This is a genomic window from Pseudomonas sp. NPDC090208 (assembly GCF_044746785.1).
Taxonomy (GTDB): domain Bacteria; phylum Pseudomonadota; class Gammaproteobacteria; order Pseudomonadales; family Pseudomonadaceae; genus Aquipseudomonas.
Genome location: NZ_JBIVCU010000005.1, coordinates 229,918 through 287,588, shown reverse-complemented (window position 1 = coordinate 287,588; position 57,671 = coordinate 229,918). Strand labels below are relative to the sequence as shown.

Genomic DNA, 57,671 nt, shown 5'->3' with positions numbered 1-57,671 from the left:
ACCACTGAGGGCACAGACAAACGCCGGCTGACCGATGCGCAGTGAACGTCCCGCGACGCTACCCTGCAAGCCCAACCCGGGTGTCGCCACCACGGCCTCGGCGGCCAGCGGCGTGTGGCCGAAGGCGCGGGCAATCGGGTGTTCGGACCGGCTTTCCAGCGCTGCCGCCAGCGACAGGCAATAGTCGCTGCTCAGCGTGCCGAGCGAGCGGATCGCGCGCAGGTGCAGGCGTCCTTCGGTGAGGGTGCCTGTCTTGTCGACGATCACCGTGTCGATCTGGTTCAAGCCTTCCAGCACATGGCCGCGGGTCAGCAGCAGGCCAAGACCGTGCAGGGTGCCGGTGGCGGTGGTCAGGGCGGTGGGGGTGGCCAGCGACAGTGCGCAAGGGCAGGTGGCGACCAGCATCGCCAGCACGATCCAGAACGCCCGGTCGGCATCCAGTTGCCACCAGACCAGACCGATGCTTACGGCCGCCAGCAGGGAAATCAGCAGGAACCATTGCGCGGCGCGGTCGGCCATTTGCGCCAGACGCGGCTTCTCCGATTGCGCGCGCTCCAGCAGGCGGACGATGGCCGACAGGCGTGTGTCATGGCCGAGGGCGAGCACTTGCACGGTCAGCGCGCTTTCCACGTTCAGGGTGCCGGCAGTCACGGCTTCGCCGGTGCTGCGTGGTTGCGGCAGGTATTCTCCGGTCAGCAACGATTCGTCGATGCTCGACTGCCCGGAGACGATGCGACCGTCTGCCGGAATCACCGCGCCGGGGTGCACCAGCACGCGGTCGTTCAGGCGCAGCTCGCTGAGCAGAATGCGCTCGCTTTGCCCATCGTCGCTCAGGCGCAGGCATGACGCCGGCAGCAGATTGACCAGTTGCGCCGTGGCGGCTGCCGTGCGCTCGCGGGCACGCCGTTCCAGATAGCGACCGGCCAGCAGAAACAGGGCGAACATGCCCACCGCATCGAAATACAACTCGCCGACGCCGGTGATGGCGGTCCAGATTCCGGCGACATAGGCCGCGCCGATCGCCAGCGACACGGACACGTCCATGGTCAGTTGGCGGGTGCGCAGGTCGCGCAGGGCGCCTTTGAAAAGCGGCGCGCAGCTGTAGAAGACGATGGGCGTGGTCAGAAACATCGCCACCCAGCGCAGGATGGTGTGCAACTCGGGGCTCAAGTCGATGCTGAATTCCGGCCAGGTCGCCATGGTCGCCATCATCGCCTGAAACCACAGCAACCCGGCGACGCCCAGTTGCCGCAGGCTGCGGCGGTTGTCCCGGGCCAGTTGTTCGCTGGCCTTGTCGGCATGCCACGGATGGGCGGCATAACCGATGCCGCGCAGCTCGTTCAGCACTTGGCTCAGTGGCAACTGGCGATCATCCCAGCGCAAGTGCAGGCGATGGTTGGACAGGTTCAGGCGGGCTTCGACGACAGCCGGCTGGGTGCGCAGATGGCGCTCGATCAGCCAGCCGCAGGCAGCGCAACTGATGCCTTCGATCAGCAGCGTGGTTTCGGCCTGTTGCTGATCGTGGCGGACAAAACCGGCCTGCACGTCCGGGCGGTCGTACAGGGCCTGCTCGTCGAGCAGCGCGGCAGGCAGGCTTTGCGGATTGGTCGAGGCTTCGCTGCGGTGCTGGTAGTAGCTCTGCAGGCCGCCTTCGACGATGGCCTGAGCCACGGCCTGGCAGCCGGGGCAGCAGAATTCGCGGGTCGCACCCAGCACGTCGGCGGTGAAACGGCTGCCCGTTGGCACGGGCAGGGCGCAGTGGTAGCAGGAAACGGGCGTGTTCACGGGGTCACTTCTTTTCCGCGCCCTGAATCGGCTCGTCGCCGAGCAGCAGGTCCTTGTCACGAGCGATGGTCTCTTCTTCGAACAGACGCCAGGTCTGGCCGTTCTCGACCCCCAGCAGTTCGACGAAACGCCGCCCCTCGACCTTGTCGTTCAACTGGCCGACATAGCGCCCGGCCTCGGACGGGCTGCGGGCCAGCACCACCTTGCGGTCTTTCTCCGGCTGGGTCGGCGAAATCAGGCTCAGCACCAGGGTTTCTGGCCGGCTGTCACCGCTCAGGCGCAGGTCGGCTTCGCCGGTGATGTCATCCAGATGCACGCTGGCGCGCAGTTTCAGGTTCTGTGCCAGCAGTTCACGGTCCAGCGAGCGGTTGATGCCCTTGCCGGCCTCGTAATAATTGTCGTTGACCAGGTTGTCCGGGTGACTCACGGCGATGGTCACCATCGACACGGTCAGGGCCACCGAGCAGCCCAGCATGCCGATGATGATCCACGGCCAACGGTGCTTGTACCAGGGGCTTTGGGCAGTGACTGCAATCATGTCGTACTTCTCTCAACGAACTTGTGGGCCGATGAATCGGCTCTTGGCTTGAACTTCGGTGCCGCTGTTTTCGATGTCCTTGAGGATGAATCTGACCTCGTTGGTGCTCGACGGCAACTGCTCGGGTGAAACGGACAGTTCTACCGGCATGGTGAAGATTTCCCCGGCGGCGACCTTGATCTCGCGCCGACCCTGCAGCTTCAGGTCCGGCAGGCCGGTGGCGTCGAGCACGTAGGTGTGGTCGACCTGATCCTTGTTCATGATCTTCAGGCTGTAGACGTTCTCGACGCGGCCTTCGGCGTTTTCGCGGTACAGCACACGGTCCTTGCTGACGTCGAAACCGACCAGCGAACGCATGAAGAACGCACCGGTGAGCACGCCGATCATCACCAGCAGCACCACGGCATAGCCGATCAGCCGCGGACGGAATTTGTGGGTGGTCTGCCCGGACAGGTTGTGTTCGGTGGTGTAGCTGATCAGCCCGCGCGGGTAGTTCATCTTGTCCATGATGGTGTCGCAGGCGTCGATGCAGGCCGCGCAGCCGATGCACTCGATCTGCAGGCCATCGCGGATGTCGATGCCGGTAGGGCAGACCTGGACGCACATGGTGCAGTCGATGCAGTCGCCCAGGCCCTGGGTCTTGTAGTCCAGCTCTTTCTTGCGCGGGCCGCGTTTTTCGCCACGGCGCGGGTCGTAGGAAACGATCAGGGTGTCCTTGTCGAACATCACGCTCTGGAAGCGCGCGTACGGGCACATGTAGATGCACACCTGCTCGCGCAGCCAGCCGGCGTTGCCGTAGGTGGCGAGGGTGAAGAAACCGACCCAGAAATACGACCAGCCGTCGGCTTGCCCTGTGAAGAAGTCCACGGCCAGTTCACGGATCGGCGAGAAGTAGCCGACGAAGGTCAGGCCGGTGACCAGCCCGATCAGCAGCCACAGCCCGTGCTTGGCGGACTTGCGGGCGAACTTGTTGGCACTCATCGGCGCCTTGTCCAGCTTCATGCGCTGGTTGCGGTCGCCTTCGGTGACTTTCTCGCACCACATGAAAATCCACGTCCACACGCTCTGCGGGCAGGTGTAACCGCACCACACGCGGCCGGCGAACACGGTAATGAAGAACAGGCCGAAGGCGGCGACGATCAGGATGCCGGAGAGCAGGATGAAATCCTGCGGCCAGAACGTCGCCCCGAAGATATAGAACTTGCGCTCCGGCAGGTTCCACCAGACCGCCTGATGGCCACCCCAGTCGAGCCAGACCGTGCCGAAGTAGAGGAGAAACAGCACGATGCCACCGCCGATCCGCAGGTTGCGAAACAGACCGGTGAAGGCACGGGTATAGATCTTTTCCCGCGAGGCATAGAGATCAATGGTGTCACCGTCCTTTTTCGGCGGTGGCGTGACATTGTGTACCGGAATCTGCTGGCTCATCATCGCGTCCCACGGCAGTGGAAAAATGCCTCGGTCAGTACGTGCCGACCGGGGTCATTGAGTTGTTGTCACGCCACACATGATACCCCTGAACTCTAGTCGATGGCCGTCACCTGCGGTCATCGGCGAGGCACGCGCAGTGCCCGCCGATTGATCTGGATCAGAGTCTGTCGGCCATGACGTGGTCACTGCCGCTTGGGCAGGGGGATCTCGGCAATCAATTCAGCGTTCTTCCAGTCATTGTTGCTGACTTTGTTCACTTTCAAATGTCCGGAATTACGATCCACATCCACGATCAGCCAACTGCGCTGCGAGGCTGAACCGCTGAGAAACACCGGCACGTCAGCAAACTGATCGGCAAAGTTGTAGCGCCCGGCCGACTTGTGCAGGTGTCCGGCAAACACCGCTGATACCTGGTACTTCTCCATCATGTTTCTGAACCGTTGCAGCTCTTCGCGGGTACCCATCCAGTCATCGGGTTTGTGCAGGTTGACGATGATGATCAGGTTCTTTTCACGAGCCTCTTTGAGGCGTGCATCGAGCCATTCAAGCGAGGGTGTGATGTTGAAGGTGTATCGATTGGACCAGAAACTGGTCTGGTACGTCGGTTCATTGTTTAACTGGACGAGCACTACATCTTCGATGCGTTTAGTGTATGAGAGGCTGCCTTTCCAGTGGAACTCGATCCCCTCGGTCTCGGTGCGCAGGTCCATGTTGTCCACGCGATCTTTCATCCGTTTTCTCAGATCGAATATGCTGTCACGTGCGCAGCCGTCACCGGCGCAATCGTTGACGTTGTTCTGGTAATCATGATTGCCCAGCCCGAAGTAATAATCACCGTTCAAATGTTGATCCAGAACGGAGTACAGATGATCGCGTTGCCAGCCGTGACCAAAGGCGGTCATATCACCATTTATCATTACGGGGATGTGATGAAAGGACCTGTGCTTGCGTATATCGGCAATGCTGCGGTACTGCTCATCGAGCAATTCGCGAGCGCGTTTCTGGTTGTCGCTATCTGAAACGGTGCGGTCATCGTCATTGAAGTCGGTCCACGGGTACTGGGGATCTGAGGCGAACACCAGCTGTGAGCGCTCGGCAGCGTCGATAAAGGGTACGTCCGTGGCATGCGTCGCGGCGCTCGCCAGAGACAGGCTCAGCGAGCCCAGTAATGACATCCATTTGTTCATGTTCCATTTTCCTGTTGAGGTGAGTGACACGTGCGCGGGTTGCGACGTGTACCAACAGGGGGTTAATCGTTAAAAAGCGGGGGAGGTGCGGTATCTGGATAGTGCACACAATTTCTTTTGTAGGAGTGAGCTTGGTCTGGGCCGCATCCGGACGATAGCGTCATGTCAGACGCCTCGATGGTGACTGACACGTTGTCATCGCGAGCAAGCTCACTCCTACACAGGGTTTCGGTCTATTCAGCCTCCGGCCCCTTGTTGCCATGGGACAGGCTGTACACATAAGCGGCCAGCAGGTGCACCTTGTCGTTGCCCTGCAGCAGTTCCTGTGCCGGCATCTGGCCCTGACGGCCATAGCGGATGGTCTGTTGCAGCTGCGCGAAGCTGGAGCCGTAGATGAACGCGTTCGGGTGGGTCAGGTTCGGCGCGCCCATGGCGGCGGTGCCTTTGCCTTCCGGACCGTGGCAGGCGACGCAGTTGGCAGCGAAGATCTTCTGCCCGGCCACCGGGTCGGCCTTGGCGTCTTCCGGCAGCTTGCGACCGTCCAGTTGGGTCAGCACGAACGCCGCGACATCGCGCACGCCCTGATCGCCGACCACTTCACCCCAGGCCGGCATCACCGCGTGGCGGCCGCCCATGATGGTGGTCTTGATGGTGTTCGGCTCGCCGCCCCAACGCCAGTCGTCGTCGGTCAGGTTGGGAAAGCCGTAGGCGCCCTTGGCGTCGGAACCGTGGCACACCGAACAGTTGGAGGCGAACAGCCGTCCACCCATTTTCAGGGCCTGCGGATCCTTGGCGACGTCTTCGATCGGCATGGCTGCGAATTTGGCGAAGATCGGCCCGAAACGCGCGTCCGAACGGGCCATTTCCTTCTCCCATTCGTGAACGCCGGTCCAGCCCGGCTGGCCGTTGGAGAAGGCGATCTTCTTGTCGTTGTCGACGTAGTCGTAACCCGGCAACAGGCCTTTCCAGTTACCCAGGCCCGGATACAGCGCCAGATAGCCCAGGGCAAAAATGATGGTGCCGACAAACAGCATGAACCACCACTTCGGCAGCGGGTTGTCGTACTCCTCGATGCCGTCGAACGAGTGACCGACGGTCTCTTCGGTGGTGTCGCTGCGCTGGCCCTTGCGGGTCGCCAGCAGCAGCCAGGTCAGGCAGAAGATCGTACCCAGCGAGAGTACGGTGACGTACAGACTCCAAAATGTAGTCATTCTTTGTTGCTCCCGGAAGCTTTCTCGAGGTGCTTGATGGCCTCGGGGTCGTCGGCAAAAGGCAGCATCGTCGCGTCGTCGAACTCAGCCTTGCGCCTGGGGCTGAACACCCACAGTGCCAGACCGATGAAGGCCACCATCACGACCACGGTACCCAGGCCTCGAATCATCCCGATATCCATGCTGATCACCGTTTGCTCTTGATGATGGTGCCCAGGCCTTGCAGGTAGGCCACCAGTGCGTCCATTTCGGTCTTGCCCTTGACGGCGGCGCCGGCCCCGGCGATGTCTTCGTCGGTGTAAGGCACGCCAAGGTTGCGCAGGACTTCCATCTTGCGCCCGGTGTTCTTGCCGTCGAGCTTGTTTTCGACCAGGAACGGGTAGGCCGGCATGATCGATTCCGGCACCACGTTGCGCGGGTTGTACAAATGCGCGCGGTGCCAGTCATCGGAGTAGCGCCCGCCGACTCGCGCCAGGTCCGGACCGGTGCGCTTGGAGCCCCACAGGAACGGGTGATCCCAGACGCTTTCGCCGGCCACCGAGTAATGGCCGTAGCGTTCGGTTTCGGCGCGGAACGGCCGGATCATCTGCGAGTGACAGCCGACACAGCCGTTGGCGATGAACACGTCGCGGCCTTCCAGCTCCAGCGCAGGGCGCGGTTTCATGCCTTCGACCGGCTTGTTGGTGACGTCCTGGAAGAACAGCGGGACGATCTGGGTCAGGCCACCGACCGCAACGGCGATGACCATGAAGATCGACAGCAGGCCGATGTTCTTTTCGAGTGATTCGTGCTTGATCATCAGTGGGCTCCCACGACAGCGATCTCGGCGGCGGCTTCGGCTTCTTCTGCGGTCGACGCACGCACGGTGCGCCAGACGTTATAGGCCATGAACAACATGCCGCTGGCGAAGAACGCACCGCCAAGGGCGCGCACGATGTAACCCGGATGGCTGGCCTGCAGCGCTTCGACGAACGAGTAGGTGAGGGTGCCGTCGTCGTTGATGGCGCGCCACATCAGGCCCTGGGTGATGCCGTTGACCCACATCGAGGCGATGTACAGCACGGTACCGATGGTCGCCAGCCAGAAGTGCGCGTTGATCAGGCCGATGCTGTGCATCTGCGGGCGGCCGAACAGGCGCGGGATCATGTGGTACACGGCGCCGATGGAAATCATCGCCACCCAGCCCAGCGCACCGGCGTGTACGTGGCCGATGGTCCAGTCGGTGTAGTGGGAGAGCGAGTTGACGGTCTTGATCGCCATCATCGGCCCTTCGAAGGTCGACATGCCGTAGAACGCCAGCGAGACCACGAGGAAGCGCAGGATCGGGTCGGTGCGCAACTTATGCCAGGCCCCGGAGAGGGTCATCATGCCGTTGATCATGCCGCCCCAGCTCGGTGCCAGCAGGATGATCGACATCACCATGCCCAGCGACTGCGCCCAGTCCGGCAGCGCGGTGTAGTGCAGGTGGTGAGGGCCGGCCCAGATGTACAGGGTGATCAGCGCCCAGAAGTGGACGATGGACAGGCGATAGGAATATATCGGCCGTTCGGCCTGCTTCGGCACGAAGTAATACATCATGCCGAGAAAGCCGGTGGTGAGGAAAAATCCTACGGCGTTGTGCCCATACCACCACTGGATCATTGCGTCCGTGGCGCCGGAGTAGGCCGAGTAGGACTTGAACCAGCTCACCGGCAGCGACATGTGGTTGACGATGTGCAGCATCGCCGTGACCACGATGAACGCGCCGTAGAACCAGTTGCCGACATAGATGTGCTTGGTCTTGCGCTTGACGATGGTGCCGAAGAACACCGCCGCGTAGGTGACCCAGACGACGGCCAGCAGGATCGCCAGCGGCCATTCCAGTTCGGCGTATTCCTTGGTGGTGGTGTAACCCAGCGGCAGGGTGATGATCGCGCCGATGATCACCGCCTGCCATCCCCAGAAGTGGAAGGCGGCCATGCTGTCGGAGATCAGCCGGGTCTGGCAGGTACGCTGCACCACATAGTAGGAGGTGGCCATCAGGGCGCACCCGCCAAAGGCGAAGATCACAAGGTTGGTGTGCAACGGGCGCAGGCGTCCGAACGTGGTCCACGGGAGACCGAAGTTCAGGTCGGGCCACACCAGTTGTGAGGCGATGAAGACACCGAGCCCCATGCCAACGATCCCCCAGACCACCGTCATGATGGCGAACTGGCGGACCACCTTATAGTTATAAGCAGTCGGACTGATTGCTGTGCTCATTCTAAGGTTCCACGGTTTGGGTATTTATTAGTGTGGTATAGGCCGCAACACCGGGTAAGCGTAGACCCTTTGCCACGCAATGGGCGCGTGACGCGGTGCACAGAAACGGTAGATGCGGAATTTGCGGCAGACCGGCGTGCGGCGGAGCACGTCGCAGGCTGGCCGAAGTGGGCCGGGGGACGGGGAAACAGGTCGAGTGGGGCGTGGGCTTGAATGATGGGAAAAATGTATACAACCCTGCGGGTGACGACGCTGTAGGTCGGTCTGCAAGAGGGTCGGAATGCCGTGCACAATCCTTTCACTTGGCCTGTGGCCAGCTCTCGCCGGACCACTGTGCGGGCAAGCTTAGACGTGATCGACGACGGATGGAAGAGGGCAGCGCAACTATCGTGACACTTTGTCGCGGCGCAGGGGAGAGCCGTCGCCGCTCTTTCAGGAGGGCGGCGACAGGCGTTTTTCCGTGTCTGCTGAACCGCTCCCGTAGCCGGTTTTACGACTTTGGGAGGTGGGACAGTAGTACGAAATGATGTATACAAAAGTCGTCGACAATTGCACTTTTTCACTGCCCAAATATTTGGCCCGAGCTGGCGAGTGAAGCCGGAGATCGTCGCGGTTGATCGACCGGCGCCGGAGGTAAACGTCTGTACCGTCGATGGATCCGCCCGGTTGTGTGCGGGTTGGGGCGCCCATGCCGTCGGTGTCTGTTTCCGATGTGCCTGGGCAGCGTAAAGGCGTGGAGCTGAACGGTGGCTGTCTTGTGAGGGCATCTTCATGGTGGGGCTTGTGGGAGGTGACACGCGAACCCTTGTAGGCGCTGGCTTGCCCTGCGAGCGGCGACGCAGTCGTCGTAAAACCTGCGCACTCGGTTTATCTGGCTGACCGCTGTGGCTGCTAACGCAGCCCTGTTTCGCCTCCGGTACGTTACGCGGACCTTGTAGGAGCTGGCTTGTCCTGCGAGCGGCGACGCAGTCGTCGTAAAACCTGTGCACTCGGTGTGTCTGGTCTGACGCTTTAGCTGCTAACGCAGCTTCGTTTCGCCTGACGGCGAGTTACTTGGAAAAGCCCCAAGTAACCAAGGGCTTCTCACCCCGCCATACGGCACCTCGCTAATGCTCGGTGTCCCCTCACTTCGGCAATGCTCCGTGGGCACGCCGCGAATGGGCCATCCATGGCCCACGCGGCTCTCGCGGCATCCATGCCGCTCAACCCACTCCACATCGCCTGCGTTCGGCCTTCTGGAACGGGGCCCCAACATCAAAAGCCAGATCAAAAGCCGGCGTAACACAAATTCCCTGTGGGAGCGGGCTCGCCCGCGAAGGTGTCCTCAAGATCGCCACCGCCGGCAAGCCGGACTGCTACGGGGGGGGGCGTGCTGAAACTCGCCAGACACCACAAAATCCCGTGGGAGGGATCGGACGTCAGGACGGTCGCGAAAGGTCTTCGTCTGACACACCGCTTTCGCGACCCTCGCAAACTCGGATCCCTCCCACGGCCTTCGGCCAAAATCAAAAGCGGACGGCATCCACCGACCCGTAGCAGTCCGGCTTGCCGGCGGTGGCGATCTCAGGGACGCCTTCGCGGGCGAGCCCGCTCCCACAGATATCCGTGGCCCGGAAGACAGCACGCGTTCATCCAGAGCCAGGTCGACCGGTCGGTCGCCTCGGCGAGATTTTGATCTTGGGGCCCCGTCCCAGAAGGCCGAACGCAGGCGATGCGCAGTGGCGCCGAGCGGCATGGATGCCGCGAGAGCCGCGTGGGCCATGGATGGCCCATTCGCGGCGTGCCCACGGAGCATTGCCGGAGTGCGGGTATGCCGAGCATTAGCGAGGCACCGTATGGCGGGGTAAAGAGCCCTTGGTTACTTGGGGCTTTTCCAAGTAACTCGCCGCCAGGCGAAACAAGGCTGCGTTAGCAGACCAGCAATACATCAGACAAACCGAGTGCACAGGTTTTGCGACGACTGCGTCGCCGATCGCAGGGCAAGCCAGCTCCTACATTTGACCGCGTAACTCGCCGTGAGGCGAAACAAGGCTGCGTTAGCAGACCAGCAATACATCAGACAAACCGAGTGCACAGGTTTTGCGACGACTGCGTCGCCGATCGCGGGCAAGCCACGCTCCTACAAGGGGCCGCGCAATGTGCCGGAGGCGAAACAAGGCTGCGTTAGCAGATCAGCAACACATCAGACACCACCGAGTGCGCGGGTTTTACAACGTCTATCGCTGGCATAATCCCCAACCTTTCCCGCACCGCATCGAGACAACGCCACCATGAACAGCAAAACCCCGGCACGTATTGACGCCGATCACTGTGCGCAGCTGGCGCAAGCCCGTGGCTGGCTGTGGAACGCACCAACACCGACACAACCCGCCTCAACGACCCTGCTGCTCGCCCACGGTGCAGGAGCACCCATGGACAGCGCGTTCATGAACGACATCGCCGAACGTCTGGCCGCGTTGGGCGTGGGGGTGCTGCGTTTTGAATTTCCCTACATGGCCCAGCGCCGCATCGACGGCGGCAAGCGTCCGCCCAACCCGCAGGCGAAATTGCTGGAGTGCTGGCATGAGGTGTACGCGAGCGTGCGATCGCAAGTGACGGGCGTTCTGGCCATCGGCGGCAAATCCATGGGGGGGCGCATGGCCAGCCTGATCGCCGATGACGTGCAGGTCGACGCGCTGATCTGCCTGGGCTATCCGTTCTACGCCACCGGCAAACCGGAAAAACCGCGGGTCGCGCACCTGGCCGAACTGCGCACGCCGACCCTGATCGTTCAGGGCGAGCGCGATGCCCTGGGCAACCGCGAAGCAGTGGAAGGCTATCGCCTGTCCGACCGCATCGAGGTGCACTGGATCCCCACCGCCAACCACGATCTCAAACCGTTGAAAGCGGCGGGTATCAGTGACTCGGCCTGCCTGCAGGATGCCGCGCAATGCGTGGCAAACCACCTGCTCGGCCGAGAAAGAAAAGCCTGAGCCCGATCAGCGAATACCCACGCCAGGGTAGCGGTCTTTCACGAAGACATTCGCCTCGGCGCCGTTGACCAGATTTTTCACCTGGCACTTGCGAAGATCGCCAGGGCCCGGAATGGGGCACCAACCGGTAAGCGGATTGCACAAGCCCAAAGATCGCCCGTCACGGGTGCCGATCTGCGACCACACGTAGTTGTTGTCCAGCGGCCAGCGGCCGGCATACATGGCGTGGATCTCCCGCAACTCGGCAAGCGTCGGCAGGCGCATGTTATTGCGGGCGGCGTCGGCGGCGACCTCGTCGTACTTGTTCGGCACCATCCGCTGACACTGGACCACGCCGCTGACCGTGACGCTGTAGGAGCGCGTCTGACCACCGGCGTCGCGCACGGTGATGGTCGCCGAGCCATTGCCGCGAGAGGTGACTTCGCCCCATTCATTGACGTGGGCCACACCCGGATTGCTGGAACTGTAGACGTAAGGCTTGGTGCCGCCGCTGGCTGGGCGCGTAAAAATCGTCCCGGCCGGGAAGTTGGGCAATGCGCTCGGGTTCGACGGCACCAGATAGACCTTTCCTGGCAAAAATGCAGGTGAGGTGGCGATTTCCAGATCCGTGGTGCTGCGGATTACGGTGACGAAGAGGGGGGCGGACCCTTGCATCTTGCCGGCACGCAGAACCTGATAAGTCAGAACGGCCTGACTGTCCAGGCTGGCGCGGATCACGTTTTCGTTCAGCGTGAAGGCCAGTGGGCGGATGGCGGTCACGGTCTGTTCGGGCGAAACGAACTGCGTCTTGCCTGTCCAGATGATTTTCACCACATCGCCAGCCTGCATGTCCGGGTAATTGACCTGAACGCCGATTTCTTTTCCGCCGGGCGGAACGTAGCCCCCCTCCAGGCTGGTCAGGTCAAACACGCCATCCGGCCCGACACCGTCCATGGTCGGAGCCGGCAGGTCCAGACGGCTGGTGCTGACTTCGACCGAGTAGGTTGCGGACGTCTGCACCTGTCCGTCCAGTCGGGTGGCACGATAAAACACCGAGACCCGCTCGCCGACGTTGACGTCCACCAGCGCGCTGGCAAATACCACCGTCAGCGCTTTGCCGGCCTCGCTGGCGGTGATGATCTTCTCCTTGCCATCGCTGCCGTTCGGGCCGTTCCAGAACACTTCAAGCCGCTCGTTCGCCTGCAACTCTGCACTGGCGCCGATCTGCACGGTAGCACCGTTGCGGGTGTTCTCCGGGTCGAGCACATCGTTCTGTGCTTCCACAATCAGCGGCAGCGGCAACGGTCCGTGCTGAGCGCCGCTGACCGGCAAGTTGAGCGACGGCGAGCGGAAGAACGCGCCGCCCTCGGTCACCACGGTGTAATACAGCTCGACCGAACCGCCGGCCAGCACCGAGACTTTGCCGTCCGGAATGACGAAGTCAACGTCACTGCCCACATCACCGCTGGCCAGCACCTTCGACTCTTCATGCATCACATTGGCACCGCTGGCGGTCTTGCCCAGCCACTGCAGCGTGACGGTGTTGCCCTGCGCCATGAAGTAGTACGGCGGCACCTTGGCGATCACATTGCGCGAGGCCGGGTCGAGGACGTTGCCGTTCTGCTCGGCGACCGGTACACGCGGCGGCAGCAGGCTCATCGTCTGGCCGACGATTTTCAGTTGCAGGCTGCGCGAGCGCAGGGTTTCCCCCGACGGCTTGACCACGCGATAACGCAGACGGGCACGGCCCTGGGCAAGCGGCTGGAACTGCGCATTCGGCACCTGAAATTCGGTAAAACTGACCTGTGCGTTGATCACGCTGCTGGCGGTGTAAGTCTCCAGCGCCAGACCCTCGGCAGTGGTGCGTTCGACCAGCAGCACCAGCTCGTCACCGCGCTGAATCTGCGGATGAGCGATCACCAGCACCTGCACATCGGCACCGGCCAGCGCATCCAGATCCAGCTCCATCGCCGGCGCCTGCGGCGTGATCGATGCAGGGAGTGCGGAACCTCCGGCCTCCACCTCGGTATACGCCGGCAGCGACCAGCGCGACCAATTGTTGACGATGTCGCGGATCTCGTAACGCACCTCCAGCTTGTTGGTGTCGCCGGCTTCCTCGACGATCTCACGCGGTACGGCAATCACCACCTTCTGCCCGACCTGGCTTTGCTCGGTGATGGTGGTGCGTACGAACAGGCCGTTCCACGACAGCGTGATCCGATCGCCGACGAACATGTTCAGGTACGGCTCGATCTCCACGCTGACGCCGTCTGGCGAGGTGATGATGCCCTCCGGAAAGATCTTCGGCAGGGCCAGACGCTCGTTCTCGTAAGGGGTGGCTGGGTTGGTGTCGACGCCGCCGGGGAGGGTGAGCTTGACCGGGACGGTGGTGGGGTGGGAGGGGGTGCTTTGTTCGCCCCTCGGATTGGTCACCACGTAATGAAGTTTGATGGCTGAAGGGCGAACAAACCGCTGATCAAGAGGCAGCACCACAAATGACGGGGTCTCTGGGGTGAGGTCTTCAGGGCGAACTGTGTACTGCAATGCTCGTTGATTGTCGCAGTACAGATCGATGATATCGCCAGCAGCGATGGTCACGTAGGGGCCGACGCGTACTTGCAGCGGCACTTGTGGGTCGACGGTATCCGCATAACCGACCCCACTGGGATCGTGCAGGTTTTGCATGATCGGAGGCGGCAGCAGGAATTCTTGTTTAATCGTCATGAGTTCAGGTCATCCATTATCTGAATATTGAGTAGGCGAGCCCTGGGGCTCGCCTTTTATGGGGTTAGCAGCCGGAGCCAGGTTTGATCATGTTGACAATGACATCTGTCGTGGTTGAGTTAACCGGGCCGTTAGGCCCTTCAACTCGGTAGTAGGCTTCCGCACGCCCTTCGCAAATCAGGCGTAGCTGCTGATTGGTAGCTCTGAAGTTGAAGCCCTCAGTGAGTTGGTCGCCTTCCAGCGTGTGGGTAATTTCAAAACCGGCTCCAGGCACTGGTGTACTGCCGTTTGCCCGGTTGTAGCCACGAAAGACCATGGTCACGCTTCGATACTTCTCGGCGTTTTCATAGGGCGCTACGAAGATTGGAGTTCCGTCTGGGCTGTTGGTAGCGTTGATCGTGTTGTAGATATTGGCCTGTGTGAACACAGGTTTTTGCAGGCCGTCAGCGCCACCCGGCAGATCACCCGTAGAGCGCACGATGACGTTCTGCTTCGCCGAGCGAGAGGTGTTCGGGTTGCCGGCGTGGGTCACGGTGTAATGCACCTTGATCATGTCGCCGGTACCTTCAGCGACCATCAACGCATTCGGAACGATCAGCAGCAGATCCTTGTTCAGGTCGGTCGAGCGAATGGTGTGAGTGACCGGTGTGGCTTGTGAACCCCAATACAGGCTGATCACGTCACTGATCACGAATGCGTCTTTCCAGCCAATGACCGCATTGGCTTCCAGCAGGAAGTCATCCTCGTCGATCACGTTATCCTGATTGTCGATATTGCCGCTGGTACCACGAATGATCGGCAATGCCAGCGCTTCGTTTTCAGGCGTTTCCGGATCCGGATCCTGCGGACCTGGCAGCTCCAGATTGACGTTGACATCCAGTTCCAGTGAGCGGCCCACCAGCACATTGTTGCGACGCACTTCATAGCGCAGTGCGACTTCACCGTCGCCAGCGCGCTTGATGGCCGGATAACGCACATTGAAGGTCAGCACCGGGTTGCCGGTTTCGTCACCGGCCTCCAGTGCGGCTTGCGGCAGTGCTTCGCTGCCCCAGTACAGAGTGATCGCGTCGCCAATCTGCGGGGTTGGATAGCGTGGAATATCCACCGCCACAGTGGCGCGGGCATCGGCATCGTCGATCAGGCCGTCGTCAGCCTGCTGGCATAGCGGTGCCGGGTAATCGGCCGGAACCTCCTTCAGAAACAGGCTGAAGGTGCGTGGTTGTGAGTCAATCGACTTGTTTCCGGCACGGTCGGTGACATTGAAATACACCGGTTGGGTGATGTCGCCCAGGCTTTCCAGGAATGCGCGGGTAAAACTGATCATCACCCGCTTGTTGGTGACCTCTTCCTCGGTCACGGTATGTGCCGGGCCGGTAGTGCCGCCCCAGAAGGTGCGGATATGGTCACCCCAGGCCATGCCGGTATAACCGGGCACTTCAGCGATCAGCACATCACCCAGCGAGGAGAGCTCGTCGGAGGTGAGGTTGCCGTCATTGACCTCGGACGGAAAAATCATGGCTGCGACCAGGCTGCCACCGGGTGCGGTTCGGTCGACGATGACGGGAACTTCCGGCGACGGGGTGGTTGGCCCCAACGGAATCCTGGCTTCGTAGCCAACGCGATTGATACCGTCGTTGATTAGCAGATCTGCCGGGATGGTAAGTGTCAGAGGATCTCCAGGCACTTCATCAACGATGGTCTTGGTAGCGCCAACAAGGTCGCCGTTCCAGAGTAATTGGTATTCGTTGCCGCGGACTGAATCACTCCAGGCGACAAAGCTGAGATCGATGGGTAATTGCAGATCTTCCAGTGTCAGCAAACCATCAATCGGGTCGGCCAGCGGCACCGTAGGTGCAATCAGATCCCGGTTGCGAATGCAGACGCGTCGAGTAACAAGAGAGCGTTTATGTGAGTTGCACATGATGTTATTTCCTTATGGGCAGGCAGCCGTATGCAAGTTCGATCGAACTGCCTGTAATGTTAAAGTTGTCCCGCGCTTTGATATCAGAGTGGGCGTGTTGCAGTAATAAAAAGCACGACGAGCATGTTTCTATTGATGTGTTTTAAACTGTTTGTGAGATATCGTGTGAAGCGAAAATCTCAGGCATCGGTCGTTTGGATTTTCAGTTTGGCGAAGTGCAGCAGTTGCTCTGACAAAGGCTGATGCACAACTTGATCGGAACGTGCACCGACTCTTGCTCTTTGCACGGCGGATAGCGCAGAACGACGGGCTGCGAAACCATAGACAAATTACCCGCCCTGTCTGTGATGGTGTAGGTTACAGAAGCTTCACCGTCTGCCAGTAGGTCAATGAATTGACTGCCGAAGGTAAATTCAATGTGATCACTGCCCGGATCTTCGGTGGTCAGGGTATATTCCGGTCCAGCCTGCTCACCCCAATAGGTGCGCACTACATCGCCCCATTTTGCGTCGAAGTAGCCGGGGAGCCTGGCAGTCAACGAATTACCATTTGCCTTCAGGGCATCAGATTTCAGCATTTGAAGGTCGTTATCGAAGATCAGAGGGGCTATCAGGCGTCCGCCAGGGGCACTTCGGTCGACGATCATGGGGATAGAAGGAGAGTCGGCAGATAGGCCGTCCAGAACCGAAGCCCTGTAGCCAATGGCGTATACACTGTCGCTCATGAGTAGCACTGGGGGGATTTCAAGAGAAACAATGTCTCCAGGTTGATCGTCGGCTACTTTTTTAATGTCTCCAGTGGGCAGCCCGTTTACAAGGAGTTGGTTGTAATCTGTCGGCATCGAATCGTCCCACAGGGGGAAGTTTAATGTGACCGGCAGTTGTAATGCTTCCAGCGTCAGCAGGCCGTCTGTTGCATCCGCTTGCGGAATGATAGGGGCAGCCAGGCCACGGGTGTTTTTTTCAGTAGTTGAATCAATCATCAGTTATTCCTTGTCGTAAAGATATGGGTTGTGCTAGGTGATGTAAGGCGGTTGAGCATTGGTCGAAAAATTTAGATTCGACCGATATCCTGACTTTCTTTGCGTAGGCCGCTACTTAGCTCTCGATCACAATTTCAACTAATAATAGTGTGGGGTGTCTGTCAATAGGTGGTCATAAATATTTTTTCTAATAAGGGGAGGGGTGTTTCTAACTTCGGAAGTTTCCTACCTGATTGCATCCGTTGTCTGTGGTGGAGAAGTTCGGACTGACTGCAAAAATAAAATTAACGTCTTCGGCTTTCATAAGTTCACTGTTACTAGTTTTGTCTGTTGTTGTTGGTGTTTTTCTGTAGGAAAAATACGACACTCATTTGAATGCTTGTGTCGTAGGTCCTGATCTCTTTGGATTGCGTGTTGACCCTGGCCAACACGCAATCTGCCCCCCGTCATTTGTCGGGGGTATTCATCGTGAGACGTAGTAAAAAGAAATCCGGAAATAACGTAGATGGTTGGTCGGTCGTCGGTGTGCTATGTGGCATGTCAGTCATGGCGCCGGCGCTGGCGGAAGGGATATTGGACTTACCGCCCGAAACGATTCGGGTATTGCCTGGACAGATCGTGGATGTCAACCAGCCAACAGCGGCAAACTATTACTTACTCGGGCAGGGCTCGACTCTGAATTTAAAATCAGGAGCGGTGGTTAACGACGTTTTTTCACAAAGCGGTTCAACATTGAATATCCGCGATGCTGTAGTCAGCCATGCCGTTGACAGGCAGGGAGAGCAGCAAGCTGCTGTGAGTTTGGGGGGCAGCGTGCTGAACGCTGAGCGCGCTACCATTCTGGGAGGGAGTAAGGCTGGGCTAAGCCTTGTCAGATCTGGCGATACTGCTTCTAAGGCCAGTATTCGCGATAGCCGAATTGAAGGTACGGGGACTGGTTTGGCCGTTGGCGGTAGTGAGGCCACTCTTTCGAATACTCGTGTGAAATCTGTTGGAGAGATCAATGGTGTGGGGAGGGGAATCAGTGTTCTTTCCTCCAAAGTGATAGTGAGTGATGGCAGCGTTATTGAGGGAGAAGGTCTCGGGATGCATGTCTGGACGGAGCTTACGCCAGGAGGTCGCGACCTTGGCCCCAGTTCCGTTCTTATCGACAACTCCTCCGTGCAAGGATATTCCGGTCCAGCTATTAAACTTGACAGTGTCAGCGGTAAAACTCCCGCCAAAGCCACCATCACCCTGCAAAACAACGCCCAGCTCCTCGCCGGCAACGGCAACCTTATCGAGGTCCATGACAAGGGCGAGCTTGACCTGATCGTCGACGACAGTCGTCTCACCGGCAATCTGTTTGCCGAGGACGGTAGCCGTATGACGGTCACGTTGCAGAACCGTGCAGCGCTGACGGGGAACGTGATCAACGGCGACAGCCTGACGCTCAATTCCGGGTCGCGCTGGACGTTGGCGGGGGATAACGATCTGCGCAAGCTGGAGCTGGGGGACGGCCGCGTCAGTTTTGCCGGGGCAGGGAGCAACACCCTGACCGTTGGCGAGCTGGGCGGACGTGGCACCTTCGATATGCGCATCAACCTGGATAACGCCAGCAGCGACTTGCTCAACGTCACCGGCGAGGCCAATGGCATCCATCTGCTCAACGTGCAGAACACCGGGACCGAGGCGGTGCCGCAGTCGTTCGATGCGTTGCAGGTGGTGCACACCGGGGGAGGCGATGCGCAGTTCGGGCTGGTGGGTGGCCGTGCCGATCTCGGGGCGTATTCCTACATGCTGGAGCAGCAGGGCAACGACTGGTTCATCGTCGGTTCCGGCAGGACCATCAGCCCGTCGGCAGGCAGTGTGCTGGCGCTGTTCAACGCCGGGCCGACGTTGTGGAACAGCGAACTGTCGACCTTGCGCAGCCGCATGGGCGAAGTCCGTGGGCGGGAAGAGGGCGGTGGCTGGATTCGCAGCTACGGCAACCGCTTCAACACGTCGTTGGCGTCCGGTGTCGATTACAAGCAGAAGCAGCAGGGCTTGTCGTTCGGTGCTGATGGGCCGGTGGCTGTCAGTGAAGGTCATCTGTTGCTGGGTCTGATGGGCGGTTACAGCCAGTCTGATCTGGACTTGAGTCGCGGCACATCGGGCAAGGTCGACAGTTACTACATCGGCGCTTATGGCACCTGGCTGGCGGACGATGGCTACTACCTGGACGGTGTGGTGAAGGTCAACAAGCTGCACAACGAGTCGAAAGTGGCGATGAGCGATGGCAGCAAATCCAAGGGCAATTACGACACCATGGCGCTCGGTGGTTCGGTGGAGTTCGGCAAGCACATCAAGCTGACCGACGACTACTTCGTTGAACCGTACGCGCAGCTGTCGGCGGTGTGGCTCGATGGCGACAGCTACACGCTGGACAACGGCCTGCGGGCGAAGAACGACCAGACCCAGTCGGTGCTGGGCAAGGTCGGCACCACGTTGGGCCGCAGTTTCGCGCTCAAGGATGGTGGTGTGGTGCAGCCTTATGTGCGTGCGGCCGTGGCCCATGAGTTTTCCCGCAGCAATGACGTGAAGATCAACGGTCAGCGTTTCGACAACGACCTGTTCGGCTCGCGGGCCGAGCTGGGTGCGGGCTTGTCGGTGTCGTTGTCCGAGCGGGTGCAGGTGCATGCTGATTTCGACTACATGAAAGGCAAGCATGTCGAGCAACCCTGGGGGGCGAATGTCGGTCTGCGCGTGGCGTTCTGACCATGACGTGAGTTGATGTCGCTGCAACCGGCCCCGGTTACCGCAAGGTAGCCGGGGCTTTTTCATGGGTTACAGGCGGGGTTTGCGTCGGCGCATGGCGCGGGTACGGCTGGAGGAGCGGTAGCGCCCTTTACTCTGGCCGAGCAGGGTGACGAGCAATGTGTGCGAAATGCCGACCAGCCTGGAGCGGCGCACGACTTCGTAACGCACTTCGACCACACCGTTCTCGTAGTCGGCAAGCCGTTCGCTGTTCAAATACTGGGTCAGCCGTGGGCCGCCACGCCCCTTGGCTTCACCCACGGTGGTGTAGAACGTGTTGTAACCCCAGCGCAGCTTCAGCTGATCGCCGACCCACAGCCGGTGCGAGCGTGGGATGTTGACGAAGATGCCGGCAATCAGTTGCGCATCGCTCAGGGCGTCGGCGTTGCCTGCGGTGATGTAGGGGGCGTCGAAACAGACCTGAGCATCCTTGCCGTCGCTGACCGGCTGCCAGGGAAAACCGGGGGCGTTCTGCAACAGGTTGGCGTAGACGGCGACACCTTCTTCGGCCGACGGGCTCGTCGGGAGATCGGGCGGGGTAGGTTGAGCGCAAGGCAAAGGATTGTGTTCGCCATCGCTGTCTGGGGTTGGGTCCGGATCGTTCGGCTTGATATCCATTTCGTCTGCCATGAAAACTCCTTGACTGGATCGGTTAGGCGAATGTTCAGACGCTCAGACGTGTACAGCTGAAATGCAGGGTCGGGCGCAGGAGATTGGTATGTTCGATTCGAACAAAAGAGCTGTCAATTACGCCACCGCTACATGACTTGGCGTGGCTTGTTACAGGGTGTTGTAACGCTTGAAACGTTATCGCTTTTATGAATGTCATGGTTTTTTACTGCCTTCTCTGAAAAGCCTATAGATATGTATGTTGAGTGCGTTTGCAGCGTGTGCTTGTAAATGAAAAATATCCGTTGTTGCCGTAGGCTATTGGCTTCTTGTTTTTTTCAGGTCAGCCGAAAGGGCCGCGCGCTTGGCGGTTTTTCCCAGCAAATGCGGGGTGTGGCTGCCCGTCTTGGTGCGATTGGATGGTGAAAATGTTTGGTTACAGTTGTAACTAAATCGGTTTTCGGCAAGCGTCAGGTGTTCCTGTTCAATGAGGCAAGCAAATGCGAGTTGAGTGATCACATTAAATCTTGTTCGGGGTGTTATTTATTTCTATGCAACTGATGTGGAACTAATAGTGTTGTGGCGAAGCTGTCAAGCCTGCTGTTGTGAGAAAAAGCTGTTTGCGGGGTTGAATGCATGTCTGGCGTAAAAAATCAGAAACTTCCTACTTTTCTCAGGTAACAGGAGGGCGCATAAAAAAGCCCCGGTGACAGGGTCACCGGGGCTTCTTTGAACAGGGCGGGGTTCAGCGGTTGAAGCGCTCCACCAGCGAGTACTGGCTGTGTGCCGTGTGGGTCAGTTCGGCACTCAGGGTTGCCGAGCGCCGGGCCTCGTCGGAGGTCTGGTCGGCCAGTTGGGCGATGGTGGTGATGTTGCGGCTGACTTCCTCGGCCACCGAGCTTTGTTCTTCGGTCGCGGCGGCGATCTGCGTGGTCATGTCGGTGATGTGGGCCACGGCATCGCTGATGCCGACCAGGGCCTTGTCCGCTTCCATGACCTGCTCGACCCCGGCCTCGGCCTGACGGCGGCCGGTTTCCATGGTCTGCACGGCATCGTTGGCGGTCTGCTGCAGCTTGGCGATCAGCGCGTGAATCTGCCCGGTGGACTCGCTGGTGCGCTGGGCCAGTTGGCGCACTTCGTCGGCGACCACGGCGAAGCCACGGCCCATTTCACCGGCGCGGGCGGCTTCGATGGCGGCGTTGAGGGCCAGCAGGTTGGTCTGGTCGGCGATGCCTTTGATCACATCGACCACGCCGCCGATTTCGTCGCTGTCCTTGGCCAACTGAGTGACGGTCAGGCCGGTTTCACCGACCGAGGCCGACAGACGCTGGATGGCTTCGCGGGTGTCGTTGGCGATGTCGCGACCGCGACGGGTCAGCTCATTGGCCTGTTGGGTGGCATCGGCGGTGCGCTGCACATGGCTGGCGACTTCCTGAGTGGTCGCGGCCATCTCGTTGACGGCGGTGGCGACCTGTTCGGTCTCCACGCGCTGGCGTTCCAGACCGTCGGAACTGGCCTGGGCCAGGCTGTCGGACTGCTGCGCCTGAGCATTGAGGTGCTCGGCGGTGTCCTGCAGACGGGTCAGGCAGGTTTTCAGGCGCGCTTCCTGGCTGAGGATGGACATTTCCAGACGGGCCTGGGCGCCACGGCTATCGGTGTACATCTGCGCGATCAGCGGGTCGGAGGTGGTCTGTTCGGCCAGGCGCAGCAGGCGCTTGATGCCGCGCTGCTGCCAGCTCAGGCCGAGCAGGCCCAGCGGTACCGACAGCGCAGCGGCAAGGGCGAAGCCCCAGTAGGAGTTGAGCCAGACACCGATCAGGAAGCTCAACTGGCTGACCATGATGAACGGCAACCAGTCCTGCAGCACCGGCAGCCACTTGTCGCGGTTCGGCACGGCGGACTTGCCACTGTTCAGGCGCAGGTACAGCGCTTCGGCGCGGCGGATCTGCTCAGGCGTGGGCTTGACCCGCACCGACTCGTAGCCGATCACTTGCTGCTTGTCGAAGACCGGAGTGACGTAGGCGTTGACCCAGTAATGATCGCCGTTCTTGCAACGGTTCTTGACGATGCCCATCCACGGCAGGCCCTGCTTGAGGGTGCTCCACATGTGCTCGAACACGGCGGACGGCACGTCGGGATGGCGCACGGTGTTGTGCGGGGACTTGATCAGCTCGTCGCGGGAAAAGCCGCTGATTTCAACGAACGCGTCGTTGCAATAGGTGATGACCCCACGTGTGTCGGTGGTCGAAATCAACCGTTGCTGGGCAGGAAAGGTCCGTTCGCGTTGGGTGACGGGCTGGTTATTGCGCATGAGCTATTCAATCCGGAAAGGCTTTCAGAGGTTATCGGCGCGTTGACCGCTAAGTTAAGCGCGATGTGGGCCGAGAGATGAGTCGGGTTGTCGCAGGTCAATACTCAGCGATAGAACATCGGGTAGGTGAACAGGGCGAAGTGGGTCAGGTTCAGGCCGAAATGGGTGACAACCGCCGCTGGCAGGCCACCGAAGCGGTAGGCGATCCCGTAGCCGACCCCGGCAATACCGGCCAGCAACGCCCATTGCCAGCCGGCGCCCAGATGGGTCAGGCCGAATACCGTCGACGCCAGCAGAATCGCCAGCGGCTGATGCCAGGGCAGGCGGTGGAGCAGCCGCGCCAGCCCGCCCTGAATGTAGCCACGGAACAGCAGCTCTTCGGTCAGGCACACCAGCAGCAGGTTGTTGACGGCCCAGATGCCAGCCTGCTCCGGCCATTTCGGCGCCCAGCCGGTGAGGCCCAGTGCTTGCGCGCCCATCAGGCACAGGGTGGTGGTGAAGATCAGGGCCAGAGCGGTCGTGGCCAGTGAGCGGCGCCACGTGATCGCGGCAAACACCCACGGGCAGGCGACGGCGATCCACAGGCCGATCAGCGGTTTGTCGAGGTTCAGGTACATCGAGAACGGCGCGGCTTCCGGGCTGAAGCGCACGGCGGCGATGACCCGCGCGCTATAGAAGCCGGGCAACCAGTGGCTGGCAAGCCCCGCGGCCAGCGCGAGAAACAGCACATGACCGAAGCCGCGTACCGCCCAGTGAGGGAATTGGCTGACACAGACACCGGCCATGATCAACAGACCGAAGGTGACCGCCACCGGAAGGCTCAATTGCCCGTAGGTCAACGCCAGGCAATAGCCCAGCGCCAGCAGAATCAGGGTGGTCCAGCGTTGCACCGACATGGTGTCGTCCTTGAGTGTCGGATCAGGCTGGCGATTCTAGCGTTGATTAAACGCTGGCGCATGTGGGAAACGGCTGAAGGTGTCAGAAGATGCTGTCAGGGGTTTCCGAGTGTGGCGAAAAAAACTGAGTACACCACAAGTCCCTGTGGGAGCGGGCTTGCCCGCGAAGTTGGCAAGCCAGTCGACGTCGCGTTGTCTGACCTGACGCCTTCGCGGGCAAGCCACGCCCCCACGGCCTTCGGCCCGAGGCAGAAGCGATGGTGATCTCAAGGGCGTCGCCGTCGGCAAGCCGGACTGCTACGGGGATTTGTGGGTATGTGAAATGTCTGGAGCCACCGCAAATCTCAGTGGGAGGGAGCTCTGCTCGCGATGGCGGTGGGGCAGGCGATACCGCATTGTCTGGGTCGACGCTATCGCGAGCAGAGCTCACTCCTACAGGATTTGTGGTTTCCGCATCTCTATCGCATGTCCCCAGAACCTGTGGGAGCGGGCTTGCCCGCGAAGCTGGCAGGGCAGTCGACATCGCGTTGTCTGGCCTGACACCTTCGCGGGCAAGCCGCGCTCCCACACTCTGTAACTCGGTAGCTGTCACAGATCCTCAACCGCCTTACGCGGTAATCAACTGCCGCAGCACGTAGTGCAGGATGCCACCCGCCTTGAAGTATTCCACTTCGTTCAAGGTGTCGATCCGGCACAGCACTTCGACGTCCTCCTGCTGGCCGTTTTCCCGGGTGATGTGCAGTGTCAGGTCCATGCGCGGTTGCAGGGTGGCGCCGGTCAGGCCGCTGATGTCGACGGTTTCCTTGCCGGTCAACGCCAGCGTCTTGCGGCTCTGGCCGTTCTTGAACTGCAACGGCAACACGCCCATGCCTACCAGGTTGGAACGGTGGATGCGCTCGAAGCTTTCCGCAATCACCGCCTTCACCCCCAGCAGATTGGTGCCCTTGGCCGCCCAGTCGCGGCTGGAGCCGGTGCCGTATTCCTGGCCAGCAACGATCACCAGCGGTGTGCCTTCCTGCTGATAGCGCATGGCTGCGTCGTAGATCGGCAATTTTTCATCGGTCGGCACATGCAGGGTGTAGCCGCCTTCCTCGTTGCCGAGCATTTCGTTGCGGATGCGGATATTGGCGAAGGTGCCGCGCATCATCACTTCGTGGTTGCCGCGCCGTGAACCATAAGAGTTGAAGTCTTTAGGTTCCACGCCCTTGCTGCGCAGGTAACGACCCGCCGGGCTGTCGGCCTTGATGTTGCCGGCAGGGGAGATGTGGTCGGTGGTCACCGAGTCGCCGAGTATCGCCAGTACGCGGGCCTTGCTCACGTCAGCAATCACCGGCAGCGGCCCGGCCACGTCGTCGAAGAACGGCGGGTGCTGGATGTAGGTGGAATCGTCCTGCCACACATAAGTCGCCGCTTGTGGCACCTCGATGGCTTGCCATTGTTCGTCGCCGGCGAACACTTCGGCGTATTCCTTGTGGAACATGCCGGTGTCGACCTTCATCACCGCTTCGGCGATCTCCTTCTGGGTCGGCCAGATATCGCGCAGGTACACCGGCTGACCGTCGCTGCCTTCGCCCAGCGGCTCGCTGCTCAGGTCGACGCGCACGCTGCCGGCCAGGGCGTAAGCCACTACCAGCGGCGGAGACGCCAGCCAGTTGGTTTTCACCAGTGGATGCACGCGACCTTCAAAGTTGCGGTTGCCGGACAGCACCGAGGCGACGGTCAGATCCGATTGTTGAATGGCTTTTTCGATGGGGTCGCGCAACGGTCCGGAGTTGCCGATGCAGGTGGTGCAACCGTAACCGACCAGATCGAAACCCAGCTTGTCGAGGTACTCGGTCAGGCCCGCTGCCTTGTAGTAGTCGGTGACCACTTTCGAGCCCGGCGCCAGCGAGCTTTTCACCCACGGCTTGCGCTGCAGGCCTTTCTCCACTGCCTTCTTCGCCAACAGGCCAGCGGCCATCATCACGCTGGGGTTGGAGGTGTTGGTGCAGGAGGTGATGGCGGCGATCACCACCGCGCCGTTTTTCAGGCGATAGCGATTGCCTTCGTATTCATACTCGGCTTCGCCGACTTGCTCGGCATTGCCCACGGCGACGCCACCGCCGCCTTCGCTTTCCAGGCGGCTTTCGTCATGTTTGCTGGGTTTCAGCGCCAGGCCGAGGAAATCGCTGAACGCCTGGGCGACGTCCGGCAGTGGCACGCGGTCCTGTGGCCGTTTCGGACCGGCGAGGCTGGCGACGACCGAACCCATGTCCAGCTCCAGCGCATCGGTGAACACCGGTGCCTGACCGGGCAGGCGCCACAGGCCCTGAGCCTTGCAGTAGGCCTCCACCAGCTTGACCGTGTCATCGGGCCGGCCGGACAGGCGCAGGTATTCCAGGGTCACCTCATCGACCGGGAAGAAACCGCAGGTGGCGCCGTATTCCGGGGCCATGTTGGCGATGGTCGCGCGGTCGGCCAGCGGCAGGTCGGCCAGGCCATCGCCGTAGAATTCGACGAATTTGCCGACCACGCCTTTCTTGCGCAGCATCTGCGTCACGGTCAGCACCAGGTCGGTGGCAGTGATGCCTTCCTTGAGCTTGCCGGTCAGCTTGAAGCCGACCACTTCCGGAATCAGCATCGACACCGGCTGGCCGAGCATGGCCGCTTCTGCTTCGATGCCGCCGACGCCCCAGCCGAGCACGCCGAGGCCATTGATCATGGTGGTGTGGGAGTCGGTGCCAACCAGGGTGTCGGGGAAGGCGTAGGTGCGACCGTCTTCTTCTTTGGTCCACACCGTGCGGCCGAGGTATTCGAGGTTGACCTGGTGGCAGATACCGGTGCCCGGCGGCACCACGCTGAAGTTGTCGAAAGCGCTCTGACCCCAGCGCAGAAAGGCGTAACGCTCGCCGTTGCGCTGCATCTCGATGTCGACGTTGTCGCCGAACGCCTGTTGGTCGCCGAACTTGTCGACCATCACCGAGTGGTCGATCACCAGATCCACCGGTGACAGCGGGTTGATCCGCTGCGGGTCGCCGCCGGCCTTGGCCACCGCCGCGCGCATGGCGGCGAGGTCGACCACGGCGGGCACGCCGGTGAAGTCCTGCATCAATACGCGCGCCGGGCGGTACTGGATTTCGCGGTCGGATTTGCGCTCCTGTAGCCACGCGGCGAGGGCTTTGAGGTCGTCACCGGTGACGGTCTGGTTGTCTTCCCAGCGCAGCAGGTTTTCCAGCAGCACCTTGAGCGACATCGGCAGCGTGTCCAGATCGCCCAGCGACCTGGCCGCTTCCGGCAGACTGAAGTAGTGATAGGTTTTTCCGTTGACGTCCAGCGTTTTGAGACTGTTCAGGCTATCGAGCGAGGGCATGAAATAACTCCTTGATCTGTCCGCACGGCACGGACCGGTGAATCAATCGGTTTTCTGGCAAGACATTTTCTGCAGCGCTCTGGTCGGCGTCTTTCAAGGTCATTGAACTGTACTGGACCCCGTTGCCGAGTCAGTGGTTCCTGATTCGGCTATCATGCGCCGCTTTCGAGTCCCTGAAATCAGTCCTCAAGTATAAGGTGCGCCCGCCAGTCGGCCGGTGCGCCGTGGAGAAGTGCCGGTGAACACCCTTTTCATGCATTGCCGCCCCGGTTTCGAAGGCGAAGTCTGCTCGGAGATCAGCGAGCACGCCGCGCGTCTGTCGGTCGCCGGTTATGCCAAGGCCCGGCCCGACAGCGCCTGCGCCGAGTTCGTCTGCACCGAGGCGGACGGTGCCGAACGGCTGATGAACGGCATGCGTTTCGTCGACCTGATCTTCCCCCGGCAGTGGGCGCGCGGGGTGTTTGTCGCCTTGCCGGAAACCGACCGCATCAGCGTCATTCTTGAACAGATGGCCGATTTTCCGGTCTGCGGCAGCGTGTGGCTGGAAGTGGTCGATACCAATGATGGCAAGGAGCTGTCGACCTTCTGTCGCAAGTTCGAGGCGCCGCTGCGCAAGGCGTTGGAGAAGGCCGGCAAGCTGGTCGACAACGCGAAACTGCCGCGTCTGTTGCTGACTTTCAAAAGCGGCCGCGAGGTGTTTCTGGGGTTGGCCGACGCCGGTAATTCGGCGATGTGGCCCATGGGCATTCCGCGCCTGAAATTCCCCCGTGAAGCGCCGAGCCGTTCGACCCTGAAACTGGAAGAGGCCTGGCATCACTTCATTCCCCGTGATCAGTGGGACGAGCGTCTGTCCGGCGACATGACCGGTGTTGACCTCGGCGCCGCGCCGGGCGGCTGGACCTATCAACTGGTCCGGCGCGGCATGCTGGTGACCGCCATCGACAACGGGCCGATGGCTGAAAGCCTGATGGACACCGGGCTGGTGCAGCATCTGATGGCCGACGGTTTCACCTACAAGCCACGGCAGACGGTGGACTGGATGGTCTGCGACATCGTCGAGAAACCCGCCCGCAGCGCGGCGTTGCTGGAAACCTGGCTGGGTGAGGGGTTATGTCGGGAAGCAGTGGTCAACCTCAAGCTGCCGATGAAGCAGCGTTACGCGGAAGTGCGCCGCCTGCTTGATCGCATCGAGGAGGGCTTCAAGGCTCGTGGCGTGAAAGTGTCGATCGGCTGCAAACAGCTGTACCACGACCGCGAAGAAGTGACCTGCCATTTGCGCCGGCTGGATATCAAGCGCTGATCCGGTTCGCGCGCTCCTACGGGCGGTTGCGTTTTCTGTAGGAGCTGGCTTGTCCTGCGAGCGGCGACGGAGTCGTCGTAAAACCGGTAAACGCAGTGTGTCAGGACTGCATAGTCGTCAGGTTTTACGACTGCTGCGCAGCCGCTCGCAGGACAAGCCAGCTCCTACAACGGTCGCCAGCAAGCCAGTGCTCATGACCTTTGGTCAGCGGCGCAACCGGAGGGCAAAAATGGTCACGCCCCGCAGGGCGTGTCAGAGGACATCCCCACCCTCCAGCACATACCCCACCGGCATTTCGCTGGCGTATTCGCCGACCACCTCGCGGGTCAGGCCGACGATGTCTTCCACCAGTTCCATGCCCGCGCCGGTGCGCCAGCTGGCGACGATGTCCATCACCGGCGGGAGCGGCACATTTTCGATCAGGGTCAGCGCGCCCTGGGCCAGTTCGCCGCGCACCAGCGGCACGGGCAGGGCGCCGATGCCGAAGCCGTCGCGCACCAGTCTGGTGATCGCTGAGGCCGAGTTCACACAATTGATGCGCGGGGTGATGATGTTGGCCGTGTGCAGCATGTTGAGAATGTCCTGGTGCGGCCGTGAATTGCGCGAAAAGGTCACGATGCGTTCCTGCGCGATGTCCTCCAGCGTCACCCCGGTACGGTCCAGCGCCGAGCCGGCCGGCACCACCCAGTGCAGTGGATAGCGCGCCAGAATGGCATTGCGCACGCTGTCCAGACGCAGCACGTCGGTCTGGAAAATGATGTCCTGATAACCTTTTTCCAACTGCGAACAGAGGTTGCTCGCGGTTTCGGCGGTCAATTCGATCTCCAGATTCGGGTAACACTTCATCAGCCGTGTTACCAACGGGCTGAGCCAGGTGTGTATCACCGTATCCATGGCGCCGATGCGAATCCGCCCGCGCACCTGGCTCGGGTCCTTGATCGCAGCCTTCATGCTCTGCACGGTGTCCATGATGTGCTCGGCGTATTCCAGCACTCGCACGCCTTCGGTAGTCAGCGACACGCCCTTGGAATCCCGCACGAACAGCCGCACGCCCATTTCATCCTCCAGCGCGGCGATGCGGCTGGAGATAGAGGCCTGCGTGCTGAACAGTTTTTCCGCCGTGAGCCGGAAGCTTTTCAGCCGCGCGACCCAGACGAAGGTTTCCAGAAACTTGAGATTCACCGAGCGATTTCCTTGAGCGATTGAGCGGTGCCACGCGCTGCACGTTGGACCCGTGCAGGCGATGGTCGTCATACAGACTCCGGAAAAAGCAGGTTACATGCCAGTGCCCGAACGGAAATTCTGATCGGGCTGCGGCAGATTTACTTGTTGGACAGCGGCGTGACCTTCGTGAGAACGGCACGCGGCACGGGACTGAAAGACCTAATCCACCAGATACAGGTGCGGTCGCTGGCGCTGCACTTCGGCCTGTTGCCTGGTCAGCGTCTGAACCTGCGCATTGAGCGTTTCGGTGGCCTTGAGCAGCTTGCGCAGTGCGTCGAGCAGAGACTTGCGACCCTGAGGGTCCAGCCCGGATTTGTGCTCGGCGATGCTTTCAAGCAGGCTCGTCAGGCTATGGGTCAACTCGTCGATCGGTTCCATCTTCATGCAGGTCCACCGTATAGGCGCAGGCGTCGCCGGCGCTCAGTCAAAGCTGAAACCGTCCAGGCGCTGCTTCAGCGCAACGGCAATCTGCGCCAGCTCTTCACTGGCTGCCCGGGTCTGGTCGGAGCGCACCGAGGACTGCATCGAAAGGTCCCTGATCCGCAGGATGCTGCGGTCGATGTCTCTGGCCACCAGCGCCTGTTGTTCACACGCGGTGGCGATCAGCGTGTTGCGTTCGTCGATGCGGTTGACCGTGCGGGTGATGCCGTCCAGCGCCGTGTTGGCCGAAGCGGCCTGGCTGCGGGTCTGTGTCGCCTGTTCTGCGCTGTCGGTCAGCGCCGTCACGGTTTCTCGGGTGCCGGTCTGGATGTGTCCGATCATGCGCTCGATGTCCATCGTCGAGGTGCTGGTGCGATGCGCCAGCGAACGCACTTCGTCGGCGACCACGGCAAACCCGCGCCCGGCTTCACCGGCCCGTGCCGCTTCGATGGCGGCGTTGAGTGCCAGCAGATTGGTCTGATCGGCCACCGAACGAATCACCTCCAGCACCTTGCTGATTTCCTGGGTGTTGGAGGCCAGTTCACCGGCACGCTCGGATGCACCGCTGACGCTGCTGTCGAGACGGGTGATGGCGCCGAGGGTGGCGGTGAGTTCCTGTTGCCCGTTCTGCGCAAGTTGCAGCGAAGCCCGTGATTCATCGGAGGTGTTCAGCGCATTGCGCGCCACCTCGTCCACGGCCTGGCTCATTTCGGTCACGGCAGTGGCGGTTTGCTCGATTTCGCTGTTCTGTGCCTGCAGGTCGCTGTTGCTGCTGTTGACCAGCGCGCTCAGCTCTTCGGCAGCCGCCGAGAGCTGGCCGGCGGCGTGATAGACCCCGGACAGCGTGTTGCTGAGGTTGTCGCGCATGATGATCACGGCGCGCAGCAGTTGCGCCGCCTCATCCTCGCCGTGGCTGTCCAGCGAGGTGTTGCGCAGGTCGCCGTGCGCGATCCGTTCGGCAGAGCCCAGCGCCAGCGCGACGGGCCGGGCAATACTGGTCGTCAGGTTGTGGGCGATGACGGCGGCACCCAGGGTTGCCAGCACGATCACTGCCAGCGTGACTTGCAGCGACATTCGGTAAGCCGTCTGCCCGGATGCACTGGCCGCCTGTTGTGAGGCGTCGTTGACCCGTTCCAGTTCTGCCAGCGCGGCGTTCATCTGCTGCGCCAGTGCCGTCATTTCACCGTCCACCAGCGCGTAGGCCTCTGCCGAGCGCGCCTGCTGGAGGAATTGATGAACCTGGGTCGCATCGGCTCGGTAGCGGTCGAACAGCGTGCCGATACGGGTGTAGACGTCTTTTTCATGAGCGTCACTGATCAGCGGCCGATAGGCTTCCTGCGCTGCCGCGAAATCATTGATGTCGGCAAGGAGGGCCGCGTAATTGGCGGCCAGCGACGTTTCGTTGGCAGAGGTCAGCAAACGAAAGGCGCCCAGGCGGGTCTTGGCGACGGCCAGCGTGATGTCATCACCCAGGGCAATGCCGGGCAGCGCATCTTGTTCAATGACCAGGCTCGCCTGACGAATAACCTTGGCCTGAAACATCGCAAAGGCACCGACACCGATCAATGCAAGGATGACCACGGCGAAACACAATCGAATACGGGCAGCGAATTTAAAGCGTCTTAGCAACATCGGTTATTCCATCCACGGGCGTGACAAGTCCTGAGTTTAATTTTCACCTCGTTATATGGATGCTTTAACGGCGTGTCGGGCCGGGGATAAAAGAAAGTGCTCTGCGGATAACAATAAAATCAATATGGCCCGGGCGGGCTTCGAAACTATGGTCTAGTGCGGGCTTAGTCTTCGTCGTTTCATGCGGTGGAAGAGGGATTACTTCGATAACGACCGGGTGACATCGCAAACCATCGCTCACAGGCTTTGTTGAATGCGCTCTGGTTCTTGAACCCCATGCGATAGGCAATCTGTTTCAGGCTCAGCGTGGTATTGAGCAGCAGGTGTCGACTCTGTTGTTGACGGACGAGGTCGAGCAGCGACTGAAAGCGCTGGCCTTCCTTGTCCAGTGCGCGGGTCAACTGGTGTGCGCTGCTGTCCAGCGTCCGGGCGATGTCGCCCAGGGTCAGCGGCCGGCCCTGACTCAGGTGCTGCACGATGATGCGTTTGACCCGTGCCGTGGTCGTTGCCGAGTGCAGTTCGCTCTGGCGCCGCTTCAGGTATTCGTCGTGAATCTGCTGCAGCAACGGGTCGGATGTGGCGACCGGCAGGTCGCCGTCGCTGCGCCTGAACGTCAGCGTGTTGACGGTCGCCGAAAATCTCAGGTTGCTGCCGAACAACTGCTCCAGCTGGCGGGTGTCAGCCGGTTGGCGATAGGTGAATTCGGCCTGGACCGGCTGGATTCGCGCGGAGGGTGCAAGCCAGTGGAGCAGGCCCAGGGTGATGGCCGCCACCGCATCGATGAACGCACGGGGCAGCGACGGGCTCTGCGAGGCGGTCGACAGCCCGGAGATCTTCAATGTCGTCGGGTGGACATCAAGAAACATGCTGAAGCCGGTGCCGATCATGGCGTGGTGTTCGGCAATGCGTGCCAGTGCGTCATGCAGCGTCGGGCAGGACATGACGGCATAGCCCAGCGCACCGAGATGGCCGGGATGGGCGCTCTGATAGGCCAACAGGCCGATATCTTCGTTACCCGTGTGGTGTTGCGCCTGCGCAAAGAACTGTGTGAGTTCATGCATCGGAACAGCGTGTACGCCTGAAAAGCCGTCGCTGCTTTCCGGTGCGCTTATAACCCGATGTGGAACTTTTGTTTCGGCAAAACATATGGCGTCGATAAACGCTTGCGCGAAGGCCGCGGAGAGAGTTTGCATGTTAATTCCACAGGGTGATTCAACGGCCTGCTGTTGTTTTAGTGTGGGGCCTTGTTTGTTGACTGAATGCTCAGGTTTTAATTATGAAAGGTCTGCCCTGAACGGGAGCGATGACGCATGTCCTTAACTAGGTAAACGATTGGCCGAAAGGGCAAAACAAGAGAGAACTTGATGCCGAAGTGCAAGTGTAAGGGCAGGACGGATACAGAGTCACTCATTGCGTTGATATCGAGTGGCAATGAGTACGGGAGTACCTGAACAGAAAATCTTATCGGGCATAGCGGTTTTTTCCCGTTGGACGCGGCGCGCAGCCTGCCGAAAGATGGCCGCCGACACGAGAAAGGTACGACGCCGGCCGGTTTGCACGCCAGGCCGAGCCACGCGTCCAGCCTTCAGGGTCGCAGCGTTTTCGGACGCCCGACCCCATTCATCAGCTGCGCTCTGCCAGCAGCCGGCCATGCCGCTGCGCGCTCATGGGAAGAGGCTTCAATGACCTATAACAATCAAAAATATGTCTGCGCGCTGCTGGTTGGCGGCGCCACTCTGACTTACGGCATCACCGCTCAGGCGGACTTCTTCGCGGACAGCAAAGGGGAACTGGAAGCCCGCAATTTCTACTTCAATCGCGATTTCCGCCAGGACGGCGCCCGTGACAAGGCCGAAGAGTGGGCACAGGGTTTCCTGTTGCGCCTGCAATCGGGCTACACCGCCGGCACCGTCGGTTTCGGGTTGGACGCGCTGGGCATGCTCGGGCTGAAACTGGATTCCGGCGACGGCACTGCCGGTACCGGACTGCTGCCAGCGGATCGTTCTTCCGGTGGTTCTCAAGACGACTACGCCAAGCTCGGCCTGACCGCCAAGATGAAGGTGTCGAAGACCGAGCTGAAAGTCGGCTCGCTGTTCTTCAAGGACCCGGTGATCAATTCCAATGACACCCGGCTGTTGCCGCAGACCTTTCGCGGCGGCCTGCTGACCTCTCAAGAACTGGACAACTTCAAGTTCACCGGCGGCCATATCGACCGGATCAAGGCCAACAGCTCGTCGGACTTCACCGAGATGAGCGGCAACCGCATCGGCGGCACCAGCAACAGCTTCAACTTCGGCGGCGGCGATTATCAGCTCACCCCGCAGCTGGCGTTGAGCGCTCATTATGGTCAGCTGGAAAACGTCTATCAGCAGTACTACGGCGGACTGGTGCATGTGTTGCCGTTGGGCGCGGGGCAGAGCCTGAAGTCCGATCTGCGTTACGCCAGCAGTCGCGAGGACGGTAACTTTCGCGATCTGGACAACAAGGCGTTCGGTTCGATGTTCACCTACAAGGTGGCGGCCCATGCGTTCGGTGTCGGCTATCAACGCATGAGCGGCGACGATCCGTTTCCGTACATCGCCGGCAGCGACCCGTATCTGGTCAACTTCATCCAGATCGGCGATTTCGCCAATGCCCGTGAGCGCTCCTGGCAACTGCGCTACGACTACGATTTTGCGGCGCTGGGTGTGCCGGGGTTGACCTTCATGAGCCGTTACGTGTCCGGCGACAACGTCGAGCGCGCGGCGGGCGGCGAGGGCAAGGAATGGGAGCGCAACACCGATATCGGTTATGTGATCCAGAGTGGCCCGTTGAAGAATCTGGGCATGAAATGGCGCAACGCGACCGTGCGCTCCAACTTCGGCAATGACCTGGACGAGAACCGGCTGATCGTCAGTTACACCGTGCCGTTGTGGTAGGACGACGCGGCATCTCTTGTGGGAGGGAGCCCTGCTCGCGAATGCGGTCAATCATTCACAACATGAGTGTCTGACCTGACGCCTTCGCGAGCAGGGCTCCCTCCCACAGGGTTCCGTGTAGTGGCCGAACATTCTGTCTTTTTTCAGAAGCGAGATTCCCATCATGCAAACCGCTATCAACCTCTGGCCGCTGCTCGGCGTGCTGGTGATCGTTCTGGGCTTCGTTCTGCGTTTCAATCCGATGCTGGTGGTAGCACTGGCAGCGCTCGCCACCGGGCTGGCGGCCAGCATGCCGCTGGAAACGCTGCTGGCGACCATCGGCAGCGGTTTCATCAAGACCCGCACCTTGCCGCTGATCATCCTGTTGCCGCTGGCGGTGATCGGCCTGCTGGAACGCCACGGCCTGCGCCTGCATGCGCAGAACTGGATCGCTCGGTTTACCGGCGCCACCGCCGGACGCCTGCTGATCGCCTACCTGTTCGTCCGTGAAAGCACCGCTGCGCTGGGCCTGACCAGCCTCGGCGGGCATCCGCAGATGGTCCGGCCGCTGCTGGCGCCGATGGCCGAAGGTGCCGCCGAATCGCGTTTCGGCAAGCTGCCGGAAAAGCTGCGCATCAAGCTGCTGTCGCTGTGTGCGGCGACCGATAACGTCGGGTTGTTTTTCGGCGAGGACATCTTTGTCGCCTTCGGTGCGATCGCCCTGATGCACACCTTCCTGCTCGGCTCCGGCATCGATGTCGAACCGATGCACATCGCCTTGTGGGGCATCCCGACAGCGATCTGCGCCTTTGTCATTCACGCGGTGCGCCTGCACCGTTTCGACCGCCAGATGAGCCGTGAATTGCAAGGCGCCACGCCGACCTCGACTGCCGCCAAGGAGGTCACGCCATGATCATCTCCATTCAATACCTGTACTGGCTGGCCGGGGTGATTCTGGCGATCACCGCGTTCATGAGCGTGACCGACCGCAGCAATCCGAAACGCTGGACCACCGGGCTGTTCTGGGCGCTGTTTGCCATCGCTTTTCTGGTCGGTGATCGACTGCCGCCGGTTTGGGTGGGCGTTGGCGTGATCGTCATGGCGTTGATTGCAGGTTTTGGCGGCGTCGGTTTCGGCAAGGTCGACAACCTGCCGGAAAAGGCTCGTCGCGAGAGTGCAGGGCGCCTGAAGAACAAGCTGTTCATTCCGGCGCTGGCGATCCCGCTGGTGACGGTGATCGGCGCGATGCTGCTGAAGAACATCAAGTTCGGTGACGTGTTTCTGCTTGATCCGGCCAACAGCACTTTCGTCTCGCTGGGCATCGGCAGCCTGATCGCTCTGGCGCTGGCCTGCTGGCTGACCCGCGACACGCCGGTGCAGGCCATGCGCGAATCGCGGCGCCTGACCGAAGCACTGGGCTGGGCGCTGGTGTTGCCGCAGATGCTGGCGATGCTCGGGCTGGTGTTCAACGACGCCGGGGTCGGCAAGGCGGTGGCGCATCTGGCGACGGCCTACATCAACCTGGATTTCCGTCTGGTGGCGGTGATGGTCTACGTGCTGGGCATGGCGCTGTTCACCATCGTCATGGGCAACGGTTTTGCCGCGTTTCCGGTGATGACCGGCGGTATCGGCGTGCCGGTGCTGGTCGGCATGTACGGCGCCAACCCGGCGGTGATGGCGGCCATCGGCATGTTTTCCGGCTACTGCGGCACGCTGATGACGCCGATGGCGGCCAACTACAACATCGTCCCGGCGGCGCTGCTGGAGTTGCCGGACAAATACGCGGTGATCAAGGCGCAGGTACCGACGGCGCTGGGGATGCTGGTGGCCAATATCGTGTTGTTGTATTGCCTGATGTAGCGAATTTTGCGCGACCCTTGTAGGAGCTGGCTTGTCCTGCGACCGGCGACGAAGTCGTCGTAAAACCGGTATACGCGGTGTGTCAGGAAAGCATAGTTGCTTGATTTTACGGCCTTCGGCCGGTCGCAGGACAAGCCAGCTCCTACAGGAATCGGGGATATTCGCAAACGATTGCGATCCACTGGATGAATGGCCAAAAACGCTCTAAAACAGGGCTTTCAACGGGTCAGACAGCGATGTCTGGCCCGTTTTCGTTCATGCGCCGCTATCCCCCTACAAAAAAGAGGTTGAATAGTCACAACAATTGTTATTTAAATAACAAAAATAATAACGCCCGTGGTGCCTGCCATGGACGTGAACAAGGTAACGACACATGAACAAGATCGCGGTCATCGGCAGCAACATGGTGGATCTGATCACCTACATCGACCGGATGCCGGCCCAGGGGGAAACCCTTGAAGCGCCGAATTTCGCCATGGGTTGCGGCGGCAAGGGGGCCAATCAGGCCGTGGCGGCCGCCAAGCTGGGCGCCGAGGTGCTGATGCTGAGCAAGGTCGGCGACGACATGTTCGCCGACAACACCCTGGCCAACTTCCAGCGCTTCGGCATCGACACGCAATTCGTCCAGCGCGTGCCGGGCGTCTCCAGTGGTGTGGCGCCGATCTTCGTGCAGAGCGATTCGCACAACAGCATCCTCATCGTCAAAGGCGCCAACGCGCACCTCAAGCCAGCTGATATCGACGCGGCCAGTGCGGCGCTGCGCGACTGCAAGCTGATCGTGCTGCAGCTGGAGATCGATCTGGAAACGGTCTACTACGCCATCGACTTCGCCAAGGCCAACGGCATTCCGGTGCTGCTCAACCCGGCCCCGGCGGTCAAGGGCCTGAGCCGATCGCACCTGGCGCAACTGGATTTCTTCATCCCCAACGAAACCGAACTGGCGCTGGTCACGGGCCAGGTCGTCGATTCGCTGGAGTCGGCCCGCGCGGCCGCGCTGCAATTGGTGCAGGACGGCATCCGCCACGTCATCGTCACTCTCGGCGAGAAGGGCGCGCTGTACGTCGGCGAACAGGGCGAATTCCGCGTCGAGGGCATCAAAGTCGACGCCCGCGACACGACCGGCGCCGGTGATGCCTTCATCGGTTGCTTCGCCCGTCACTGGAGCGAGGACGGTGACATGCGCCGCGCCATGACCCAGGCCGTTGCCTACTCCGCCTGCTCGGTCACGGGCCTGGGCACCCAGAGTTCCTACCCGGACGCTGCCACGTTCGGTCGCTTCCTCGACACGCTGTAAGGCATTCATGAGCCGCTGCGCCCCGACCGGTCGATTCGACCGGCAGGGCGGGGTATTTCCTGCACTTCACGGAGAACAACAATGACAAAACCCGCGCTCCAACACTCCCCGGACGGGTTCTACCTGAACCGCACGCCGTGGTTCGCCTTTCTGCTGTTGTGCTGCTGCTTCGCGTTGTGGGCGGCGGCCGCGAGCATGAACGACGTGCTCATCGCGCACTTCAAGAAGGCCTTCCTGCTCAGCGATTTCCAGACCGCGTTCGTGCAGTCGGCGTTCTATCTGGGCTACTTCTTCGTGGCGATCCCGGCTGCGCTGGTGGTCCGCCGTTTCAGCTACAAGACCACCATCCTCATCGGCCTGTTGCTGTACATGGTCGGCTGCTCGCTGTTCTTCCCGGCTGCATCGATGGCCAAGTACGGCATGTTCCTGATGGCGCTGTTCGTCATCGCCGCCGGCCTGTCGTTCCTGGAAACTGCCTGCAACACCTACTCGACGCTGATGGGCCCGCGTGAAACCGGCACCCGTCGCCTGAACATCTCGCAGACCTTCCACCCGTTCGGCGCCATGGCCGGCGTGTACGTCGGCAGCTTCGTGATGTTCAAGGACACCGACGCCACCCGCGAACAACTGACCCAGATGAGCGCATCCGAAGCGGCGATCCAGCAACTGGAAATGATCCAGTCGACCCTGCTGCCGTACAAATGGATGATCGCCGTACTGATCCTGATGTTCGTGCTGATCGCCTTCACCAAGTTTCCGGCGTGCAAGGGCAACCTCAAGGCCGCGGCGAAAACCAGCAGCCTCGGGCAGAGCCTGGGGCGTCTGTGGCGCAACCCGCGTTTCACCTTCGGTGTGCTGGCGCAGTTCCTGTATGTTGGCGCGCAGGTCGGCGTGTGGAGCTTCACCATTCGCCTGGCGATGCAGATGGGCGGCATGAACGAGCGCAGCGCGTCGTGGTTCCTGTTGACCACGTTCGCCGCCTACTTCGTCGGCAAGATGATCGCCAACCTGTTGATGCGCAAAATGCACCCGGCCAAGGTCCTGGCCATCTACGGCGTGCTGACCATCGCACTGCTGGCCTACACCATCCTGGTGCCGAACATCAGCGCTGTGTACGCCGCCGTGGGCGTGAGCATTTTCCTCGGCCCGTGCTGGCCGACCATTTACGGCCTGACCATCGACGGTCTGGGCGAAGACACCGGTGTCGGCGGTTCGCTGCTGGTCATGAGCATCGTCGGTGGCGGCGTCATGCCGATCTTCCAGGGCCTGTTGTCCGATGCCACCAACGGCAATATGCAGATCGCTTACAGCGTGCCACTGCTGTGCTTCGTGGTGATCGTCGCCTATGCGATCAAGTGCATGCGTAACCCGGCCAGCGAAACAGCACCGGTCGGTGCGGTGACCGCCTCATGAACACCGTGAACATTGCGCTGTACCCCGAGCAGTTCGCCGGGCCGGAGAAAACCCTGCTGGAGTCTGCCGACTTTCGCGTGCTGGCCTGGACCTATCCCAGCGGCGTGAAAGCGCTGGCGCTGGAGAACAACCGTGGCCGTGTCGTCGTGTTGCCGTACCAGGGCCAGATGATCTGGTCGGCGGTGTTCGACGGCTGCGACCTGACCATGCGCAACATGTTCCGCCAGCCATACCCGAGCCCGACGGTGATCGGCACTTACGGCTGCTTCATGTTCCACAGCGGCATCCTGCGCAACGGTTGCCCGACGCCGCAAGACGACCATCCGCTGCACGGCGAAATGCCGTGCGCGCCGATGGACAGTGCCTGGCTGGAAGTCGGCGAAGACGCCGCAGGCGCGTTTCTGCGCCTGGGTGGCGAGTACGAATACGTGATGGGTTTCGGTGATCATTACCGTGCCCGTCCCAGCGTGACCCTGCGTCCCGGCTCGGGCCTGTTCGACATCGGCATGGACGTGCAGAACCTGGCCGGCAAGGCGATGGACCTGATGTACATGGCGCACATGAACTACGCCTATGTTGCCGATGGGCAGTTCGTCGAGCCGTTGGGCATCGAAGTGACGCGGGTGCGCAGCAGCGTGCCGGCCCACGTCAAGCCGACGCCGGCCTGGTCGGCGTACATGGCCGAGCTGACCGAAGATCCTTTGAAATTGCAGACCCTGAACACGCCTGAGCTGTACGACCCGGAGATCGTCTGTTTCTTCGACGGCGTGCGGACCGACAGCCGGGGTGACGCGCATTTCCTCCTGCAACACCCGCAGGGCTCGGCGTTCTACACCCGCTACAAACCCGAGCAGTTCAGCCACGCCGCGCGCTGGGTGCTGCACAACGCTGATCAGCAGGTGGCCGCCTTCGTGCTGCCGGCGACCTGTGAGCCGGAGGGGTTCCTGGCGGAAAAGGCCAAGGGCAATGTGCGTTCGCTGGCGGCGGGGGAGGGGGCTGCGTTCAGTGTGACGACGGGGTATCTGTCTGCTGAGGAAGTGTGGCAGGTGGGGACTGATCTGAAACGTTGATGGCCTCTTCGCGAATGAATTCGCTCCCACAGGGACACAATCATCTGTAGGAGCGCGCTTGCCCGCGATGCGAACTGCCTGCGGCAAATCTGTAACTGGCACACCGCCATCGCGAGCAAGCTCACTCCTACAAACACGCGATCATCTGTAGGAGTGAGCTTGCTCGCGATAGCGATCGCCTCTTCGCGGGCAAGCCCGCTCCCACAGGGTAATGCGGTGACTGTAGACGTGCGCTGGAGCGCCGCCGATCAGAACTGTGGGAGCGGGCTTGCCCGCGAAGACGGAATATCAGGCGCTGCGGGTGTTGGAGTCGGTCACATCACCAACCGCGCCCCATACCCCTGAATCAGGTCGCGGTACGGCTTGGGCAGTTTCTTGTCGGTGACCACCACGTGAAATTCCTCCAGGGTCGCGAAGTGCGCGGTGCGTACGGCGTCGAACTTGGAATGATCGGCCAGCAGCATGCTGTGTTGCGCCTGACGCAGGACCTTCTGCTTGACCTCGACCTCGTTGAAGTTGAAGCAGGTCACGCCGAATTGATCGCTGACCCCGGCGGCCGAAACGAATGCCCAGGTCAGGCGGATGCCATCAAGGATGGTGGCTTCGCTGTGGTGCTCGAACACCTGATTCTTGCGGTGAAAGGTGCCGCCGCAGAGGACGATGTTGCAGTTGGCTTTTTGTTGCAGCTTGAGCAGTACGTTGAGCGAGTTGCACACGGCGGTGAACTCCAGCTCGTCGGGGATGAAGTCGATGACGAAAGGAATCGTCGTGCCGCAATCGAAAAACACCGTATCGCCGGGCTTGATGAAGGCCGCTGCGAGTTTGCCGATACGGCGCTTTTCTTCGACGTGGCGGGTGCCCTGTTCGCTGACCTTGTAGTCGCTGGCCTCGGACGGGTCGAAGGCCAGGGTGATGTGGCCGCCCAACAGGTGAAATTTTTCCGGATGACGGCCCAGGTCGCGGCGCAGGGTCATCTCCGAAACGTCCAGCAGCGCCGCCATTTCACGCAGGTGAATGGCCTTCTGGTCCTGCAGGGCTTGCTGAATCAGTTTGATGCGGTCGGATTTCTTGTTGTCCACGGGCATTCCGGCTGTCGTTTGAGTGTGGTGTAAAAATAACATTTTCTGTTATATTTGAAACATCTGGATTGTACACAGGCTGCACTTTCTCTTGCAGCTTAAAGCTTGCCGCTTGCAACTGCTTTCAACTTGCAACTGCTTTCAAAAGGAAACGAAGCGTGATGAAGATCGAACCCGCAGCACTCGCGCAGTATATCGACCACACCCTGCTGGCTGCCGATGCCAGCCGCGAACAGATCGCGACCCTGTGCCGCGAAGCGCAGGCACATGGATTCTATTCGGTGTGCGTAAATTCTGGCCAGGTGCCCTATGCGGCCTCGCTGCTGGCCGGTCAGGCGGTCAAGGTCTGTGCGGTGGTGGGCTTTCCGCTGGGCGCCGGCCTTTCCGACACCAAGGCCTTTGAAGCGCAGCGGGCAATCGCTGCCGGCGCCGGTGAAATCGACATGGTGCTCAATATCGGCGCGCTCAAGGACGGCCTGTTCGACCTGGTCCGCGACGACATCGCGGCGGTGAAACAGGCGTGTGGCGCGGTACCGCTGAAAGTGATCCTGGAAACCTGCCTGCTCGATGACGCGCAGAAAACCCGCGCCTGCGAAATCTGCCGCGAGCTGAACGTCGCTTTCGTCAAGACTTCCACCGGTTTCAGCCGCAGCGGCGCGACCCTGGAAGACGTCACCCTGATGCGCCAGGTGGTCGGCGCCGGCGTTGGCGTCAAAGCTTCCGGCGGCGTGCGTGACTACGCCACCGCGGTGGCCATGATCGAAGCTGGCGCCACACGTCTGGGCACCAGCTCCGGCATCGCCATCATCAGCGGCGCCACCGCGTCGGGCTCGGGCTACTGAGTCTTTTTCTCCGCGCAACAATGGGTTGAGCCTGCCGTATCATATTGATCGTGCAGGCGCACCCATTCCATGATTTCCTCCTCGTTGCGGCCCTTGGGCGTCAGGTCGAGGTAGTTGTAAGCCCCCACCAGAATGTCCAGACCGCGGGCGTAGGCCGAGTAGGTGTGGAAAATCTCGCCGGCAGCATTCTTGTAGAAGATGCTCACGCCGGGCATTTCCTCCTCGGCGTAATCGGTGATCTCGTAGTTGTAATGCATCTTGCCGGCGGCTTTTTCGGCGTCGGTGGCCGAGACGTGAAAGTCCTCGTTGAACGTGCTGCCGGCCGACGACACCCATTTGAATTGCCAGCCCATGCGCTGCTTGAACGCCTGGAACTCCTGCCATGGCGCGTGGGACACCGCGACCAGCGAAATATCGTGGTGGGCCAGATGCAGGTTAGGGCCGTCCAGATGATCAGACAGGAACGAGCAGCCCTTGCAGCCGGCTTCCCAGTCCTTGGCGAACATGAAGTGGTAGACGATCAGCTGGCTGTTCTTGCCGAACAGCTCGGCCAGGCTCTGTTTGCCATCCGGGCCTTCGAACAGGTACGGCGTGTTGACCTTGACCCAGGGCAGGGCACGGCGTTCGGCGCTGAGCTGGTCGCGCTGGCGGGTGAGGGCCTTTTCCCGCGTCAGATGTTCACGGCGGGCGGCCAGCCATTCGGCGCGAGATACCACGGGGTGGTTGTCGAGTGTGGTCATGATTGTTCTCCTTCGACGGGTTCACAAAGGGGTTTGACAGTGGGTAGTCGAATGGCGGTGGCGGGAATCGACAGGAGGTATGGAAATTGTCGTCTGACGTTGAAATGCTTCTGCCGAAGGCGTGGGAGCCGGCTTGCTGGCGAATGCGTCAGGTCAGTTGCATTGATGTTGCCTGAGTGAGCGCGTTCGCCAGCAAGCCGGCTCCTACAGAGGGCGTGTTCAGCCAGTGGCATCTGCCGCCTTTCAGCAGACGAAAATGGCCGCTACCGCCATTGAATGGCACACTGCGCCCGTTCGTGTCTTTCCCGGAATCCATCGCTCATGCCGCAACTCTCCCTGGCGTCGCTCAAGACCCGCTGGTTTTTCTGGCTGTGCCTGCTGTTGATCGTGGTCGGTCTGCCGGTCGGCTGCGCGGCGTTGCAGCACAAGGAGCGCGAGCTGGTGTTCATGATCGAGCCGGGCACCGCCAGCTGGTACCACGGCATTCCGCCGGATGTGCAGGAGCTGGACCTCAGCGCGCCGTCGTTCGGCCTCAAGCAGAACATCCACGGCTGGTGGTGGCCGGCCGAGCGCAAGGACGCCCCGGCGTTGCTCTATCTGCACGGTTCGCGCTGGAACCTCACCGGGCAGTTTTTCCGCATCGAGCAGTTGCATGCGCTGGGCTTTTCCGTGCTCGCCATCGACTACCGCGGCTTCGGCCAGAGCAAGGGCCAGTTGCCGTCGGAGGCTTCGGTGTACGAAGACGCACGCATCGCCTGGGCGCGTCTGAAACAACTGCAGCCGGACCCGCGCAAGCGCCTGATCTATGGCCATTCACTGGGCGGCGCGGTGGCGGTGGACCTGGCCGCCGAGCTGGGCCGGGATGCGCAGAAGGGCGACGAGCCGATCCAGGCGCGGGGCTTGATCGTCGAATCGACCTTCACCAATCTGGCCGACGTCGCGTCATCGGTGGCCAGCACCCGCACCTCGCTGCCGGTGCGCTGGCTGGTGTCGCAGAAATTCGATTCCATCGACAAGATCGCCGACATTCACATGCCGGTGCTGATCGTCCACGGCATGGCCGACCAGTTCGTCGCCCCGCGTTTCAGCCAGGAACTGTTCGACGCGGCGCAGGAACCGAAAAACCTGCTGATGGTGCCCGGCGGCAACCACAACAACAGTATGAACCTCGGCAAGCAGGCCTATGCCCAAGCGATCAGGGCGCTGCTGGATGCCACGCCGCCGCCCGTTCATGCACTCAATGGCCCGGTGAGTACGGGCAAGCAGTCGGGCTGACGCGAAATGCAAATCCCGTGGAAAGGAGCCCTGCTCGCGAAGGCGTTTTGTCAGTCAACATCGCAGCGTCTGACCCACCGCTTTCGCGAGCAGAGCTCCCTCCCACGGGATTGTGGTGTTGGCGGGATGGATTTCAGCCGACCCAATCGCCAGGGCACCACAAAACCCTGTGGGAGGGATCCGAGGTAACGAGGGTCGCGAAGGCGTCCGGTCAGACACTGCAGGGTTGACTGATCCAGCGCCTTCGCGAGCAGGGCTCCCTCCCACGGGATTGTGGTGGTGGCGGGATGGATTTCAGCCGACCCAATCGCCAGGGCACCACAAAACCCTGTGGGAGGGATCCGAGGTAACGAGGGTCGCGAAAGCGTCCGGTCAGACACTGCAGGATTGACTGACCCAGCGCTTTCGCGAGCAGAGCTCCCTCCCACAGGTATCTCTGTACGACGTCACAACGACGGTGTCAGCTTCCCCGCTGATGCTCCACCGCAAACGGCTTGTTGCGCACCACCACTTTGCCCGGATGGCTGTCCGGCACCGGCACGCCTTTGAGCGCTTCCAGCAGTTGTGCGGGATTTTCCAGCGGCAGTTCTGCCAGTTGTTGCGGGCTGAGATTCCACCACTGGCTGGCCAGCAGACCGTCGATAACCGGTTGTTCGAAGCGATATCGCAGCACCTTGGCCGGTGAGCCGGCAACGATGGCATAGGGCGGCACGTCCTTGGTGATCAGCGATTGCGCACCGATCACCGCGCCGGTGCCGATGGTCACGCCTTCCAGAATCAACACATCCATGCCGATCCACACATCGTGGCCGATCACCGTCTGCGGCACTTCGTCGTGGTGACCATGGCTGACACCGCCGACGCGCTGGCGCAGGCCGACCAGGCCGTGGTGGGAGCTGAGCCACTCCAGCGGATGCGACTTGCGGTTCTGGCCGATGGTGACGTTGCGTGCGATGGAGCAGTAACGGCCGATGCTCGCGACATTCTGCAGCTCGCTGCCGCTGACGATGTCGGTGTAGGCGCCGATGCTCAGTTGCCGCGCGTTGATCTTGATCTGGTGCAGTTTGACGCCGTGTTCGAGGGTCAGCTCCATGTCCCGGCGCAGGCCGCGAATACCGCTGTCCAGGCGGCATTTATTGCGGGCCAGTTCGCGCTTGAGCTGGCGGTCGAGCAGGACGCGGCGAAGGAAATTCATGCTGTGGCAATCCGTCAAGATGGCAGTGAGCGCGCTGCCACGAAGGCCTGCCTTGAAGGGCGGTCCGCTGCGCGCGCTCTATTGTTGGAAAAGTCGCCGATAGTGGCACATCCCGAGCACTGAGCGATAACCGAAACTGGCCGGTCACGCTCCGCCTCGAACCGATGGGCGACCGCGACAGGCATTCACAACGGCGGCGGCAGATGGTATCTGTGTCCTTCTGCCATCTTCAGCATCACGAGCCTGCGTCATGGACAAGTACTCAAACGGCGAAGCCCACCTGACCCACTGCGAACGGGACTGGGTGGTGCGCGCCAAACCGTTGCCGCAAATGGAGCGGATCGAAGCGTACTTCCAGGGCCACGGTTTCGAGATGCACCGCCACGACACCTACGCCATCGGCCACACACTGTCCGGGGTGCAGAGCTTTCAGTACGGCAAGCAGATGGTCAACAACCTGCCGGGACAAACGATGGTCTTGCACCCGGATGAGCCCCACGACGGCCATGCTGGCACCGAGGACGGCTTTCGCTATCGGATGTTCTACCTGGAACCGGCGATGATCCAGCAGGTGCTCGGCGGCAAGCCGCTGCCGTTCATCAAGGGTGGGGTGTCCACCGATCCGCGCCTGTTCAAGGCCAGTCAGGCGTTTCTGCATGACCTGGACCATGCCCTCGATCCGCTGGAACTGGACGATGCCGTGTACGACCTGGCCATGGCGTTGCAGGACGCCGCAGGAGCGCGCAAGGGGCGACAGGTGGTCAACTGGGCCGGCGCACAGCGGGCCCGCGAATTATTGCTGGCCAGTCTGGAGCAGGGCGTGAGCCTGGAAGAACTGGAGCAGGCCAGCGACACCGACCGCTGGCGGCTGTCGCGGGATTTCCGCACGCTGTTCGGCACCAGCCCGCACCGCTACCTGACCTTGCGCCGGCTGGATCTGGTGCGCCATTCGATTTCGCTGGGTGTGTCCCTGAGCGACGCCTCGGCCATGGCTGGCTTCGCCGATCAGAGCCACATGACGCGGCATTTCGTGAAAACCTTCGGCTACCCGCCGGGGCGTTGGTTGAAGATGCTTGGCCGACCGTCGCACAACCCTTTGTAGCTGCCCGGTGATCATCTGCTTTTGATTCTGGCCGCAGGCCGTGGGAGGGATCCGGTCTGTGCCTTCCGCTAAACCCGTAGTAGCGCCTACACGGATAAAGGGGGTGCACCACAAAACCCTGTGGGAGGGAGCTCTGCTCGCGAAGGCGTTTTGTCAGTCAACATCGCAGTCTCTGATCCACCGCTTCGCGAGCAGAGCTCCCTCCCACGACCTGCGGCCAGAAGCAAAAGCGATGGCGTTCGCTAGACCCGTAGCCGGACTGCTACGGGTTTGGGTTGTGCTGAAATCAAGCCGACAACACAAAGCCCTGTGGGAAGGAGCTCTGCTCGCGAAGGCGTTTTGTCCGTCAACATTGCAGTGACTGATCCACCGCTTCGCGAGCAGAGCTCCCTCCCACGGCCTGCGGCCGGAAGCAAAAGCGCTGCGCCTACGCGGGCGGCATCAACACCGCAATCAATGCCCTGACCACTCCCGGCAGGGCATCCAGTTCGCGGACCAGTACGCTGCGTTCGCGCACGGCCCAGGGTTCGTCCAGTTCGATGGTTTTCAGCTTCATGGTGCGGCTGTGCCGGATCGCCGCCGACTCGGGAATGATGCCGATGCCGACGCCAGCCTCGACCATGCGGCAGATCGCTTCGAAGCTCGACACCTGAATCCGCAGTGACAGGGTCAAGCCCAAACGCTCGACGTGATCGCGCAGAAACGTCAGCAACGTGCTGCCTTCGTGCAGGCCGATGTGCTGAAACGCCAGGGTCTGCTTGAGGGTGACTTTCTTCTGCTTCGCCAGATCGTGGCCCTCTGGCACGGTCAGCACCAGACGGTCGGTGCTGAAGTGCATGACCTGCAACCCGGCCGCTTCCACGGGGCCAGCGATGATGCCCATGTCGGTACTGCCGTCGAGCACGCCACGGACGATGTCCCGCGACAGCCGCTCCTGCAGATCCACCGTTACCCCTGGCCGTTCGGCGAGAAAACCGGCCAGCACTTCCGGCAGGAATTCGGTCACCGCAGTGGTGTTGGCGAAGATGCGGATGTGCCCGGCCGAATCGGTGCCGTAACTGGTGAATTCGCTTTTCAGGTAGTCCACCTGGCTCATGATCAACCGCGCGTGCTTGAGCAGGCGCTGGCCGGCCGGGGTCAGTTCCACGCCACGGCTGTCGCGGTACAGCAGGCGGGTGTCGAGCTGGCTTTCCAGCGCCTTGATCCGCGCACTGGCGGCCGCTGGCGAGAGAAAGGCGCGGCGGGCGCCCTGGGTCAGGCTCGGCGATTCGCCGATGTGAATGAAGAGGCGCAAGTCAGCCAGGTCGAAGTGCATGGTTGTGTCCGGACATTGCAGGGGCGTTCAGCATACATGAACGCCGGTATATGCAAATGCGGATTCACAGAATGCCGGGCAAATCTCAAGATCCGTTCATAACAACAACGCAGAGGGTCATCCTTCATGACTGCTTCAGAGTCGCCAGTGGATTTCACTGCCTGGATCGGCAAGACCGAAGAAGCGCAGGACCACTTGAGCCGCAACCTGATCAAGCGCATTGCCGCCACCTTCGGCGAGCCGGTGCCGGCTGATGGCGAGGCGCTGCCGCCGCTGTGGCAATGGTGTTTCTTTCAGGAGCCGGTGTTTGAAACGCAACTGGGCACTGACGGTCACCCAGCCCGTGGCGGCTTCCTGCCGCCCGCCGATAATCGCAATCGCATGTGGGCCGGTGGCCGCGTCGAGTTCATCCAGCCGCTGAAAGTCGGCGCCGACGCCCATCGCCTGTCGACCATCCTGCACATCGAAGAAAAGCACGGTCGCACCGGTTCGCTGCTGTTCGTCACCGTGCGTCATGACTACTCGCAGAACGGCGAGTTATGCGTGCGCGAAGAGCAGGACATCGTCTACCGCGAGCCCAACCCGCCCAAACTCAGCAGTGGCGAGGCGGCGGAGCAGGGCGACTGGAGCGAAACCATCGAGCCGACCCCGACCCTGTTGTTCCGCTATTCGGCGGTGACCTTCAACGGCCATCGCATTCACTACGACTACCCCTACGTGACCGCAACCGAAGGCTATCCCGGCCTGGTGGTGCACGGGCCGATGATCGCCACGTTCAACCTGCGTGCCTTCATCCGCGCCAACCCGGACAAGCGCGTGCGCCATTTCGCCTATCGCGGCGTGCGCCCGCTGAACGTACCGACGCCGTTCCGCGTCGCCGGTCGCATCGTCGAGCCGGGCAAGGCGCAGCTGTGGGCCGGCAACGAAGCCGGTGTCGCCCAGAGCGCCGACGTGCAGTTCGACTGACCCCTTCATTCCTATAGCCAGACCCGCAGGCGATCCGGTCGCGGCGGGTGGATGTGAGCAGACCATGAGCCCATACGACAACGAAGACCTCAATGCCATCCGCGAAGGCGTGCGCGCCCTGTGCGCCGAGTTTCCGGCCGAATACTGGCGCAAGATCGATGAAGAGAAAGGCTTCCCGGAAGCCTTCGTCAAGGCCCTGACCGACGCCGGCTGGCTGTCGGCGATGATCCCCACTGAATACGGCGGTTCGGGCCTGGGCCTGGCCGAGGCATCGGTGATCCTTGAGGAAGTGAACGCCTGCGGAGGCAACTCCGGCACCGTACACGGCCAGATGTACAACATGTTCACCCTGCTGCGTCACGGCAGTGATGCACAGAAAAGCTTCTACCTGCCGAAACTCGCCAGCGGCGAACTGCGCCTGCAATCGATGGGCGTCACCGAGCCGACCACCGGCACCGACACCACCAAGATCAAGACCACCGCTGTGAAGCAGGGCGACAAGTACATCATCAACGGCCAGAAAGTCTGGATCTCGCGCATCCAGCACTCCGACCTGATGATCCTGCTGGCGCGCACCACGCCGCTGGCCGAAGTGAAAAAGAAATCCGAAGGCATGTCGATCTTCCTCGTCGACCTGCGTGAAGCCATCGGCAACGGCCTGACCGTGCAGCCGATTGCCAACATGGTCAACCACGAAACCAACGAGCTGTTCTTCGACAACCTGGAGTTGCCGGCCAGCAGCCTGATCGGTGAAGAAGGCAAAGGCTTCAAATACATCCTCGACGGCCTCAACGCCGAACGCACGCTGATCGCCGCCGAGTGCATTGGCGATGGCCGCTGGTTCGTCGAAAAAGCCAGTGCCTATGCCCGCGACCGCGTGGTGTTCGGTCGCCCGATCGGGCAGAACCAGGGCGTGCAGTTCCCGATTGCCGAAGCGCATATCGAGATCGAAGCGGCTGACCTGATGCGCTGGCGCGCCTGCGAGGAATACGACAGCGGCAAGAACGCTGGCGCGGCGGCGAACATGGCCAAGTACCTCGCCGCCAAGGCGTCGTGGGAAGCGGCCAACGCCTGTCTGCAGACACACGGTGGTTTCGGTTTCGCCAACGAATACGACGTCGAGCGCAAATTCCGCGAGACCCGCCTGTACCAGGTGGCGCCGATCTCGACCAACCTGATTCTTTCCTACGTCGCCGAGCACTTGCTCGAACTGCCACGCAGCTTCTGAGGACACTGAGATGAGTCATACTCAGACAAGCCACACTCAGGTATTGGCGGGCTTTCTCGCCGAGCTGCAATACGAGCAGATCCCGGGTGCAGTGCTGGACCGCACCGAAGACCTGTTTCTGGACTGGATCGGCTCGGCGCTGGCCAGTAAAGGCGCACGGCCGATTCCCCTGTTCGAGCGCTATGCCGAGCGCATGGGGCCGGCGGACGGCAAGGCCAAGGTGCTGACCAGCGACCGTCGCACGTCGGCGTACTTCGCCGCGTTCGTCAACGGCGCAGCTTCTCACCTGGTGGAACAGGATGACCTGCACAACAGCTCGGTGCTGCACCCGGCGACGGTGGTGTTTTCCGCCGTGCTGGCGGCGGCGCAGGATTTGGGCAAGTCCGGTCAGGACCTGTTGTTGGCCTCGGTGGCCGGTTACGAAGCCGGGATTCGCATCGGCGAGTTCATGGGCCGCTCGCACTACCGCATCTTCCACACCACGGCCACGGTCGGCACGCTGGCGGCGGCAGTGGCCGTGGGCAAGCTGCTGGACTTCAATCAGGAGCAGTTCATCAACCTGCTGGGCAACGCCGGCACCCAGGCCGCCGGCCTGTGGGAGTTCCTGCGTGACGCGGCCGACTCCAAGCAACTGCACACCGCCAAGGCGGCTGCCGATGGCTTGCTGGCGGCGTACATGACCGAAGACGGCCTGACGGGTGCGCGCAATATTCTGGAGGGCGATCAGGGCATGGCTGCTGGGATGTCCAGCGACAGCGATCCGACTCGATTGTCCGACCGTCTCGGTACGCGCTGGGCGCTGGTGGAAACCTCGTTCAAGTTCCACGCCTCGTGCCGTCACACCCACCCGGCTGCCGATGCGTTGTTGCACCTGATGCAGCGTGAAGGGCTGAACCATGAACAGATCGCCAAGGTGGTGACCCGTGTTCATCAGGGCGCGATTGACGTGCTGGGCCGGGTCGATGTGCCGCAGACCGTTCACCAGGCCAAGTTTTCCATGGGCGCGGTGCTCGGCCTGATCGCCGTGCATGGCAGCGCGCAGTTGATCGAATTCCGCGACCTGGCGCTGACCGATGCCGCCGTCGCGGCGTTCCGCGAGAAGGTCAGCATGGAGCTGGATCCGGAAGTGGACGGTGCTTATCCGGCGCGCTGGCTGGGCCGGGTCATCGTCACCACCACCGATGGCCGCACGCTGACTGCAGCCATCGACGACCCGAAAGGCGACCCGGGCAACACCCTGTCGCGGCCAGAGCTGGAAGCCAAGGTGCAGCGTCTGCTGGCGTTCTCCGGCGCCCGCACGGTGGAGCAGGGCAAGGCGCTGATCGAGCGGGTCTGGCAACTGCGCGATGCGCGGGATCTGGCGGATTTGATCTAACACTGGATGCGGATTTGATTTAACACCGAACCTTGTAGGAGTGAACTTGCTCGCGATTGCAGTCTGCCTGTGCCGAATGTTCAGACTGACACAACGCCATCGCGAGCAAGCTCACTCCTACAGGGGAATGTGGGAGAAGGACAAAATGACTCAACAAAACCCCCGTCCACTGGACGGCATCACCGTGATCAGCCTGGAGCACGCCATCGCCGCGCCGTTCTGCACCCGGCAACTGGCCGACCTCGGCGCGCGGGTGATCAAGGTCGAGCGTCCCGGCGTCGGCGATTTTGCCCGTGGCTACGACCAGCGCGTCGATGGTCTGGCGTCGCATTTCGTCTGGACCAACCGCTCCAAGGAAAGCCTGACCCTGGACCTGAAGCAGGGCCAGGCCGGCGACATTCTCGAATCGCTGCTCGGCCAGGCCGACGTATTGGTGCAAAACCTCGCACCGGGCGCAGCGGCACGCATGGGCCTGTCGTTCGAGGCGCTGCATGCGCGTTTCCCGCGGCTGATCGTCTGCGACATTTCCGGCTACGGTGAAGGCGGCCCCTATGAAAAGAAGAAAGCCTACGACCTGCTGATCCAGAGCGAAGGCGGCTTTCTGTCGGTGACCGGCGGCCCCGGCGACAACGAGATGGCCAAGGCCGGCTGCTCCATCGCCGACATCGCCGCCGGCATGTACGCCTACACCGGCATCCTCTCGGCGCTGTTGCTGCGCGACAAGACCGGTGAGGGCAGCCGCATCGACGTCAGCATGCTGGAAAGCCTGGTGGAGTGGATGGGCTACCCGATGTACTACGCCTACAACGGCGCGCCGCAACCACCGCGGGCCGGAGCGTCGCACTCGACGATCTACCCGTACGGGCCGTTCCCCACCGGCGGTGGCGGCACCATCATGCTCGGCCTGCAGAACGAGCGGGAATGGGCGCTGTTCTGCGAGAAGGTCCTGCTGGACAAGGCACTGGCCACCGACGAGCGTTTCTCCGCCAACTTCAAGCGCTCGGAAAACCGCGAGGTGTTGCGGCAGATCATCGTCGATGGTTTTGCCAGCCTGAGCCTGGATGAAGTGGTGGCACGCCTGGAAGAGGCGCAGATCGCCAACGCCCGGGTCAACGACATGCACGGCGTGTGGCAGCACCCGCAACTCAAGGCCCGCGACAGCTGGCGCGAAGTGGACAGCCCGTCCGGGCCTTTGCCGTCGCTGCTGCCTCCGGGGCGCAACGCCGCCTTCAGCCCGCGCATGGACGGCGTGCCGGGGTTGGGCCAGCACACCGCGAGCATCCTCGGCGAACTGGGTTTCAGCGCCGAAGAGCAGGCGCGGATGAGTGCTGACGGGGTGGTTTGAGGCGCTTGCCTGATACCGCCCCCTTGTAGGAGCTGGCTTGTCCTGCGACCGGCTGCGCAGCAGTCGTAAATTTTGCCGACTATGCATGTCTGACACACCGCGTTTGCCGGATTTACGACGACTGCGTCGCCGGTCGCAGGGCAAGCCAGCTCCTACAGGAATGTGCGTTTCGAGACTGATTGATGAACAAGGAATACACCATGCCCCAATCCATCATCCGCTCCGCGCTGTTTGTCCCCGGCAGTCGGCCCGAGCGGTTTGCCAAGGCGCTGGCCGCCGGTGCCGATGCGGTGATCGTCGATTTCGAAGATGCGGTGGAAGAGCCGCTCAAGCGTCAGGCCCGTGACCATCTGGCGGGGTTTCTACAGACCAACCCGGGCGCCTCGGTGCGGGTGCGGGTCAATGCGCCGGAACATCCCGAGCACGCCGCTGACCTGGCGTTCTGCGCACAGCACGCCGGTGTGGCCGGGGTGGTGCTGCCGAAGGTCGAAAGCGCGGCCCATGTCGCCCGCGTGTGGCAAACCGGCAAGCCGGTGTGGCCGATCATCGAGAGCGCCAAAGGCTTGCTGGCGCTGGGGCAGATTGCCCACGCCGAGGGCGTCGAGCGGCTGTCGTTCGGCGGCCTCGATCTGGCCCTTGATCTGAACCTGAACAGCGGCACCGATGCGGCGAAGCTGTTTCTTGATCAGGCGCGCATGGCGGTGCAATTGCATTCGCGCGGTGCCGATCTGTTGCCGCCGCTGGACGGCGTACACCCGGCCATCGACGACCCGGCCGGGCTGCATCAGGTGGTACGGCATGCCGCCGACATGGGTTACGGCGGCGCGCTGTGCATTCACCCGAAACAGGTGCCGGCGATCCATGCGGCCCTGGCCCCCAGCGCCGACGATCTGGCCTGGGCACGCAAAGTGGTGGCCGCCAGCGAGGCGGCGCAAGGGGCCGGCGCGTTCCAGCTGGACGGGCAGATGGTCGATGCGCCGGTGCTGCTGCGGGCGCAGCGGTTGTTGGCGTTGACCGATGCCTGACGCGATTAACTGTAGGAGCCGGCTTGCTGGCGAACCCGTTGTGTCAGGCACATCGTGGTTGAAGGGCACACCGCGTTCGCCAGCAAGCCGGCTCCTACAGGTCATGTATTCGTCGCAACGATACGTGAGCAATAGTGGCACTTTTTCGTTAGCCTGCTAAGTTCCCAACAGCGAAGCGTCTGGCTCGGGGGTGGGAATCGAGGCGGGGAAAATCCTGGCGTTCGGCCACACCGAACGCTGGTTTACATAAAAGCTGATTCTCTAAACACCCGGGGTTGGGCATCGTTGAGATAGCACAACGCTCAAGCAGTACCGAATTGTCCTACAACAATAAAAAGGTGATTCCGATGTTGAAGCTGACCAAGGCGCTTTTCTGCGCCGCCGCAGTGTCCGTGGCCGGCATGGCTTACGCAGATCCTGTTGTCATCAAGTTCGCCCATGTCGTGGCGGAAAACACCCCCAAAGGCCAGGGCGCCTTGCTGTTCCAGAAAATGGTTGCCGCCGATCCGGCCCTGAAAGACAAGGTCAAGGTCGAGGTGTACCCGAACTCGTCGCTGTTCGGTGACGGCAAGGAAATGGAAGCCCTGTTGCTCGGCGACGTGCAGATGCTGGCCCCGTCGCTGGCCAAGTTCGAGCAGTACACCAAGAAAGTGCAGATTTTCGACCTGCCGTTCCTGTTCAATGACCTGGCCGCCGTCGACCGCTTCCAGAAAGGCCCGCAAGGCAAGGCGCTGCTGACCTCGATGGACGACAAGGGCATCCACGGTCTGGCCTACTGGCACAACGGCCTCAAGCAACTGTCGGCGAACAAGAAGATGGTCGAGCCGAAAGATGCCCGTGGTCTGAAGTTCCGCGTGCAGGCCTCCAGCGTGCTGGAAGCGCAGTTCGTCGCGCTGCACGCCAACCCGCGCAAGATGAGCTTTGCCGAGGTCTATCAGGGCCTGCAGACCGGTACCGTCAACGGCACCGAGAACACCTGGTCGAACTATGAAAGCCAGAAGGTCAACGAGGTGCAGCCGTTCTTCACCGAGTCCAACCATGGCCTGATCGACTACATGGTGATCACCAACTCCAAGTTCTGGAACGGCCTGCCGACCGATGTTCGCGACGAGCTGCAGAAGATCATGGATGAGGTCACCGTCGAGGTGAACAAGCAGGCCGAGGCGCTGAACCAGACCGCCAAGCAGAAAATCATCGATTCCAAGACCAGCGAAGTCGTGACCCTGACCCCGGAGCAACGCGCCAAGTGGCGTGAAGTGATGAAGCCGGTGTGGGACAAGTTCTCCGAAGAGATCGGCGCCGACCTGATCAAGGCGGCGGATGAATCCAACCAGGCCTCAGTGGCCGCCAAGTAATACGTCGTTTCAGGCCCTGATGCCTGCGTGGCCACCCCTTGTTGGACGGGGTGGCCGCTCTCTCTACGTTCGGAGAATTCTTATGCAATCGCTGAGGCGACTCTGGGAGCACCTGGAGGAGGCGTTCATCGCTTTCCTGCTGGCGGCCATGACGCTGGTGACATTTGTCTACGTGGCGCTGAACAACATCTACACGCTGTTTTACACCCTCAGCGACCAATGGGCGGTCAGCAGTGACTTTTTCGCAGGGATCGGCGATCACTTGATGGGCTACGCCCAAGGCATGACCTGGAGCGTGGCGCTGACCAAGGCCTTGTTTGGCTGGCTGATTTTCTTCGGCATTTCCTACGGTGTGCGCACCGCCGGACACCTGGGGGTCGACGCGCTGGTGAAAAAGACCAGCAAACCGGTGCAACGCCTTCTCGCCATGCTGGCCTGCGCCTGCTGCCTGGCTTACGCCGGGCTGTTTCTGGCGGCCAGTTACAAATGGGTGGCTGCGCTGTTCGTGGCCGGCATCGGTGCCGAGGACCTGGACCGTTACGGGGTCAAGGTCGCCTACATCGCGGTTATCGTGCCCATTGGTTTTGCCTTGGTCATCGCCCGTTATCTGGAAATTCTCTATCGCATCTGGACCCACCGTCAGACCGGCCTGGGCCTGGCGGACGAAGCGGCCGAAGCGAGCAAACTGGCTAACGCTGACGAGGAGCAACACTGATGACGGTTATCTGTTTGTTCCTGTTGCTGTTCGTCTTCATGTTCCTCGGTGTGCCGATTGCGATCTCCCTTGGCCTGTCCGGCGCGGTGTCGATTCTGCTGTTCAGTCAGGACTCGCTGAGTTCGCTGGCGATCAAGCTGTTCGAAACGTCCGACAGCTACACCTTTCTGGCGATTCCGTTCTTCCTGCTGTCCGGCGCGTTCATGACCACCGGCGGCGTGGCGCAGCGGCTGATCGACTTCGCCAACGCCTGTGTCGGACACATTCGTGGCGGTCTGGCGATTGCCGCGGTGCTGGCGTGCATGCTGTTCGCCGCGCTGTCCGGTTCGTCGCCGGCCACCGTGGCTGCGGTGGGTTCGATTGCCGTGGCGGGCATGGTGCGCTCCGGCTACCCGAAGGAATTCGGCGCCGGGATCATCTGTAACGCCGGTACGCTGGGCATCCTGATTCCGCCGTCGATCGTGATGGTGGTGTACTCGGCGGCGACCGAAACCTCGGTGGGCAAGCTGTTCATCGCCGGTGTCGTGCCGGGGATCCTGCTCGGCGTGATCCTGATGGTGGTGATCTACATCGTTGCCCGGGTCAAGAAGCTGCCGGCGCAACCACGGGTGTCGTTCCGCCAATGGCTGACCACCGCACGCCGGGCGTTCTGGGGCCTGCTGTTGCTGGTGATCATTCTCGGCGGCATCTACAGCGGCATGTTCACCCCAACTGAAGCGGCGGCGGTGGCGGCGGTGTACTCGGCGTTCATCGCGCTGTTCGTGTACAAGGACATGCGCCTGCGCGATTGCCCGAAAGTGCTGCTGGAGTCGGGCCGGCTGTCGATCATGCTGATGTTCATCATCGCCAACGCCATGCTCTTCGCCCATGTGCTGACCACCGAACAGATCCCGCAGCAGATCACCAACTGGGTGATTTCCGAGGGCCTGACCCCGATCGGCTTCCTGATCATGGTCAACGTGGTGTTGCTGGTGGCGGGCAGCTTCATGGAGCCGTCGGCCATCGTGCTGATCCTGGCGCCGATCTTCTTCCCGATCGCGACCAAGCTGGGCATCGACCCGATTCATCTGGGCATCGTCATGGTGGTGAACATGGAAATCGGCCTGGTCCACCCACCGGTCGGCCTGAACCTGTTCGTGACCTCGGCCGTGACCGGCCTGACCCTGGGCCAGACCATCCGCGCGGCGCTGCCGTGGCTGTCGATCCTGCTGCTGTTCCTGATTCTGGTGACTTACGTGCCGTTCATTTCCCTGGCGCTGCCGAACTGGCTGGGGATGCCGTAAGCCTGAATTACGAGCGTAGTGCCTTGGCCCCCGTTTGACGCAAGTCAGCGGGGGCATTTTTCTTGGAGGTCCTCTGCGTGCTTACCTGTAGGAGCTGGCTTGTCCTGCGAGCGCGCCGGGGTCGCGTCCGACCGAAGTCGTCGTAAACTCGGCGAATGCGGTGTGTCAGGAATGCATAGTCGTCAGGATTTACGACTGCTGCGCAGCCGCTCGCAGGGCAAGCCAGCTCCTACAGGACGTTGAGATCAATCGGCAAAATCCGGCTCATGCCGCGTCAGCAGGCGCTTCACGCTTTCCAGATGCAGCCGCGCGCTTTCAGCGTCTTCCTCGCTCATCTGCCGCGCCGTGCGTTGCAGAATCTGCGGCTCGATGGCTTTCAACGGCCGACCGCTGCTCATCGCCTTGAGCTGCACCTCGGCGGCGCGTTCCAGGTAATACAGGTCGTCCCAGGCCTGGGCGATGCTCGCTGCAGTGACCATGACCCCGTGATTCTTCAGAAACACGATGTCGGCCTGGCCCATGGTCGCGGCAATGCGGTCGCCTTCGGCGTTGTCCAGCGCCAGGCCGTTGTAGTGTTCGTCCACCGCCACCCGACCGTAGAACTTCAACGCAGTCTGTCCGGCCCAGGCCAGCGGCTCGCCCTCCAGCATCGCCAGCGCGGTGGCGTTGGGCATATGGGTATGGAACGCCGCCACAGCGCCGGGTTTGTGCAGGTGCAGGCGGGCGTGGATATAAAAAGCCGTGGCCTCCGGCTTGCCGTCACCCAAGACCACGCGACCGTCGAAATCACAGATCAGCAGACTCGATGCG

General features: G+C 61.4%; 45 protein-coding genes (2 of these 45 only partly in view). 20 read left to right on the top strand and 25 right to left on the bottom strand.

What is annotated here, in order from left to right:
* The 8 genes from ACIPL0_RS11650 to ccoN form a co-directional block, all read right to left on the bottom strand.
* On the bottom strand, positions 1-1,785 hold the 5' portion of the coding sequence (locus ACIPL0_RS11650) for a heavy metal translocating P-type ATPase (protein ID WP_400600193.1). 669 nt of this gene lie to the left of the window's left edge; the window shows 1,785 of its 2,454 coding nt (coding positions 1-1,785); its start codon is at positions 1,783-1,785; its stop codon lies beyond the left edge, outside the window.
* Positions 1,786-1,789: 4 nt separating this feature from the next.
* Positions 1,790-2,323 carry a FixH family protein gene (locus ACIPL0_RS11645; protein WP_400600191.1) on the bottom strand — a complete coding sequence of 178 codons (534 nt, stop codon included), beginning with the start codon at positions 2,321-2,323 and terminating at the stop codon, positions 1,790-1,792.
* Positions 2,324-2,335: 12 nt separating this feature from the next.
* Positions 2,336-3,751, bottom strand: a complete 1,416-nt coding sequence (gene ccoG / locus ACIPL0_RS11640; protein ID WP_400600189.1) for a cytochrome c oxidase accessory protein CcoG — start codon at positions 3,749-3,751, stop codon at positions 2,336-2,338.
* Positions 3,752-3,936: 185 nt separating this feature from the next.
* Entirely contained in the window at positions 3,937-4,941 is a 1,005-nt protein-coding gene (locus tag ACIPL0_RS11635; RefSeq protein ID WP_400600187.1) for a metallophosphoesterase family protein, read from the bottom strand.
* A gap of 233 nt (positions 4,942-5,174) precedes the next feature.
* Positions 5,175-6,152: a cytochrome-c oxidase, cbb3-type subunit III gene (ccoP, locus tag ACIPL0_RS11630; protein ID WP_400600185.1), complete on the bottom strand. Its 978-nt coding sequence runs from the start codon at positions 6,150-6,152 to the stop codon at positions 5,175-5,177.
* Complete coding sequence (locus tag ACIPL0_RS11625; protein ID WP_400600244.1) at positions 6,149-6,334, bottom strand: cbb3-type cytochrome oxidase subunit 3; 186 nt, start codon at positions 6,332-6,334, stop codon at positions 6,149-6,151. The genes ccoP and ACIPL0_RS11625 overlap by 4 nt, the downstream gene beginning before the upstream one ends.
* A gap of 5 nt (positions 6,335-6,339) precedes the next feature.
* Positions 6,340-6,951, bottom strand: a complete 612-nt coding sequence (gene ccoO / locus ACIPL0_RS11620; protein WP_400600183.1) for a cytochrome-c oxidase, cbb3-type subunit II — start codon at positions 6,949-6,951, stop codon at positions 6,340-6,342.
* Complete coding sequence (ccoN, locus tag ACIPL0_RS11615; RefSeq protein WP_400600181.1) at positions 6,951-8,393, bottom strand: cytochrome-c oxidase, cbb3-type subunit I; 1,443 nt, start codon at positions 8,391-8,393, stop codon at positions 6,951-6,953. The genes ccoO and ccoN overlap by 1 nt, the downstream gene beginning before the upstream one ends.
* A 2,270-nt stretch (positions 8,394-10,663) precedes the next feature.
* Here ccoN and ACIPL0_RS11610 point away from each other — a divergent pair.
* Complete coding sequence (locus ACIPL0_RS11610; protein WP_400600179.1) at positions 10,664-11,365, top strand: alpha/beta family hydrolase; 702 nt, start codon at positions 10,664-10,666, stop codon at positions 11,363-11,365.
* A 6-nt stretch (positions 11,366-11,371) separates the two neighbouring features.
* Here the strand turns inward: ACIPL0_RS11610 and ACIPL0_RS11605 are convergent, their stop codons facing one another.
* The 3 genes from ACIPL0_RS11605 to ACIPL0_RS11595 form a co-directional block, all read right to left on the bottom strand.
* Positions 11,372-14,068: an Ig domain-containing protein gene (locus ACIPL0_RS11605; protein WP_400600177.1), complete on the bottom strand. Its 2,697-nt coding sequence runs from the start codon at positions 14,066-14,068 to the stop codon at positions 11,372-11,374.
* 64 nt (positions 14,069-14,132) lie between these two features.
* Complete coding sequence (locus ACIPL0_RS11600; RefSeq protein ID WP_400600175.1) at positions 14,133-15,989, bottom strand: hypothetical protein; 1,857 nt, start codon at positions 15,987-15,989, stop codon at positions 14,133-14,135.
* 202 nt (positions 15,990-16,191) lie between these two features.
* Positions 16,192-16,971 carry a hypothetical protein gene (locus tag ACIPL0_RS11595; protein ID WP_400600174.1) on the bottom strand — a complete coding sequence of 260 codons (780 nt, stop codon included), beginning with the start codon at positions 16,969-16,971 and terminating at the stop codon, positions 16,192-16,194.
* Between the two features lie 1,161 nt (positions 16,972-18,132).
* On the opposite strand from ACIPL0_RS11595, the gene ACIPL0_RS11590 reads away from it, so the two are divergent.
* Positions 18,133-19,707, top strand: a complete 1,575-nt coding sequence (locus ACIPL0_RS11590; protein ID WP_400600172.1) for an autotransporter outer membrane beta-barrel domain-containing protein — start codon at positions 18,133-18,135, stop codon at positions 19,705-19,707.
* Positions 19,708-19,776: 69 nt separating this feature from the next.
* On the opposite strand, the gene ACIPL0_RS11585 is transcribed toward ACIPL0_RS11590, so the two are convergent.
* The 5 genes from ACIPL0_RS11585 to acnA all read right to left on the bottom strand — a co-directional run bounded on the left by ACIPL0_RS11585 (position 19,777) and on the right by acnA (position 26,911).
* A complete protein-coding gene (locus ACIPL0_RS11585; protein ID WP_400600170.1) occupies positions 19,777-20,376 on the bottom strand; it encodes a hypothetical protein in 600 nt (199 codons plus the stop codon).
* Positions 20,377-20,673: 297 nt separating this feature from the next.
* Positions 20,674-20,874: a hypothetical protein gene (locus ACIPL0_RS11580; protein ID WP_400600169.1), complete on the bottom strand. Its 201-nt coding sequence runs from the start codon at positions 20,872-20,874 to the stop codon at positions 20,674-20,676.
* A gap of 226 nt (positions 20,875-21,100) precedes the next feature.
* Entirely contained in the window at positions 21,101-22,666 is a 1,566-nt protein-coding gene (locus ACIPL0_RS11575; protein WP_400600168.1) for a methyl-accepting chemotaxis protein, read from the bottom strand.
* Between the two features lie 104 nt (positions 22,667-22,770).
* Complete coding sequence (locus ACIPL0_RS11570; RefSeq protein WP_400600166.1) at positions 22,771-23,562, bottom strand: lysostaphin resistance A-like protein; 792 nt, start codon at positions 23,560-23,562, stop codon at positions 22,771-22,773.
* 607 nt (positions 23,563-24,169) lie between these two features.
* Positions 24,170-26,911, bottom strand: coding sequence for an aconitate hydratase AcnA (acnA, locus tag ACIPL0_RS11565; RefSeq protein ID WP_400600164.1), 2,742 nt, complete (start codon positions 26,909-26,911; stop codon positions 24,170-24,172).
* A gap of 238 nt (positions 26,912-27,149) precedes the next feature.
* On the opposite strand from acnA, the gene rlmM reads away from it, so the two are divergent.
* Positions 27,150-28,211, top strand: coding sequence for a 23S rRNA (cytidine(2498)-2'-O)-methyltransferase RlmM (gene rlmM, locus ACIPL0_RS11560; protein WP_400600162.1), 1,062 nt, complete (start codon positions 27,150-27,152; stop codon positions 28,209-28,211).
* A 252-nt stretch (positions 28,212-28,463) separates the two neighbouring features.
* Here the strand turns inward: rlmM and ACIPL0_RS11555 are convergent, their stop codons facing one another.
* The 4 genes from ACIPL0_RS11555 to ACIPL0_RS11540 all read right to left on the bottom strand — a co-directional run bounded on the left by ACIPL0_RS11555 (position 28,464) and on the right by ACIPL0_RS11540 (position 32,548).
* Positions 28,464-29,393: a LysR family transcriptional regulator gene (locus tag ACIPL0_RS11555; protein WP_400600160.1), complete on the bottom strand. Its 930-nt coding sequence runs from the start codon at positions 29,391-29,393 to the stop codon at positions 28,464-28,466.
* A gap of 201 nt (positions 29,394-29,594) precedes the next feature.
* The gene (locus ACIPL0_RS11550; protein WP_400600158.1) at positions 29,595-29,819 is read right to left on the bottom strand and encodes a hypothetical protein; all 225 of its coding nucleotides are present in this window, start codon (positions 29,817-29,819) and stop codon (positions 29,595-29,597) included.
* A gap of 36 nt (positions 29,820-29,855) precedes the next feature.
* Entirely contained in the window at positions 29,856-31,487 is a 1,632-nt protein-coding gene (locus tag ACIPL0_RS11545) for a methyl-accepting chemotaxis protein (protein WP_400600156.1), read from the bottom strand.
* 179 nt (positions 31,488-31,666) lie between these two features.
* A complete protein-coding gene (locus ACIPL0_RS11540; RefSeq protein ID WP_400600154.1) occupies positions 31,667-32,548 on the bottom strand; it encodes an AraC family transcriptional regulator in 882 nt (293 codons plus the stop codon).
* Positions 32,549-33,169: 621 nt separating this feature from the next.
* On the opposite strand from ACIPL0_RS11540, the gene ACIPL0_RS11535 reads away from it, so the two are divergent.
* From ACIPL0_RS11535 to ACIPL0_RS11510, 6 genes are all read left to right on the top strand, one after another.
* Positions 33,170-34,405: an OprD family porin gene (locus tag ACIPL0_RS11535; RefSeq protein ID WP_400600152.1), complete on the top strand. Its 1,236-nt coding sequence runs from the start codon at positions 33,170-33,172 to the stop codon at positions 34,403-34,405.
* A gap of 163 nt (positions 34,406-34,568) precedes the next feature.
* Positions 34,569-35,297: a DUF969 domain-containing protein gene (locus tag ACIPL0_RS11530; RefSeq protein WP_400600150.1), complete on the top strand. Its 729-nt coding sequence runs from the start codon at positions 34,569-34,571 to the stop codon at positions 35,295-35,297.
* Positions 35,294-36,244 carry a DUF979 domain-containing protein gene (locus ACIPL0_RS11525; protein ID WP_400600148.1) on the top strand — a complete coding sequence of 317 codons (951 nt, stop codon included), beginning with the start codon at positions 35,294-35,296 and terminating at the stop codon, positions 36,242-36,244. Before ACIPL0_RS11530 ends, ACIPL0_RS11525 begins: the two co-directional genes overlap by 4 nt.
* A gap of 373 nt (positions 36,245-36,617) precedes the next feature.
* Positions 36,618-37,538: a ribokinase gene (rbsK, locus tag ACIPL0_RS11520; protein ID WP_400600147.1), complete on the top strand. Its 921-nt coding sequence runs from the start codon at positions 36,618-36,620 to the stop codon at positions 37,536-37,538.
* 81 nt (positions 37,539-37,619) lie between these two features.
* Positions 37,620-38,951, top strand: coding sequence for an L-fucose:H+ symporter permease (fucP, locus tag ACIPL0_RS11515; protein ID WP_400600145.1), 1,332 nt, complete (start codon positions 37,620-37,622; stop codon positions 38,949-38,951).
* Positions 38,948-40,021 (top strand): aldose 1-epimerase family protein, encoded by a 1,074-nt coding sequence (locus tag ACIPL0_RS11510; protein ID WP_400600143.1) that lies wholly within the window; start codon positions 38,948-38,950, stop codon positions 40,019-40,021. The genes fucP and ACIPL0_RS11510 overlap by 4 nt, the downstream gene beginning before the upstream one ends.
* Positions 40,022-40,335: 314 nt before the next feature.
* On the opposite strand, the gene deoR is transcribed toward ACIPL0_RS11510, so the two are convergent.
* Positions 40,336-41,106, bottom strand: coding sequence for a DNA-binding transcriptional repressor DeoR (deoR, locus tag ACIPL0_RS11505; RefSeq protein ID WP_400600141.1), 771 nt, complete (start codon positions 41,104-41,106; stop codon positions 40,336-40,338).
* A gap of 152 nt (positions 41,107-41,258) precedes the next feature.
* Here deoR and deoC point away from each other — a divergent pair, with 152 nt between their 5' ends.
* A complete protein-coding gene (gene deoC, locus ACIPL0_RS11500; protein ID WP_400600139.1) occupies positions 41,259-41,942 on the top strand; it encodes a deoxyribose-phosphate aldolase in 684 nt (227 codons plus the stop codon).
* On the opposite strand, the gene ACIPL0_RS11495 is transcribed toward deoC, so the two are convergent.
* Positions 41,936-42,682, bottom strand: coding sequence for a DUF899 domain-containing protein (locus ACIPL0_RS11495; RefSeq protein WP_400600137.1), 747 nt, complete (start codon positions 42,680-42,682; stop codon positions 41,936-41,938). The two genes, deoC and ACIPL0_RS11495, sit on opposite strands and share 7 nt — an antisense overlap.
* A 321-nt stretch (positions 42,683-43,003) precedes the next feature.
* Here ACIPL0_RS11495 and ACIPL0_RS11490 point away from each other — a divergent pair, with 321 nt between their 5' ends.
* Entirely contained in the window at positions 43,004-43,957 is a 954-nt protein-coding gene (locus ACIPL0_RS11490) for an alpha/beta hydrolase (RefSeq protein WP_400600136.1), read from the top strand.
* A gap of 460 nt (positions 43,958-44,417) precedes the next feature.
* On the opposite strand, the gene ACIPL0_RS11485 is transcribed toward ACIPL0_RS11490, so the two are convergent.
* Positions 44,418-45,152, bottom strand: a complete 735-nt coding sequence (locus ACIPL0_RS11485; RefSeq protein WP_400600134.1) for a CatB-related O-acetyltransferase — start codon at positions 45,150-45,152, stop codon at positions 44,418-44,420.
* 250 nt (positions 45,153-45,402) lie between these two features.
* Between ACIPL0_RS11485 and ACIPL0_RS11480 the strand changes: the two genes are divergently transcribed.
* Positions 45,403-46,254, top strand: a complete 852-nt coding sequence (locus ACIPL0_RS11480; protein ID WP_400600132.1) for an AraC family transcriptional regulator — start codon at positions 45,403-45,405, stop codon at positions 46,252-46,254.
* A gap of 427 nt (positions 46,255-46,681) precedes the next feature.
* On the opposite strand, the gene ACIPL0_RS11475 is transcribed toward ACIPL0_RS11480, so the two are convergent.
* Complete coding sequence (locus ACIPL0_RS11475) at positions 46,682-47,569, bottom strand: LysR family transcriptional regulator (protein ID WP_400600130.1); 888 nt, start codon at positions 47,567-47,569, stop codon at positions 46,682-46,684.
* 126 nt (positions 47,570-47,695) lie between these two features.
* On the opposite strand from ACIPL0_RS11475, the gene ACIPL0_RS11470 reads away from it, so the two are divergent.
* The 8 genes from ACIPL0_RS11470 to dctM all read left to right on the top strand — a co-directional run bounded on the left by ACIPL0_RS11470 (position 47,696) and on the right by dctM (position 56,861).
* On the top strand, positions 47,696-48,535 hold the full coding sequence (locus tag ACIPL0_RS11470; RefSeq protein ID WP_400600128.1) for a MaoC family dehydratase N-terminal domain-containing protein: 840 nt from the start codon (positions 47,696-47,698) through the stop codon (positions 48,533-48,535).
* Positions 48,536-48,599: 64 nt separating this feature from the next.
* Entirely contained in the window at positions 48,600-49,763 is a 1,164-nt protein-coding gene (locus ACIPL0_RS11465) for an acyl-CoA dehydrogenase family protein (protein ID WP_400600127.1), read from the top strand.
* Between the two features lie 10 nt (positions 49,764-49,773).
* The gene (locus tag ACIPL0_RS11460) at positions 49,774-51,138 is read left to right on the top strand and encodes an MmgE/PrpD family protein (protein ID WP_400600125.1); all 1,365 of its coding nucleotides are present in this window, start codon (positions 49,774-49,776) and stop codon (positions 51,136-51,138) included.
* 145 nt (positions 51,139-51,283) lie between these two features.
* The gene (locus ACIPL0_RS11455; RefSeq protein ID WP_400600123.1) at positions 51,284-52,483 is read left to right on the top strand and encodes a CaiB/BaiF CoA transferase family protein; all 1,200 of its coding nucleotides are present in this window, start codon (positions 51,284-51,286) and stop codon (positions 52,481-52,483) included.
* A 200-nt stretch (positions 52,484-52,683) separates the two neighbouring features.
* Entirely contained in the window at positions 52,684-53,508 is an 825-nt protein-coding gene (locus ACIPL0_RS11450) for an HpcH/HpaI aldolase/citrate lyase family protein (RefSeq protein ID WP_400600121.1), read from the top strand.
* Positions 53,509-53,855: 347 nt separating this feature from the next.
* On the top strand, positions 53,856-54,863 hold the full coding sequence (locus ACIPL0_RS11445; protein ID WP_400600119.1) for a TRAP transporter substrate-binding protein: 1,008 nt from the start codon (positions 53,856-53,858) through the stop codon (positions 54,861-54,863).
* Positions 54,864-54,945: 82 nt separating this feature from the next.
* Positions 54,946-55,578: a TRAP transporter small permease gene (locus ACIPL0_RS11440; RefSeq protein ID WP_400600117.1), complete on the top strand. Its 633-nt coding sequence runs from the start codon at positions 54,946-54,948 to the stop codon at positions 55,576-55,578.
* Positions 55,578-56,861 carry a C4-dicarboxylate TRAP transporter large permease protein DctM gene (gene dctM, locus ACIPL0_RS11435; protein ID WP_400600115.1) on the top strand — a complete coding sequence of 428 codons (1,284 nt, stop codon included), beginning with the start codon at positions 55,578-55,580 and terminating at the stop codon, positions 56,859-56,861. Before ACIPL0_RS11440 ends, dctM begins: the two co-directional genes overlap by 1 nt.
* Positions 56,862-57,106: 245 nt before the next feature.
* On the opposite strand, the gene ACIPL0_RS11430 is transcribed toward dctM, so the two are convergent.
* On the bottom strand, positions 57,107-57,671 hold the 3' portion of the coding sequence (locus tag ACIPL0_RS11430) for an aldolase (RefSeq protein ID WP_400600113.1). The gene runs 221 nt beyond the window's last position; the window shows 565 of its 786 coding nt (coding positions 222-786); its start codon lies beyond the right edge, outside the window; the stop codon is at positions 57,107-57,109.

Bases quoted from the DNA above. Each gene is read 5' to 3' on its own strand.
- ACIPL0_RS11610 (WP_400600179.1), top strand. From the start codon at position 10,664: ATGAACAGCAAAACCCCGGCACGTATTGACGCCGATCACTGTGCGCAG.
- rbsK (WP_400600147.1), top strand. From the start codon at position 36,618: ATGAACAAGATCGCGGTCATCGGCAGCAACATGGTGGATCTGATCACC.
- ACIPL0_RS11635 (WP_400600187.1), bottom strand. From the start codon at position 4,941: ATGAACAAATGGATGTCATTACTGGGCTCGCTGAGCCTGTCTCTGGCG.
- ACIPL0_RS11460 (WP_400600125.1), top strand. From the start codon at position 49,774: ATGAGTCATACTCAGACAAGCCACACTCAGGTATTGGCGGGCTTTCTC.
- ACIPL0_RS11545 (WP_400600156.1), bottom strand. From the start codon at position 31,487: ATGTTGCTAAGACGCTTTAAATTCGCTGCCCGTATTCGATTGTGTTTC.
- ACIPL0_RS11480 (WP_400600132.1), top strand. From the start codon at position 45,403: ATGGACAAGTACTCAAACGGCGAAGCCCACCTGACCCACTGCGAACGG.
- ACIPL0_RS11550 (WP_400600158.1), bottom strand. From the start codon at position 29,819: ATGAAGATGGAACCGATCGACGAGTTGACCCATAGCCTGACGAGCCTG.
- ACIPL0_RS11600 (WP_400600175.1), bottom strand. From the start codon at position 15,989: ATGTGCAACTCACATAAACGCTCTCTTGTTACTCGACGCGTCTGCATT.
- ACIPL0_RS11535 (WP_400600152.1), top strand. From the start codon at position 33,170: ATGACCTATAACAATCAAAAATATGTCTGCGCGCTGCTGGTTGGCGGC.
- ccoP (WP_400600185.1), bottom strand. From the start codon at position 6,152: ATGACTACATTTTGGAGTCTGTACGTCACCGTACTCTCGCTGGGTACG.
- ACIPL0_RS11470 (WP_400600128.1), top strand. From the start codon at position 47,696: ATGACTGCTTCAGAGTCGCCAGTGGATTTCACTGCCTGGATCGGCAAG.
- ACIPL0_RS11510 (WP_400600143.1), top strand. From the start codon at position 38,948: ATGAACACCGTGAACATTGCGCTGTACCCCGAGCAGTTCGCCGGGCCG.
- ACIPL0_RS11440 (WP_400600117.1), top strand. From the start codon at position 54,946: ATGCAATCGCTGAGGCGACTCTGGGAGCACCTGGAGGAGGCGTTCATC.
- ACIPL0_RS11605 (WP_400600177.1), bottom strand. From the start codon at position 14,068: ATGACGATTAAACAAGAATTCCTGCTGCCGCCTCCGATCATGCAAAAC.
- ACIPL0_RS11495 (WP_400600137.1), bottom strand. From the start codon at position 42,682: ATGACCACACTCGACAACCACCCCGTGGTATCTCGCGCCGAATGGCTG.
- ACIPL0_RS11625 (WP_400600244.1), bottom strand. From the start codon at position 6,334: ATGGATATCGGGATGATTCGAGGCCTGGGTACCGTGGTCGTGATGGTG.
- ACIPL0_RS11595 (WP_400600174.1), bottom strand. From the start codon at position 16,971: ATGATTGATTCAACTACTGAAAAAAACACCCGTGGCCTGGCTGCCCCT.
- ccoG (WP_400600189.1), bottom strand. From the start codon at position 3,751: ATGAGCCAGCAGATTCCGGTACACAATGTCACGCCACCGCCGAAAAAG.
- ACIPL0_RS11465 (WP_400600127.1), top strand. From the start codon at position 48,600: ATGAGCCCATACGACAACGAAGACCTCAATGCCATCCGCGAAGGCGTG.
- dctM (WP_400600115.1), top strand. From the start codon at position 55,578: ATGACGGTTATCTGTTTGTTCCTGTTGCTGTTCGTCTTCATGTTCCTC.
- ACIPL0_RS11540 (WP_400600154.1), bottom strand. From the start codon at position 32,548: ATGCATGAACTCACACAGTTCTTTGCGCAGGCGCAACACCACACGGGT.
- ACIPL0_RS11475 (WP_400600130.1), bottom strand. From the start codon at position 47,569: ATGCACTTCGACCTGGCTGACTTGCGCCTCTTCATTCACATCGGCGAA.
- ACIPL0_RS11490 (WP_400600136.1), top strand. From the start codon at position 43,004: ATGCCGCAACTCTCCCTGGCGTCGCTCAAGACCCGCTGGTTTTTCTGG.
- ccoO (WP_400600183.1), bottom strand. From the start codon at position 6,951: ATGATCAAGCACGAATCACTCGAAAAGAACATCGGCCTGCTGTCGATC.
- acnA (WP_400600164.1), bottom strand. From the start codon at position 26,911: ATGCCCTCGCTCGATAGCCTGAACAGTCTCAAAACGCTGGACGTCAAC.
- ACIPL0_RS11585 (WP_400600170.1), bottom strand. From the start codon at position 20,376: ATGGCAGACGAAATGGATATCAAGCCGAACGATCCGGACCCAACCCCA.
- ACIPL0_RS11455 (WP_400600123.1), top strand. From the start codon at position 51,284: ATGACTCAACAAAACCCCCGTCCACTGGACGGCATCACCGTGATCAGC.
- fucP (WP_400600145.1), top strand. From the start codon at position 37,620: ATGACAAAACCCGCGCTCCAACACTCCCCGGACGGGTTCTACCTGAAC.
- ACIPL0_RS11570 (WP_400600166.1), bottom strand. From the start codon at position 23,562: ATGTCGGTGCAACGCTGGACCACCCTGATTCTGCTGGCGCTGGGCTAT.
- ACIPL0_RS11575 (WP_400600168.1), bottom strand. From the start codon at position 22,666: ATGCGCAATAACCAGCCCGTCACCCAACGCGAACGGACCTTTCCTGCC.
- ACIPL0_RS11530 (WP_400600150.1), top strand. From the start codon at position 34,569: ATGCAAACCGCTATCAACCTCTGGCCGCTGCTCGGCGTGCTGGTGATC.
- deoR (WP_400600141.1), bottom strand. From the start codon at position 41,106: ATGCCCGTGGACAACAAGAAATCCGACCGCATCAAACTGATTCAGCAA.
- ACIPL0_RS11645 (WP_400600191.1), bottom strand. From the start codon at position 2,323: ATGATTGCAGTCACTGCCCAAAGCCCCTGGTACAAGCACCGTTGGCCG.
- ACIPL0_RS11450 (WP_400600121.1), top strand. From the start codon at position 52,684: ATGCCCCAATCCATCATCCGCTCCGCGCTGTTTGTCCCCGGCAGTCGG.
- ccoN (WP_400600181.1), bottom strand. From the start codon at position 8,393: ATGAGCACAGCAATCAGTCCGACTGCTTATAACTATAAGGTGGTCCGC.
- ACIPL0_RS11485 (WP_400600134.1), bottom strand. From the start codon at position 45,152: ATGAATTTCCTTCGCCGCGTCCTGCTCGACCGCCAGCTCAAGCGCGAA.
- ACIPL0_RS11445 (WP_400600119.1), top strand. From the start codon at position 53,856: ATGTTGAAGCTGACCAAGGCGCTTTTCTGCGCCGCCGCAGTGTCCGTG.
- ACIPL0_RS11525 (WP_400600148.1), top strand. From the start codon at position 35,294: ATGATCATCTCCATTCAATACCTGTACTGGCTGGCCGGGGTGATTCTG.